This is a genomic window from Flavobacterium ardleyense (assembly GCF_033547075.1).
GTDB classification, from domain to species: Bacteria; Bacteroidota; Bacteroidia; order Flavobacteriales; family Flavobacteriaceae; genus Flavobacterium; species Flavobacterium ardleyense_A.
Map to the genome: position 1 here is coordinate 2,018,503 of NZ_CP137891.1, position 57,671 is coordinate 2,076,173.

The 57,671-nt window shown below is 34.2% G+C and carries 44 protein-coding genes and 2 tRNA genes (2 of these 46 only partly in view); 21 read left to right on the forward strand and 25 right to left on the reverse strand.

Features of this window, described 5'->3' with window-relative positions:
* The 4 genes from SBO79_RS08720 to SBO79_RS08735 all read left to right on the forward strand — a co-directional run.
* On the forward strand, positions 1-319 hold the 3' portion of the coding sequence (locus SBO79_RS08720; protein ID WP_318640033.1) for a DUF4920 domain-containing protein. Its footprint begins 311 nt before the window's first position; only the last 319 of its 630 coding nucleotides appear in the window; its start codon lies off the left edge, out of view; it ends in the stop codon at positions 317-319.
* The gene (locus SBO79_RS08725) at positions 320-778 is read left to right on the forward strand and encodes a hypothetical protein (protein WP_318640034.1); all 459 of its coding nucleotides are present in this window, start codon (positions 320-322) and stop codon (positions 776-778) included. It abuts the gene before it with no gap.
* A gap of 6 nt (positions 779-784) precedes the next feature.
* A complete protein-coding gene (gene mnmD, locus SBO79_RS08730; RefSeq protein ID WP_318640035.1) occupies positions 785-1,447 on the forward strand; it encodes a tRNA (5-methylaminomethyl-2-thiouridine)(34)-methyltransferase MnmC2 in 663 nt (220 codons plus the stop codon).
* Positions 1,448-1,560: 113 nt separating this feature from the next.
* A complete protein-coding gene (locus tag SBO79_RS08735) occupies positions 1,561-1,758 on the forward strand; it encodes a hypothetical protein (RefSeq protein WP_318640036.1) in 198 nt (65 codons plus the stop codon).
* Between the two features lie 56 nt (positions 1,759-1,814).
* Here the strand turns inward: SBO79_RS08735 and SBO79_RS08740 are convergent, their stop codons facing one another.
* Complete coding sequence (locus tag SBO79_RS08740; RefSeq protein ID WP_318640037.1) at positions 1,815-2,759, reverse strand: LysR family transcriptional regulator; 945 nt, start codon at positions 2,757-2,759, stop codon at positions 1,815-1,817.
* A 107-nt stretch (positions 2,760-2,866) separates the two neighbouring features.
* Here SBO79_RS08740 and SBO79_RS08745 point away from each other — a divergent pair, with 107 nt between their 5' ends.
* Complete coding sequence (locus SBO79_RS08745; protein ID WP_318640038.1) at positions 2,867-3,346, forward strand: Dps family protein; 480 nt, start codon at positions 2,867-2,869, stop codon at positions 3,344-3,346.
* 259 nt (positions 3,347-3,605) lie between these two features.
* Positions 3,606-4,241 carry a carbonate dehydratase gene (can, locus tag SBO79_RS08750; RefSeq protein WP_318640039.1) on the forward strand — a complete coding sequence of 212 codons (636 nt, stop codon included), beginning with the start codon at positions 3,606-3,608 and terminating at the stop codon, positions 4,239-4,241.
* On the opposite strand, the gene SBO79_RS08755 is transcribed toward can, so the two are convergent.
* Complete coding sequence (locus tag SBO79_RS08755; protein ID WP_318640040.1) at positions 4,238-5,443, reverse strand: LETM1-related biofilm-associated protein; 1,206 nt, start codon at positions 5,441-5,443, stop codon at positions 4,238-4,240. The two genes, can and SBO79_RS08755, sit on opposite strands and share 4 nt — an antisense overlap.
* A 59-nt stretch (positions 5,444-5,502) precedes the next feature.
* Positions 5,503-6,027 carry a superoxide dismutase family protein gene (locus SBO79_RS08760; RefSeq protein ID WP_318640041.1) on the reverse strand — a complete coding sequence of 175 codons (525 nt, stop codon included), beginning with the start codon at positions 6,025-6,027 and terminating at the stop codon, positions 5,503-5,505.
* Between the two features lie 413 nt (positions 6,028-6,440).
* Between SBO79_RS08760 and SBO79_RS08765 the strand changes: the two genes are divergently transcribed.
* A complete protein-coding gene (locus tag SBO79_RS08765) occupies positions 6,441-6,611 on the forward strand; it encodes a lmo0937 family membrane protein (protein WP_318640042.1) in 171 nt (56 codons plus the stop codon).
* An 88-nt stretch (positions 6,612-6,699) separates the two neighbouring features.
* Here SBO79_RS08765 and SBO79_RS08770 read toward each other — a convergent pair whose 3' ends face one another.
* From SBO79_RS08770 to SBO79_RS08795, 6 genes are all read right to left on the reverse strand, one after another.
* A complete protein-coding gene (locus tag SBO79_RS08770) occupies positions 6,700-8,502 on the reverse strand; it encodes an acyl-CoA dehydrogenase FadE (protein ID WP_318640043.1) in 1,803 nt (600 codons plus the stop codon).
* 52 nt (positions 8,503-8,554) lie between these two features.
* Positions 8,555-9,736: an acetyl-CoA C-acyltransferase gene (locus SBO79_RS08775; RefSeq protein WP_318640044.1), complete on the reverse strand. Its 1,182-nt coding sequence runs from the start codon at positions 9,734-9,736 to the stop codon at positions 8,555-8,557.
* 94 nt (positions 9,737-9,830) lie between these two features.
* Entirely contained in the window at positions 9,831-10,193 is a 363-nt protein-coding gene (locus tag SBO79_RS08780; RefSeq protein WP_318640045.1) for a four helix bundle protein, read from the reverse strand.
* A 61-nt stretch (positions 10,194-10,254) separates the two neighbouring features.
* The gene (locus SBO79_RS08785; RefSeq protein ID WP_318640046.1) at positions 10,255-12,645 is read right to left on the reverse strand and encodes a 3-hydroxyacyl-CoA dehydrogenase/enoyl-CoA hydratase family protein; all 2,391 of its coding nucleotides are present in this window, start codon (positions 12,643-12,645) and stop codon (positions 10,255-10,257) included.
* Positions 12,646-12,655: 10 nt separating this feature from the next.
* Entirely contained in the window at positions 12,656-13,105 is a 450-nt protein-coding gene (locus tag SBO79_RS08790; RefSeq protein ID WP_318640047.1) for a MarR family winged helix-turn-helix transcriptional regulator, read from the reverse strand.
* A gap of 127 nt (positions 13,106-13,232) precedes the next feature.
* Positions 13,233-15,011, reverse strand: coding sequence for an AMP-dependent synthetase/ligase (locus tag SBO79_RS08795; protein ID WP_318640048.1), 1,779 nt, complete (start codon positions 15,009-15,011; stop codon positions 13,233-13,235).
* A gap of 125 nt (positions 15,012-15,136) precedes the next feature.
* Here SBO79_RS08795 and SBO79_RS08800 point away from each other — a divergent pair, with 125 nt between their 5' ends.
* Positions 15,137-17,092 carry an LTA synthase family protein gene (locus SBO79_RS08800; protein ID WP_318640049.1) on the forward strand — a complete coding sequence of 652 codons (1,956 nt, stop codon included), beginning with the start codon at positions 15,137-15,139 and terminating at the stop codon, positions 17,090-17,092.
* Positions 17,085-17,666 carry a dual specificity protein phosphatase family protein gene (locus SBO79_RS08805; RefSeq protein WP_318640050.1) on the forward strand — a complete coding sequence of 194 codons (582 nt, stop codon included), beginning with the start codon at positions 17,085-17,087 and terminating at the stop codon, positions 17,664-17,666. Before SBO79_RS08800 ends, SBO79_RS08805 begins: the two co-directional genes overlap by 8 nt.
* 120 nt (positions 17,667-17,786) lie before the next feature.
* On the opposite strand, the gene SBO79_RS08810 is transcribed toward SBO79_RS08805, so the two are convergent.
* The 4 genes from SBO79_RS08810 to SBO79_RS08825 all read right to left on the reverse strand — a co-directional run bounded on the left by SBO79_RS08810 (position 17,787) and on the right by SBO79_RS08825 (position 25,077).
* On the reverse strand, positions 17,787-18,923 hold the full coding sequence (locus tag SBO79_RS08810) for an aspartyl protease family protein (protein WP_318640051.1): 1,137 nt from the start codon (positions 18,921-18,923) through the stop codon (positions 17,787-17,789).
* A gap of 58 nt (positions 18,924-18,981) precedes the next feature.
* The gene (locus SBO79_RS08815) at positions 18,982-19,749 is read right to left on the reverse strand and encodes a DUF3667 domain-containing protein (protein ID WP_318640052.1); all 768 of its coding nucleotides are present in this window, start codon (positions 19,747-19,749) and stop codon (positions 18,982-18,984) included.
* 78 nt (positions 19,750-19,827) lie between these two features.
* On the reverse strand, positions 19,828-23,490 hold the full coding sequence (purL, locus tag SBO79_RS08820; RefSeq protein ID WP_318640053.1) for a phosphoribosylformylglycinamidine synthase: 3,663 nt from the start codon (positions 23,488-23,490) through the stop codon (positions 19,828-19,830).
* Positions 23,491-23,574: 84 nt separating this feature from the next.
* Positions 23,575-25,077 carry a hypothetical protein gene (locus SBO79_RS08825; protein WP_318640054.1) on the reverse strand — a complete coding sequence of 501 codons (1,503 nt, stop codon included), beginning with the start codon at positions 25,075-25,077 and terminating at the stop codon, positions 23,575-23,577.
* Between the two features lie 156 nt (positions 25,078-25,233).
* Between SBO79_RS08825 and SBO79_RS08830 the strand changes: the two genes are divergently transcribed.
* From SBO79_RS08830 to SBO79_RS08845, 4 genes are all read left to right on the forward strand, one after another.
* Positions 25,234-25,662, forward strand: a complete 429-nt coding sequence (locus SBO79_RS08830) for a PaaI family thioesterase (RefSeq protein ID WP_318640055.1) — start codon at positions 25,234-25,236, stop codon at positions 25,660-25,662.
* Between the two features lie 14 nt (positions 25,663-25,676).
* Positions 25,677-26,753 (forward strand): chorismate-binding protein, encoded by a 1,077-nt coding sequence (locus SBO79_RS08835; RefSeq protein ID WP_318640056.1) that lies wholly within the window; start codon positions 25,677-25,679, stop codon positions 26,751-26,753.
* Positions 26,750-27,466, forward strand: a complete 717-nt coding sequence (gene bshB1 / locus SBO79_RS08840) for a bacillithiol biosynthesis deacetylase BshB1 (RefSeq protein WP_318640057.1) — start codon at positions 26,750-26,752, stop codon at positions 27,464-27,466. Before SBO79_RS08835 ends, bshB1 begins: the two co-directional genes overlap by 4 nt.
* 65 nt (positions 27,467-27,531) lie before the next feature.
* A tRNA-His gene (locus SBO79_RS08845) sits at positions 27,532-27,605 on the forward strand.
* Positions 27,606-28,500: 895 nt separating this feature from the next.
* Here SBO79_RS08845 and SBO79_RS08850 read toward each other — a convergent pair.
* From SBO79_RS08850 to SBO79_RS08870, 5 genes are all read right to left on the reverse strand, one after another.
* Entirely contained in the window at positions 28,501-29,520 is a 1,020-nt protein-coding gene (locus SBO79_RS08850; RefSeq protein WP_318640058.1) for a M28 family metallopeptidase, read from the reverse strand.
* A 63-nt stretch (positions 29,521-29,583) separates the two neighbouring features.
* Entirely contained in the window at positions 29,584-30,357 is a 774-nt protein-coding gene (locus tag SBO79_RS08855; RefSeq protein ID WP_318640059.1) for a dienelactone hydrolase family protein, read from the reverse strand.
* A gap of 65 nt (positions 30,358-30,422) precedes the next feature.
* A complete protein-coding gene (locus tag SBO79_RS08860; protein WP_318640060.1) occupies positions 30,423-31,346 on the reverse strand; it encodes an NAD(P)/FAD-dependent oxidoreductase in 924 nt (307 codons plus the stop codon).
* A gap of 26 nt (positions 31,347-31,372) precedes the next feature.
* Positions 31,373-31,822 (reverse strand): response regulator, encoded by a 450-nt coding sequence (locus SBO79_RS08865; protein ID WP_318640061.1) that lies wholly within the window; start codon positions 31,820-31,822, stop codon positions 31,373-31,375.
* 104 nt (positions 31,823-31,926) lie between these two features.
* A complete protein-coding gene (locus tag SBO79_RS08870; RefSeq protein ID WP_318640062.1) occupies positions 31,927-34,575 on the reverse strand; it encodes a PAS domain-containing sensor histidine kinase in 2,649 nt (882 codons plus the stop codon).
* A gap of 461 nt (positions 34,576-35,036) precedes the next feature.
* Here SBO79_RS08870 and SBO79_RS08875 point away from each other — a divergent pair.
* The 7 genes from SBO79_RS08875 (at position 35,037) to SBO79_RS08905 (ending at position 47,674) form a co-directional block, all read left to right on the forward strand.
* Positions 35,037-35,121, forward strand: a tRNA-Ser gene (locus SBO79_RS08875).
* Positions 35,122-35,546: 425 nt separating this feature from the next.
* A complete protein-coding gene (locus tag SBO79_RS08880) occupies positions 35,547-37,136 on the forward strand; it encodes a type I restriction-modification system subunit M (protein ID WP_318640063.1) in 1,590 nt (529 codons plus the stop codon).
* Between the two features lie 2 nt (positions 37,137-37,138).
* A complete protein-coding gene (locus SBO79_RS08885; RefSeq protein WP_318640064.1) occupies positions 37,139-38,392 on the forward strand; it encodes a restriction endonuclease subunit S in 1,254 nt (417 codons plus the stop codon).
* Positions 38,389-41,391 (forward strand): type I restriction endonuclease subunit R, encoded by a 3,003-nt coding sequence (locus SBO79_RS08890; protein WP_318640065.1) that lies wholly within the window; start codon positions 38,389-38,391, stop codon positions 41,389-41,391. Before SBO79_RS08885 ends, SBO79_RS08890 begins: the two co-directional genes overlap by 4 nt.
* Positions 41,392-41,472: 81 nt before the next feature.
* Entirely contained in the window at positions 41,473-46,758 is a 5,286-nt protein-coding gene (locus tag SBO79_RS08895; protein WP_318640066.1) for a P-loop domain-containing protein, read from the forward strand.
* Positions 46,759-47,012: 254 nt separating this feature from the next.
* Entirely contained in the window at positions 47,013-47,282 is a 270-nt protein-coding gene (locus tag SBO79_RS08900; RefSeq protein WP_318640067.1) for a hypothetical protein, read from the forward strand.
* Positions 47,283-47,305: 23 nt separating this feature from the next.
* Positions 47,306-47,674: a hypothetical protein gene (locus tag SBO79_RS08905; protein WP_318640068.1), complete on the forward strand. Its 369-nt coding sequence runs from the start codon at positions 47,306-47,308 to the stop codon at positions 47,672-47,674.
* A 311-nt stretch (positions 47,675-47,985) separates the two neighbouring features.
* Here the strand turns inward: SBO79_RS08905 and SBO79_RS08910 are convergent, their stop codons facing one another.
* From SBO79_RS08910 to SBO79_RS08940, 7 genes are all read right to left on the reverse strand, one after another.
* On the reverse strand, positions 47,986-49,482 hold the full coding sequence (locus SBO79_RS08910) for a relaxase/mobilization nuclease domain-containing protein (RefSeq protein WP_318640069.1): 1,497 nt from the start codon (positions 49,480-49,482) through the stop codon (positions 47,986-47,988).
* Positions 49,460-49,759 (reverse strand): plasmid mobilization protein, encoded by a 300-nt coding sequence (locus SBO79_RS08915; RefSeq protein WP_318640070.1) that lies wholly within the window; start codon positions 49,757-49,759, stop codon positions 49,460-49,462. Before SBO79_RS08915 ends, SBO79_RS08910 begins: the two co-directional genes overlap by 23 nt.
* Positions 49,760-49,959: 200 nt before the next feature.
* The gene (locus SBO79_RS08920; RefSeq protein ID WP_318640071.1) at positions 49,960-51,009 is read right to left on the reverse strand and encodes a DUF6371 domain-containing protein; all 1,050 of its coding nucleotides are present in this window, start codon (positions 51,007-51,009) and stop codon (positions 49,960-49,962) included.
* A 219-nt stretch (positions 51,010-51,228) separates the two neighbouring features.
* Positions 51,229-52,656: a DUF3987 domain-containing protein gene (locus SBO79_RS08925; protein ID WP_318640072.1), complete on the reverse strand. Its 1,428-nt coding sequence runs from the start codon at positions 52,654-52,656 to the stop codon at positions 51,229-51,231.
* Positions 52,656-52,928 (reverse strand): helix-turn-helix domain-containing protein, encoded by a 273-nt coding sequence (locus SBO79_RS08930; protein WP_318640073.1) that lies wholly within the window; start codon positions 52,926-52,928, stop codon positions 52,656-52,658. Before SBO79_RS08930 ends, SBO79_RS08925 begins: the two co-directional genes overlap by 1 nt.
* An 82-nt stretch (positions 52,929-53,010) precedes the next feature.
* Positions 53,011-53,826 carry a hypothetical protein gene (locus SBO79_RS08935; protein WP_318640074.1) on the reverse strand — a complete coding sequence of 272 codons (816 nt, stop codon included), beginning with the start codon at positions 53,824-53,826 and terminating at the stop codon, positions 53,011-53,013.
* Positions 53,817-55,061, reverse strand: a complete 1,245-nt coding sequence (locus tag SBO79_RS08940) for a tyrosine-type recombinase/integrase (RefSeq protein WP_318640075.1) — start codon at positions 55,059-55,061, stop codon at positions 53,817-53,819. The genes SBO79_RS08935 and SBO79_RS08940 overlap by 10 nt, the downstream gene beginning before the upstream one ends.
* A gap of 1,058 nt (positions 55,062-56,119) precedes the next feature.
* Here SBO79_RS08940 and SBO79_RS08945 point away from each other — a divergent pair.
* On the forward strand, positions 56,120-57,671 hold the 5' portion of the coding sequence (locus SBO79_RS08945; protein ID WP_318640076.1) for a DUF6603 domain-containing protein. 3,800 nt of this gene lie beyond the right edge of the window; the window shows 1,552 of its 5,352 coding nt (coding positions 1-1,552); it begins with the start codon at positions 56,120-56,122; its stop codon lies off the right edge, out of view.

Consider the following 57,671-nt stretch of genomic DNA (forward strand, 5'->3'; position numbering starts at 1 on the left):
AGTTGGAGATACTATATCTGTCGCTTTTCAATCTACTATTAACGAAGTATGTAAAAAGAAGGGTTGTTGGATGGATGTTTCTTTGGGTAAAGATAAAAAGTCATTTGTAAAATTTAAAGACTATGGTTTCTTCGTTCCGCTTAATGCTGATAAGTCTGACGCCATAATTAGAGGTAAAGCCTTTATTGATGAAGTATCTGTTGCCGATTTAAAGCATTATGCAAAAGACGGCGGAAAGTCACAAGAAGAAATTGATAAAATTATAAAGTCTAAAGTTACTTACGCGTTTCAGGCTGATGGCGTTTTGATTAAAAAATAGATGACAAAGATTTTTGCACTTAGTATAGTAGCTGCTGTAATTTTTAGCTGCAACGGAAAAATTGAGAGTACAGATAAAGTTTCTGAGTTGCCTGTAATTTCTGATTCGGCAAAGGTTAAAAACTTTGAAATGTATGAGTTTTCAGAAATGGCATCGTTGATGGAAAATATGTATGCCAAAAACAAAAAACTCAAAGAAAATATAATTCAAGGGAAAGACTTGGGAGATTTTCAAGATACTTTTCTTAAAATTCATTCGGCAGCAATGACTGACGAATCTGACAATGACGCATTTTTTCAAGAACAAGCTAAAATTTTTATTGCTGCCCAGCAAATGATTTTTTTAGATAAAGAAAATGCCAAAGAACACTATAATTCGAGCATATCGGCTTGCATTAGTTGTCATCAAGAAAAATGCGGTGGGCCAATCCCCAGAATTAAAACTCTATTTATAAAATAAATTATTTTGAGACGAGAGATTATTACTACATCTGATGGTTCAAAAACAATCCACTTGCCCGATTGGGATGAATCGTATCATTCAAAACATGGTGCTGTTCAGGAAGCGTATCATGTGTTTATTAAAAATGGATTACGACTTTTCGATAATAGATCAATAAATATTTTGGAAATAGGATTTGGAACCGGCTTAAACGCCATAATTACATTAATTGAAGCCGAAAAGCAAAATCTTAAAGTTAATTATACGGGAATTGAAGCCTATCCTGTTTCTGTTGAAGAAGCGCTAGAAATGAATTATTTACAATCTTTAGACGCGATAGAGAAATTGCCGTTGTTTGAAAAAATGCATCAATTTCCATTTGCAGAGCAGTTCAAACTTTCAGATAATTTTAACTTTGAGAAGCGTAATATATTTTTTAATGAAATAGACGACATCAATTCTTTCGACCTAATTTATTTTGACGCCTTTGGTTTTCGAGTTCAGCCTGAACTATGGAGCACAGAAATTTTTGAAAAAATGTTCCATGCCCTTAAAGACAAAGGGGTCTTAGTAACATATGCTGCTAGAGGAGTAGTCAAAAGAAGTATGCAGGAAGTTGGGTTCTCGGTAGAAAAACTTGCTGGACCGCCAGGTAAGCGAGAGATGATGCGTGCTTTTAAAATGTAAAATTTTCACAATCTTATTAACAGCATTTTAGTATTTCATGTTGGTATATTAAGTATATTTGGATAACAAGTTTTAACTTAGAATATATTATCCGATTAACCACATAAACTACTATGAAAAGAACAATGTTTGATTACACAAAAACGATCCTTGAACGAGTTAGTTTTGATCCAGCACTATTCTGTAAAGAACTCGATAAAGCTTTGCAGATGCTATTGCCTTATGAAATTGAAAAATTGGGAGAATGGCTCTCAAATTTTATTACTGAGAATCCTGAACTCCGACCTTCATTACTATTAATTAGAGATTAACAAATTTTAGTAAAGACAAAAAGCCCCGAATAGCAAATGGTATTCGGGGCTTTTTTTTAGATGCGTTTTTTTTGCTTAGGGCCGATAATCTGTACATCGTGAAAAGTAATGGCGCCTTTTACAACCGATAAAATTACTTGATAAAGGGCATCAATAATGTGCATTTTCAAATGCTTCTGATGATAAATTAAACTAATTTCTCTTGCGGGTTTTGGTTCTTCAAATTGTCGTAATTTATCTTTTTCGGACGGTTGCAAATCTAATGTGTGTAGATAGGGAAGTAAGGTCATACCAAATCCTTCATTACATAATTTTATAAGAGTTTCAAAGCTACCACTTTTTATTTCGAATTTATCCCGTCGAACAGAACTAAAATTACAAAGATTCAAGACGCTTTCGCGAAAGCAATGGCCATCTTGGAGTAATAGTAAATTGTCTAAATCTAGATCTTTCACAGCCAATATTTCTTTGGTAAATAATTTATTATTCTCTGGTACGTATCCCACAAATGGTTCATAGTATAAGGGCAATTCTTTAATTTTCATTTCTTTAAGTGGAGTAGCAGCAATCGCAGCATCTAAATGGCCGTTTTTAAGATTTTCAATCAATTCTTCTGTGGTCAGTTCTTCAATAACTAGGTTAACTTTAGGATGTTTTGAGCTAAAAGTTTTGAGAAACATAGGAAGTAGAGTGGGCATTACAGTTGGAATAATTCCCAGTCGGAATTCACCACCAATAAAACCTTTAAATTGATCGACTATATCAGACATTCTATTTGATTCGTAGATGATACTTTTAGACTGCGCTATAATCTTTTCACCAACTTCTGTGAGTTGTAGAGGTTTCTTGGTTCGATCAAAAATTAAAATGCCCAATTCTTCTTCAAGTTTTTGAATTTGCATACTAAGAGTTGGCTGCGTTACAAAACAGTGTTCTGCCGCGATAGTAAAGTTGCGATGTTCGGCAATGGCAAGTACATATTGAAGTTGGGTGATTGTCATTATAAAATATTTAGTATAAAAATACCAAAACTATAAGTTTTATTTATAGAAAAATGAGAGAATTTTCATTAAATTTATAATTCTATTAATTCAAACCAATAAACAATATGAAAACTAATATTTTAGGATTAAGAGCAGAAGATTCTACGGTGATTATTGCAGATTTAAATAAATTATTATCCAATTATCAAGTGTATTATCAGAATTTACGTGGAATTCATTGGAATATCCGCGGAAAGCGCTTTTTTGAATTGCATGTTAAATTTGAAGAACTTTATAACGATTCTCAATTAAAGGTTGATGCAATTGCCGAAAGAATTTTAACTATTGGAGGAAAACCTTTGCATACTCTTGAAGATTATATTGAAAATAATACGCTTAGAGTGGGTAAAAATATTTCTCAAGACGAGAAGGCAGTTCAACTTATAGTAGATTCGCTTTCTGACTTATTGAAAATTGAGAGAGAGATCCTTAATAAAACCGATGACCTCGGTGACGAAGGAACCAATTCTATGATGAGTGACTTCATTACCGAACAAGAAAAAACAATTTGGATGATGAATGCATGGTTAGAAGAAAGTCTATAGCACATTACCGTTATCATATAAAGCCGAAAAGTAAATTTTCGGCTTTTTTTTTGCTTTATTTTCCCTTTCTAAATCAAGATTCTAACCGTTCATAAAGGTTGGTTGACAATGTATTTAAGAAATTCAGCACCTGCTATTCAGTTAATTTCTAATAAAAATTTATGCATAGCTAAAATTCCTTGCAATCAAATAGCAAATGTACTATTGTTATGGCTTATTTTTGCAAACATATTTTTCAAAACAAATCAATACATTTCTTATGGCAGATTATTATAAACAAATTCTAGAAAACAATATCCAATGGGTAAAAGAGTCACTAGATAAAGATCCTCACTATTTTCGAGCCCTAGCAACAAAGCAAACTCCGCCGCTTTTATGGATAGGTTGTTCGGATAGTCGCGTGCCTGCAAACGAAATTATAGGAGCTAGCAACGGGGAAGTATTTGTACACAGAAACATTGCCAATATGGTAATTCATACTGATATGAATATGTTGAGTGTATTAGATTATGCTGTTAATGTTTTAAAAGTAAAACATATTATTGTAGTAGGTCATTATGGTTGCGGTGGTATTAAGGCTGCAATGAATAATGATTCTATCGGAATTATTGACAATTGGATTAGACACATCAAGAATGTTTATAGATTGCACAAAGATTTATTGGACGCTATTCCCAATGAAACTGCGCGTTTTAATGCATTTGTAGAAGTTAACGTGAAGGAGCAAGTTTTTGATCTAGCGAGAACATCTATCGTTCAATCTGCTTGGAAGAGTGGGCAAGACGTAACATTGCATGGTTGGGCATATGGATTAAACTCTGGTATTGTAACAGATTTAGACGTAAACCTTACAAGTGAGAAAAACCTTGATGAGGTTTATCAATTAAAATTTTAGCTATTATTCTCAGAATTTTCATTAAATGTGGCAGGAAGTAGTTGCGGAATAAATTTGATAAGAATTGGAAGCAACAAACTTCCTCCAGGCAACAAGAAGATTGCTAGGGAAGGGATAGTTTTACAGATTTCCAAAAGCTGCTTCCGTACCTTTTTCTTCTCTTTTGTGCTTAAATCTTTGTAAACGGATTTTGTTAATAGCGCCGCCAATTCGCCACTATTCGAAATTTCTTTTGCTAGTCGACTTTTATTACGCCGAATCAATGTAATTACATTTAACGACATCTGATCGTAAAAATGTCGAACGGGATTTGAATAATTAAAGTACGGTATAGACTTCTTATTGAGTAGTATAAAACTAGAGGTTTCAGAAAGGCTATAGGAAACAAATTCATCCTCAACTTTTAGAATTTTTGCTATAGCGTACAAGAAATATTCTTCTTGACTTTCAACTATACCATCATTCCACAGTGCCATTCCGGCGAGATCGATAAAATAGTAATGCTCTAGGTCATTGGTAAAGTAATCCAACTCCATCGCATCGAGGTCACTGATTTTTGAAATATCAGAAAATTTATTGTATCGAACTGAAGCTTCAAATAGTTTGACCAACAAATCATCGTAAGGAGTTTTTTGTGGTTTTACTTTTAGCGCAAGCGTCACAATACTTACTACAACTTCCTCTGTTTTTTTAATATACTTTTGTGGTAAATTTCCTTTCTTTAAAAATTTTAGGAATGCGAGTACATCAATAAATAGGAGTGCATTTGTGATAATATGCGAAAAATTTCTACTTACAATATCTTCATTAGTCTGAACCCTTTTGTCAATAGTAGCTTCAAGGCTTGCAGTTAGCTTGGCCGAAGGCAGCATTTTTTTGAAAAAATTCTGATTCTGAGGATGCATCTCGTTGTAAAATTGAGTTACATCGGAAAGAAATAAATCTTTCGAACTTTCAATTTTAATCATTCGATGTAATTCAAACAAAACGTCTAGCAAAGCAACTTTCGAAATCTCGTCTTTAAGCCACCTATCGGTATTAATTGGTATTCCCGAAACAAACGAAATAATATGGCCATAAATAAAGCCCGTTCTCCTTGTAAGGTTATAAAAAACCTCCGAAGAAACGGGCTGTACTATATTATACTGTTGTCGAATTGAAAAATATTTTTCGACCCAACCTGTACTAGATGGATTAATCATTTACTGTTGTATGAGGCAAATTTATACGAAATTTCGAAAAATAATCCACTTTGAGAATGCTATTTTATAATTGCTGCACAGGCTGCTCTACCGCCTGCATCACCGGTTGGTTGCGTAATGAAATCATCTGCTCCTTCATGAACAATTATGGACTTACCAACGATGTTTTTATTGTCATCATCACAACCTATACACCATTCGTCAGTACTCATAGTAATACTTCCGTTTCCGGAAGCGTCAACCGTAAAATTACCTATATCACCTTTATGATATTCTGAAGCTCCCCATTTTCCATGTTTTTCGAATGTTGGATTCCAATGTCCTCCAGCAGATGTTGCATCAGCAGCTGAGCAATCTCCTTTTTCATGAATATGTATCGCATGCACTCCAGGTTTCAATCCTTTAATTTTTGCTGTAAAGGTTACTTCGCCATTGCTTTCCACAAAAGTCGCAGTACCACTGGCATTACTTCCGCTTTTAGCTTCAAGCTGCATTGTAATTTTCTGATCTGTAGAATCTGTTTTCGTTTTACATGAAGTCATTATCAACGCAACTGTAAAGCAACTTAATAGTATCTTTTTCATAGTGTTTTTATTCAAAGATAGAAAAAACAAGTGTTCACAAAAAATTCTTTGAAGTATATTTAAAATTATTCATGATTAAGTTCTAATAAGAGAATTAAACGAAGATATTTCGCTTACGCGGAAAGAATAATGTCCATATCAACACTACTGTAAAATACAGATTTACTATTTTATGTAGCTACTGATGTTTTTAAATTGTTTCTTCGTTTGAAATGTAATTAAATTTCAGTTAATTTAGAACGTTAAACTGTATATTAGAAGAGTGTCTTATTTGCTGAAAATGAACGTTTTATGAAATTTTTTAGTTAATTTTGTAAAACTAAAAGATAATTCTGTAAGAATTTACTAGGAGCATTATAATAAATTTGACCTATAACCAATTATAAACTATTAATTACTAAAAACAATTTATTATGGGAAATTTACTTTACACAATCGCCGTTATTCTGATTATTATCTGGGCATTAGGATTTTTTGGAATTCTAGGAGCTGGAATTGCAGGTAGTAGCTTAATTCACATTTTGTTAGTTATCGCAATCGTGGTAATATTACTAAGAGTTATATCAGGAAGAAAGCCTCTATAATCATGTAATTTTTAATTACGATTTAGAAAATAATAAAAAACCCGCTAATTTAGCGGGTTTTTTGCGTTTTTGATGAAGTAGCTTATTATTAAAAGCAATACTTATTTTCTTTTATAACCTGAGCAGCAATTGTTTCTCTAAGCTCTGCAACATTTGGAAGATTTTGATACTTCGTATATCTTCTCAATCCCATTAGCATCATCCTTTGCATATCTCCCTCGGCAATAGACGCTATACTTTCCTTGGTCTTAGAGGTAATAATATCAACAGCATTGTATAAATAGAGCTGGGCCATTGCAATCTGTTCTTTTATTTCATCTTTGGAACGTGATTTTGATAATTTCTCAGTTCGTAATACAACAGATTCTGCCATATAGATTTCGATCAGAATATCTGATACTGCCATTAATGTTTGTTGATGTGCTTCCAAGTCAGTTCCGTACTTCTGAACTGCACTCCCAGCCACCATCAAGAATACTTTTTTCAAATTCTCAACAATAGCTTTTTCCTCTGACATTACATCAGAATAATCTGGAGTATCGAAATCCGGAATTCCCATCAGGTCTTCTTGTACCTGCGAAGCTGGTCCTAAAAGATCTACCTGACCTTTCATAGCTTTTTTTACAAGCATTCCCACCGCAAGCATTCTATTTATCTCATTGGTACCTTCGTAAATTCTCGCAATTCTTGCATCTCTCCAAGCACTTTCCATTGGCGTGTCTTCTGAGAATCCCATTCCACCCAGAATCTGAATTCCTTCATCAGCACAATGCTGAATATCTTCTGAAACGGCAACTTTAAGTATAGAACATTCGATAGCAAATTCTTCTACACCCTTTAGCTCTGCTTCTTGGTGGGTATTTCCTTCGGCAACTCTGGCTTGTATGCGATCTTCGATAGATTTTGCCGCTCTGTAGGAAGCACTTTCACCAGCGTAACAATTAGTCGCCATCTCTGCAATTTTAGCTCTAATTGCGCCAAAGCTCGAAATTGGAACATCAAATTGGATTCTTTCGTTTGCGTACTGAACGCCATTTGAAATTACCCGTCTCTGTGCGTCCAGACAAGCGGCAGCAAGCTTAATGCGACCAACATTTAGAGCGTTCATTGCTATTTTAAAACCATTTCCTCGTTCAGAAAGCATATTTTCGACAGGAACTTTTGTTTCATTAAAAAATACTTGACGAGTAGAAGAAGCTCTAATTCCTAATTTATGTTCTTCCGGATTCATCGAAATTCCATTAGACTCATCATTTTCTACGATAAAACCCGTAATGTTTTTATCGTCGCCTATCCTGGCAAAAACAATAAATACGCTGCAAAATCCTGCATTAGAAATCCACATTTTCTGGCCTGTAATGCTGTAATATTTGCCGTCTTCAGAAAGTACCGCTTTAGTTTTCCCTGAATTAGCATCAGAGCCAGCTCCAGGTTCAGTCAAGCAATATGCGCCAAACCATTCGCCACTAGCAAGCTTAGGAACATATTTTTGTTTTTGTTCCTCTGTCCCATAAAGTGTAATTGGCATAGTACCAATACCAGTATGTGCTCCAAAAGCGGTAGAAAAAGAACCAGTAGCTCCAGAAATATAGTCGCATACAAGCATTGTAGAAACAAAGCTCATTCCTAATCCACCATATTCTGTTGGAACTGCTACTCCTAATAATCCCAAATCACCTGCTTTACGCATGCATTCTTCTGTAAGTGCATAGTCTTTGTTTTCGAATCTGTTTTTGTTTGGCCAAATTTCTTTGTCCACAAATTCTTTAACCATATCTCGCATCATTAATTGCTCTTCAGAGAAATCTTCTGGAGTAAAGACATCTGCACTATCTGTTTGTTTGACAATAAATTGTCCTCCTCTGGTAATATTATTTACTGCTTCTGCCATTTTTCTATTTTTTTTCTATTATTGATATATAGTTTGAAACTAGTTTTAAAAATTAAAACACTTCATAAATACCTGCAGCTCCCTGTCCAGTACCTACGCACATTGTAACCATTCCGTATTTATTTCCACGATGCTTCATTTCATCAAATAATTGTACTGAAAGTTTCGCTCCAGTACATCCTAATGGATGACCAAGTGCAATTGCACCACCATTAACGTTAACTATCTCTTGATTTATATCCAACTCACGCATTACCGCTAATGATTGAGAGGCAAAAGCTTCGTTAAGTTCTATTAGTTCGATGTCCTTTAATGCCATGCCTGTTTGTTTTAATACTTTAGGAATAGCCGCAACAGGACCCATTCCCATAATTCGAGGCTCGACACCTGCAGCAGAATATCCAACAAGTCTTGCAATTGGTTCAAGATTTATCTCTTTCATCATTTCTTCGGACATTACCATCACAAAAGCAGCACCATCACTCATCTGAGAGGATGTTCCTGCTGTAACCGATCCGTTTGCCGCAAATACCGGACGCAATTTTGCCAAAGCTGCCAGTGACGTATCAGCACGTGGGCCTTCGTCCTTATTTATTACGTACGATCGTGTGGCTTTCTTACCTTTTTCGTCAACATAAGTTTCATTTATGGTTATCGGAACAATCTGCTTGTCAAATTTTCCTTCAGCCTGCGCTTTCAAAGCTTTTTGGTGAGAGTGAAATGCAAATGCATCTTGATCTTCACGAGATACATTAAATTGATTGGCAACTGCTTCTGCGGTAAGACCCATTCCCCAGTAATAATCTTCGTTTCCTTCTTTTGCAACCGCATAATCAGGAGTTGCGCGGTAACCACCCATTGGAATAAAGCTCATACTTTCTGCTCCTCCAGCAATGATACAATCTGCCATTCCTGACTGAATTTTGGCTGTTGCCATTGCGATGGTTTCTAGTCCCGACGCACAATATCTATTTACTGTAACTCCAGGGACGTCTTCTATTTTTAATCCCATTAGCGAAATTAATCGCGCCATATTTAGACCTTGTTCCGCCTCAGGCATCGCATTCCCGACCATAACATCGTCAATGCGCTTTTTGTCGAAATCAGGCAGTTCATTCATTATATACTCAATGGTTTCTGCCGCCAATTCATCAGGTCTTTTAAATCTAAAAACTCCCTTTGGCGCTTTTCCTACTGCGGTTCTGTATGCTTTAACTATATAGGCTGTTTTCATTTTTTTAAAGTATTAAGATGGAAGTATTAAGTATTAAGGCTTAAAATAATATTAAACTAAAGTATTACGACAAGTATAATAAGAAAGACTTCAATTAATTTGTATTTGTTTTTAAAGTTTTTTGCAAAGAGAAGTTCATATTTGACACTTCAACTAGTTGAGTAATTATTGAATGTACTGCATTTTCGCTTATGAGTTTTAATCTTTTTGCCAATAGTAACTGAGTTATTAATTCGAAAGTCGAGCCGTTAGCGATTCCTAAAAATTGCACAAATTCTTTATTGTGATTTCGACCGGCTCCTTCTGCTATATTGGAAGGTATCGAAACTGCACATTTCTTAATTTGATGAATCAAATTGAATTTTTCGTCGTTTGGTAACAATGTTGAAATCTCATAAACGCTAGCTGCAATGTCCATTGATTTTTGCCAAATTTTTAATTTTTCAAAACTGTGCATAATTTTAATTTAAACTATTATTTACCCCAACATCTTAATTCTTAATACTCAAATCTTAATATTAGTTTCTCAACGGCTTCCCTGTTTTCAACATGTGCTGTATACGCTCCAGTGTTTTCTTTTCTGTAGTCAAAGAAAGAAACGCTTCGCGCTCCAGATCCAGTAGATACTGCTCTGTTACCAGAGTTGGCTCAGACAAATCTCCACCAGCCATCACGTAGGCAAGTTTGTTTGCGATTTTCTTATCATGCTCAGAAATGTAATTTCCAACCTGCATACTATCCGTACCTACTAAGAACATTCCCAAAGCTTGTTTACCTAAAACTCTAACATCCTTACGGCGAATTGGTTGTGTGTAACCAGCTTCTGCCATAATGAGGGCGTGCTTTTTAGCTTCAGCAATTTGTCTGTCCTTATTAACAACTACGATATCTTTTCCGTGTTGCAAAATTCCTGTATCAAAAGCTTCGTAAGCAGAAGTAGATACTTTTGCCATGGCTACTGTTAAGAAATACTCTTGTAAAATATTTAATTCGACATCATTTTTCTTTATCATATCCGAAGCTCTTAAAGCCATTTCTTTTGATCCTCCACCGCCTGGAATCACTCCAACTCCAAATTCGACAAGACCAATATAGGTTTCGGCAGCAGCTACAACTTTATCGGCATGCATACTCATTTCACAACCACCCCCAAGAGTCATTCCGTGAGGAGCTACCACGACTGGAATTCCAGAATATCGAACCCTCATCATTGTATCTTGAAACATTTTGATTGCCATATTTAGCTCGTCATAATCTTGCTCTACAGCCATCATAAAGATCATTCCAATATTGGCTCCTACAGAAAAATTAGCTGCTTGATTTCCAATCACTAGTCCGCTGTATTCTTTTTCGGCAAGATCAATCGCTTTATTTATTGCTTGCAAAACGTCGCCGCCAATTGTATTCATCTTCGACTGAAATTCTAAATTCAGAATTCCATCGCCAAGGTCTTCAATGATGGCACCGCTATTACTCCAAACTTTTTTGCTTTCGCGAATATTATTTAAAATAATAAATGAATCTTGCCCAGGCACTTTCTTCTGAGTTTTTGATTCAATATCATAATAGTAGGTTGCACCTTCTTTTACAGTATAGAAAGTTTTATTACCACTTTCTAACATATCCAAAACCCATTGAGCGGGCTTCTGATTAGTATCTTTCATCAACTCAATTCCTTTCTCAACACCTACCGCATCCCAAATTTCAAACGGACCATTTTCCCAGCCAAAACCGGCCTTCATAGCATCGTCAATTTTGTATAATTCGTCGGTGATTTCTGGAACTCTATTCGAAACATACGCGAAAAGACCTGAAAAGCTTTTTCTATAAAATTCTCCAGCCTTATCGGTCCCTTTTATCAAGACTTTAAAGCGATCAATCGGTTTATCAATCGTTTTAGTCAGTTCAAGAGTGGCAAAATTTGCTTTCTTTGCGTCTCTATATTCTAAAGTATTAAGATCTAAAGTGCGAATCTCTTTTCCTTCTTTTTTATAAAATCCTTGCCCTGATTTGCTTCCAAGCCATTTGTTTTCTAACATCGAATTTACAAAGGGAGGGAGTAGAAATAAATCATGCGCTTCATCCTCGTTTGCATTTTCGTATATTCCGTTTGCTACGTGGGCCAAAGTATCAAGACCTACTACATCTACAGTTCTAAAAGTGGCAGATTTAGGTCGACCAATCACTGGACCGGTTAATTTATCAACTTCTTCAACTGTTAGATCCATTTCTTTCACCAGATGGAATAAACTCTGAATACCGTAGATTCCAATTCTATTTCCGATAAATGCTGGAGTGTCTTTGGCTACGACCGAAGTTTTTCCTAAAAACTGTTCTCCATAATTACTTAAGAAATCCACCACTTCTGGCAGCGTTTCTGGTCCTGGAATAATTTCGAAAAGTTTCAAGTAACGTGCAGGATTAAAGAAGTGGGTTCCACAGAAGTGCTTTTGGAAGTCTTCACTTCTTCCTTCACTCATAAAATGAATCGGAATTCCTGATGTATTTGAAGTAATTAAGGTACCTGGTTTTCTAAACTTTTCAATTTCCGTAAAAACTTGTTGTTTAATGTCGAGTCGCTCCACAACGACTTCAATAATCCAATCAACATCTGAGATTTTTTTTAAATCATCCGTTGTATTTCCGGTAGTAATTCTTTGCGCAAATTTTTGATGATATATAGGAGATGGATTTGATTTTAAGGCTGTTGCCAAATGTTCATTTACAACTCGATTGCGAACTGCTTTTGATTCCATCGTTAGCCCTTTCTTTTGTTCAGCTTCTGTAAGTTCTCTAGGGAGAATATCAAGCAGAAGTACATCAAGTCCAATATTTGCAAAGTGACATGCAATACCAGATCCCATAATTCCTGATCCAATAACTGCAACTTTTTTTATAATTCGTTTCATTCTTTTACTGTTAATTATTATCAGAGTTAAAAAATATATTTTTTCCTGCAATCATTTCATTTATAGTTTCAGCAACTTCAACGAAGTGATCTAGTTTTTCCTTTTCTATATGCCGTTTTACCGTCTCATTAAACTTGAGAACGGTGTTTTTTGATAATTCCCGTTTCTCTTTTCCAAATTCAGTAAGGTAAATCAATACTCCACGGCCGTCATGCGGATTTTTTTTTCGTATTATTAAACCTTTTTCTTCAAGAGATTTTAAAGTTCGAGTTAAACTAGTGGCTTCCATTCCCATTTTTGGACCTAGAGTAGTGGAGGGCGTACCTCCTTCCTTATCGATACTTAAAAGTGCAAAACCAATTGCCATACTAGCACCGTATTTTGCAGCTTCTTCATTGTACATCCTTGCCACCGATTGCCATGTAGCACGAAGTATATAATCTAATGTTTTATCTTTCATATTAAATTGTTGCAATCCAAATATACAAAAAATAATACTATGCATGCATAATAATATATTTTTAATTGGCATTTAAATCAAAAAAAACTCTTCGGATTAGTGAAGAGTTTAGATTTTGTATGAATTTTTAGTAAGGTGGATAGATTTTATTATAAAGTGTCTGGTAATGCTCCTGTACAAACTTTCGTTTCAATTTCATGGTAGGAGTTAAATGTCCAAGGTCTACTGACCAGATTTCGGGGGTCAGCTCAAAACGTTTTATTTGTTCCCAATGACCAAATTTCTTATTAAGGTCATCGATTTCTTCTTGAATCCTTGCAATCACGTCTGGATTTTCGCAAATCTCTTTCATAGAATCGCCGATATTAATTTCTTTAATTTTTGCCCAATCTTTTACAAAAGTGAAATTTGGCTGAATTAGAGCTGCAGGCATTTTTTCACCATCTCCAATGACCATGATTTGTTCTATAAAACGAGATTGTTTCAATTTGTTTTCGAGAATTTGGGGCGCTATATATTTACCTCCAGACGTCTTAAACATCTCCTTTTTTCTATCGGTAATTTTTAAGAAACCGTCAGAATCTAGTGTGCCAATATCTCCAGTATGGAAGAATCCGTCGATAACTGCCTCTTTAGTTTTTTCTTCATCCTTATAATAGCCCATCATTACATTAGGACCTTTGCAAAGAATTTCACCATCTTCGGCAATACGCACAGTAACATTATCGATAATTTTCCCGACAGTTCCAATCCGAAAACCGCCCTCTCTCATATCATTCACTGCTATTACGGGCGAAGTCTCAGTAAGTCCATAGCCTTCCATAACGGGAATTTCGGCTGCGGCAAATAATTTGATTAGTCGTGGTTGCATTGCAGCACTACCAGAAACCATAATATCTAAATTACCACCCAGACCTTCTTTCCATTTACTAAAAATTAATTTGCGAGCAATCGATAATTTTGCGTCATACCACCACCCATTTGCACCATAGGGTTCAAATTGTGATCCTACCTTTATAGCCCAGAAAAAAAGAGCCTTTTTAATTCCAGTAAGATCAGCACCCTTTGCATGAATTTTTTCGTACACCTTTTCTAGTAATCTTGGCACAACCGTCATTACGTTGGGTTTTACCTCTTTAATATTATCGCCAATCTTTTCTATTGATTCTGCGAAGTGTATAGAAACTCCGTAAAATTGATAAATATAGACGACCATTCTTTCAAAAATGTGACAGATAGGTAAGAAGCTTAGGGCTACGGTTTTTCCGGCGTTAAACGGAATTCTTTTTTCGCAATCAAGTACATTCGAAACAATATTCTGATGAGAAAGCATGACACCTTTTGGCCGGCCAGTAGTACCAGATGTATATATGATCGTCGCCAGATGCTCTGTGCGGACATTATTTTTGCGCTCCTCAACCTCAGGCTGATTGCTTTTGTCCGCACCTAAGTCTAAAACCTTGTTCCAATTCTCGCATCCCTTCACATCTTCAAAAGAATAGATTGCTTTTATCTTGGGCAAGTTTTGAAGTACTGTCGACAATTTATCAAATATTTCTTGATCAGAAACAAAAATCATACTTGCATCTGAATGTCCTAATATATACTCATAATCTGTTTCTGATATAGTAGGATAGACAGGTACATTTTGTGCTCCAAGCTGTAGAATTCCAATATCTAGAATATGCCACTCAGTTCTATTATTCGAAGAAATTACAGCAATCTTTTCGTTAACTCCAATTCCCAATCTGAGAAGCCCGCGTGAAACAGCATTTGCTTGGTCCACATATTCTTGAGTAGAGGTACTGATCCAACTTCCATTTTTCTTAGTAACCAATGAATTTGGAATACTATAGTTTTGCAATTGATGATAAGGTAAATCAAATAATCTTGTAATTCCGTTCATTAGTAAAATGTAATTAGATTAGTATTCATCTGCAAATTAATTAATATATAATTCTCTTACAATAATTAACAGCCATAGTTTGGTTTAAAAATGTAATTTTGCCAAAAAAAATAATTTTGTTGCGAATGCAAACTGGACTCAAATCAAATCTTTTAATACGACTAGGTGAATATAAAGCACTTTTTTTTAGAATTGGACTTGCTTATGTTTTCTACTTTATTGCTAGAGTATTATTTTATTTATACAATAGAGGTTTAATTCCTGTTACTTCGACTTCCGAATTTTTGAAACTGGCTTACTACGGAGTTGCGTTTGACACAACCGCAATCCTATATGTGAATATGATCTTCATTTTATTGTCCATTCTCCCGCTCACAATAAATAGTCGCAAAAGCTATCAAAAGTTTCTATTCTACCTATATTTTGCGACAAATTTATTTGCCTACTTCACCAATTTTGGAGATTTCATATATTATCGATATAGTTTTGCTCGCACTACCTTGGCGGTTTTAGATTCCTTAAAAAATGAATCGAATATTAAGGCACTCTTGGCCAATTTCCTCATTAATTATTGGCACGTTTTTCTACTTTTCATACTTCTATCTATTGCGTGGGTTTATTTATACAAAAAAGTAAAAGTTCAGCCAGTAAAAATACCTTCAAAAATAATTTATTTTAGTAGTTCGGTTGTTGTTTTTCTAATATTAGCAACAGCTATAATTGGAGGAATTAGAGGTGATTTTGCCAAAAGCACCCGCCCGATAAATTTACTTGATGCCAATAGACATGTGGTAAATAATGCTCAGGGTGACATTGTATTGAACACACCATTTGCTATAATTAGAACTTGGAATACCAACAGTTTTAAGAAAGTAAATTTAGTTTCAGAAGAGGTTATTCAGGAAGTAATTGAGCCTATTAAGTTTTACAAAAATAATACTCCTACTAAACCAAATATTGTAATAATTATTCTTGAAAGCTATGGTCGAGAATATATTGAAAGCTTTAATAAAGATAGAAATATTCCTAACTATAAGGGTTATTCACCATTTATCGATTCGCTTGCTACTCATAGTTTGATCTTCACGGAAGGCTACGCAAATGGATATAAATCTATTCACGGAACGTCATCGGTTTTGGCGGGAATACCATCTTTTAAGGATGCATTTACCTCTTCGCCATATCCAAAGCAGAAAATAGAATCTCTAGTTTCTACTCTAAAAGGAGAGGGGTACGACACATCATTTTTTCACGGCGCACCAAATGGCTCGATGGGATTCCTAGGTTTCGGAAATATTCTAGGTTTTGATCATTATTATGGAAAGACTGAATTTAATGATGATTCTGAGTTTGATGGAGTTTGGGGAATTTGGGATGAACCATTTTTTCAATACTTCAATAGAACTTTGACTGAAAAAAAGCAACCATTCATGGCGACACTTTTCTCTGTTTCTTCGCACGAACCTTATATGGTTCCTGAAAAGTATAAGGGCAAATTCCCCAAAGGTGATGTCAATATTCACAAGACTATTGGTTATACTGATTATGCTCTGAAAAAGTTTTTCGCTTCCGCTAAAAAAGAGGCGTGGTACAACAACACTATTTTTGTACTCGTGGCAGATCATGGCAACACGATCTTTTATGATGAATACAAGAAAGAACTCAACCGAAATACCGTCCCAATATTATTTTTCACACCATCAGAAAAATTCAAAGGTGTCAATAGTGATTATGCGCAGCAGATCGATATATATCCTACACTTCTCGATATGATAGGATACGACAAGCCCTTTAGAAGCTGGGGTAGAAGCTTGATTGCAAAAGAAGGTCCTTCGCCATTTGTGATGAACTATAGTAGTAATCACTATCAATTAATGAGTGGGAATTATATTTGTATATTTGACGGCGAGAAAGCAGTAGGTTTTTATGCAAAAGATGATAAGGCCATGAATAATAATTTGATAGGAAATCGAAATGCTGAAATGGATGCACTCGAAATCAGAGCAAAAGCATTTATTCAATTATATATGAATAACATAATCGACAAAAAATTAACTACAGAAAAAAGCACAAATGAGTAATTGGAAAAAAGTAGCCTTAGCGGTTTTTGTAATAGCATTAATAATTGCGGCAAGAGAAATTTATGTTGTAAATATCAATCATAATTTTGAAACAATTACCGAAGGTAAAGTTTACAAAAGTGGCGTAATTCCGCCAGATGAATTGGAAGAATATATCAAGAAAAATAATATTAAATCGGTAGTTGATTTACGTTTTCCAGGAACGGGAGATGATGTCAACAACCCTGAAGTACCTGAAGAATTAGTAGCAGAACGTGAAGCGATTGCAAAATTGCAAGGCGTTAATTACTTCAATAATGGTTCAGATCAAGTACCAAGTCAGGAACGTGTAGATAGTTTTTTGAAAATAATGGATAATCCAGACAACTATCCAGTATTGATCCATTGCTACCACGGAATTGGTCGTGCCGAATTATACTCAGCTCTCTACCGAATTGAATATGAGGGAATGGATCCTGACAAAGCTCGTAGAAGCACAAGAATGCTTACAAAATGGAGCTCGTTTGATGACGGAAGTCCAAAAGGTGAATATTTAAAAGCGTATCAGCCTAGAGCAAAAGGTTCAAAAGAGTAATATTCTGAAAAGAAATCATTAAAGAATAAGCAAAAGCCGTCAGTTTAAAGTTGACGGCTTTTTTTGTACTTTTTATTCTTTTAGCGAATAAACTATAGCTAACAATATGCACCCCAGATTTTATTTTACCTGCACCTTAATTATTTTGACTCCTAATTCACTCCAATCTTGAGTTTTATTAAGTAGTTCTTGCATTTCGCAGATATTGTCTGATGATATTTTTGTGTTTGCAACTTCAATAATTTGGTCTCCAATATTATACTGCTCTAGATGCTTTTGCTTTGTAGATATAAACAGATTCTCATCTTTTTCTGCCACCAAATATTTAAATGCTTTACTATTAAACTTTGAATCTATTATGTTATTATTTCTTTTTAAATACACTTCAGAATTCGCATAATCAATAATCCAATCAAATCCTCGTAGAAGCGTGATTCCAATATTTTGGGATTTTATAGTTTTTGAGACATGGATTTTTAATGGTAATGTAATATCATTAAGTATTAGTGGTACATCTTCATAAAAAACTTCTTCCCCAAAAGTAGTAGAAGTAGCTGTTCTATACATACCACCAATAATACTCATAGAATTATAAATCGGAAAATCATCATGTTCATTATATGGAATAACTACTGATCCGGCGAAACCGGTATCCATTTTAAACTTTCGTTCTTTTCCGTCGATGTTTAAATAAATAAATATTTGTCGAGATTTTACTTCAGATTTTATTTTTGAATAGCCTGAATTAAGAAGTTCTTGTTTAGTAGTATTTGTGATGTTGCATATTTTATTGTTAGTAAAGTTTAACTGTAAAACATTCTCATCTCTAAGCAGTAAATCTAATCCTAAAATACCCGCAAAAGGTTGGCTTTTCTGACATTTTGTTAATGGTCGAGGTATATAGGCGAAAACTTTATTTGTGCTCGCAAAAAGCTCAGAGTCAATCTCTGCGGTAAATGTACGTAAATCCGTTTCCTTACCGTCAGCACCAGTAACTGTTCCCAAGGCTCCAAACTTCTTACTATGATAATCTACAATTGCGACAGAATCTGTTATAACTGTCATTCCGGCCCCCGTATCAAATAGAAATTTTTGATTTTGACCATCAAATAGCACATCAAAATATATCATTGAAGAATTCATTTCTATATTTTTACAATCAACTTTCGTTACAATTCTTTCTTTCGAAAATTGCTTTATTGATGTGCACGAAAACGAAAATCCACATATAATAATTAAAACAAATAATTTTTTCATAAGTAATATAAAAATTGTAAAAAGGTATTACAAGTATGATTTTTATTAGTAATTAAAGCTATAGATCTACATAGTAACTAAGTAATCTTAGAAAAACCACAAATTCTGCTGCTAAAAATAAAGTAAAAAAGGTAATTCTTATAATCATCTGCAAGTGGCTATATTCTGGAGAAAAAACTTTGTAATAATTATAAATCAAAAATAGAAGTAGGGAGAGAGGCGTTGCAACATTAAAAAAGTCTGAAATATTATCGGTCAAGTCAGTCCTAATAAATTGTAGAAAAGATAATGCTGAGAAAATTAGATTGATAACTAAAATTCCTAAAAAGATCATTCCTGCAATTATAAAATGTTCACTCAAATTTAATTTCTTTCTCCGAAAGATTATAAAGCTATTACAAGCTAGCAGAGGTAAGAATGCAAATATTATTTGCTTGGAATAACTCTCTAGAAAAGCAACTAATTTGTCTTTAGAAACACCATCTTTTTCAATAATTCCCGGTTCAAAAATATGATTTGATACTACATCGAAATAGTAGTTTAAAAGTAACATTAAGCCTATCAGAAGTAGACCTAAATAAAAGACATTATAATATTTTATTCGTTTCCCAGAAATATATTCTAGAGCTGCTTTTCCTGGGCGAAGGGCAGCTTCCTTTATTGTAAATAATAAACCTCTTTCAAAATGCCATACGCCGTGTAAAATATCGTGTAAAACAAAATGTTTAAAATTAATTCTGTGAGTATTGGTATTCTGTCCACAATTTGGACAGAATTTTTCACTTACCAAATTTTCACAGTTTAAACAATTATTAGTTTGAGTCATGTTGCTTTCTATATGACACAATTATACAAAAAAAGCACCTTAGTTAAAGGTGCTTTTTAAAATTTATATCAGAATCGATTATTTCTTTTCAATCCATTTTCTAGCATTCACAAATGCTTCGATCCAAGGGCTTACTTCATCCCTGCGACCATCTTTATAATATGGCCAGTTCCATTGGAAAGCAGAGCGCTCAATGTGCGGCATTGTTACTAAATGTCTTCCAGTTTCATCTGCCATCATCGCAACATCAAAGTGCGAACCGTTTGGATTTGCAGGATATCCTTGATAAGAATACTTACCTACAATATCGTAGCGATCTTCGCTGTAAGGCAGTTCAAAACGACCTTCACCGTGAGAAATCCAAACTCCCAATTTTGAACCTGCAAGTGAACTCATCATCACTGAATTATTTGGCTGAATCGTAACGTTCACAAAACTACTTTCGTGTTTCGCAGACTGATTATGCATCATTTTAGGTTTTTCAGGATGGTTTGGAGTAATTAATCCAAGCTCAACAAATAATTGACATCCGTTGCAAATACCTACTGATAATGTATCTTCTCTCTTAAAGAAATTGGTAATTGAATTACGTGCTTTTTCATTGTATAAAAATGCTCCAGCCCAACCTTTTGCTGAACCTAAAACGTCAGAGTTAGAGAACCCTCCAACTGAACCGATAAACTGAATATCCTCCAGATTTTCACGTCCCGAAATAAGATCAGTCATGTGAATATCCTTTACATCAAACCCTGCTAGGTACATAGCATTTGCCATTTCTCTTTCGGAATTACTTCCTTTTTCACGTAAAATAGCCGCTTTTGGACGATTGTTAGCATCGAAAACTGGTTTCTTACCATCAAAATGAGATGGGAAAATATATTCTAATGGTTGATTTTTATAATTTGTAAAACGCTCTAATGCTTTTACATTTCCAGATTGTTTCTTGTCTAATAGAAAAGAAGTCTTGTACCAAGTATCACGAGTTTCAGCAACATTTAATGAAACTGAGAATTCGCCATTTTTGATGGTAACCGAATCATTAGATGTAACTTTTCCGATTTTGAAGAATTCAACATTCTGCTCAATAAAATAATTTTCTACCGAAGCATCAGCTTGGAAAACAATTCCGATATTTTCTGAGAATAATAGTTTTACCGAATCGCTTTCGCCAATAGCAGAAAGATCGTAATCTGCAGCAAGACCATTGTCTGCAAAACACATTTCTAATAAAGTTGTAATCAATCCACCGCTTCCGATATCGTGACCAGCAATGATTTTATCAGCATTTATCATTTCCTGAATTGCATTAAATGCTTTTTTGAAGGAAGCTGCATCTTTAATTCCAGGAGTGTTTTTTCCAATTTTATTTAGAATCTGAGCGAAAGAACTTCCGCCTAATTCGTGTGCATCTTGAGAAAGGTTTATGTAATAAATTGCATCGTCAGTATGTTTTAAAACTGGTTCAACTACTTTAGTAATATCGATACAATTTGCCGCGGCCGAAATAATTACCGTTCCTGGAGCAATTACATCTCCATCAGGATATTTCTGTTTCATCGAAAGTGAATCTTTTCCGGTTGGAATATTGATTCCTAATTCGATTGCAAATTTTGAACAGCTTTCCACTGCTTCGTAAAGACGTGCATCTTCACCTTCATTTTTACAAGCCCACATCCAGTTTGCCGAAAGTGAAACTCCTCCAAGACCATCTTTTAATGGAGCCCAGATAATATTAGAAAGTGATTCGGCAATTGCATTTCTACTTCCTTTTGCAGCATCAATAAGTGCTGATAGGGGAGCGTGACCAATGGCAGTTGCAATTCCTTCTTTTCCGGCAAAGTCCATTGCCATAACCCCAACGTTGTTTAGAGGCAAGTGCAAAGAACCAACATTTTGTTGTTTGGCAACTTTTCCACCTACACATCTATCAACTTTATTGGTAAGCCAGTCTTTACAAGCTACCGCTTCAAGTTGTAAAACCTGATCCAGATACTTCGTAAAGTCCTCAACTTTATATTCTAATTCAGAATAATTGCTTTTGATAGTTTTGTCTGTCATCACCACTTTTGGCGAGCTTCCAAACATATCTTCAAGTGCAAGATCCATTGGCTTATCGCCATTTTTCTTAGATTCAAAAGTAAATCTTTGATTATTTACAATTTCACCAACTTCATAGATAGGAGCTCTTTCTCTTTCTGCAATTCTTTGCAAAGTATCAAAACCTTCTTGACCAATCACTAGACCAATACGTTCTTGAGATTCGTTTCCGATAATTTCTTTTGCCGAAAGTGTTGGATCTCCAACCGGTAAACTGTCCAGATTAATCAATCCTCCTGTTTCTTCTACAAGTTCAGAAAGACAATTTAAGTGTCCACCTGCACCGTGATCGTGAATAGACACAATAGGGTTGTGGTCGCTTTCTACAAATCCGCGGATTGCATTGGCAACTCTTTTCTGCATTTCAGGATTTGATCTCTGAATGGCATTTAATTCAATTCCTGAATCAAAAGCTCCGGTATCTGCAGACGAAACTGCAGCACCACCCATTCCGATTCTATAATTATCTCCACCAAGGATTACAACTTTGTCGCCTTCTTGTGGTTTCAATTTTATTGCTTGATCAAGTTTTCCGTAACCAACACCACCAGCTTGCATAATTACTTTGTCGTAACCTAGTTTGCGGCCGTCTTCTTCGTGTTCGAAAGTTAAAACTGAACCAGTAATTAACGGTTGTCCAAATTTATTTCCGAAATCTGTTGCACCATTACTAGCTTTAATCAAGATATCCATTGGAGTTTGATAAAGCCATTTACGCTCGTCCATTCCAGCTTCCCACTCACGAGTTTCTGAATCTTTCAATCGAGAGTAGGCGGTCATATATACTGCAGTACCCGCAAGTGGAAGTGAACCTTGACCACCTGCAAGACGGTCGCGAATTTCTCCACCTGATCCCGTGGCTGCACCATTAAAAGGTTCAACCGTTGTAGGGAAGTTGTGCGTTTCTGCTTTTATCGAAATAACCGAATCAAATTCTTTTACTTCGTAGAAATCTGCTTTATCTGCAGTTTTTGGAGCAAATTGCTCAACACGTGGCCCTTTTACAAAAGCAACATTGTCTTTGTAAGCAGAAACAATATCATTCGGAAATTCTGCCGAAGTTTTCTTGATTAATTTGAATAATGACGATGGTTTTTCTTCTCCGTCAATTACAAAAGTTCCGTTGAAAATCTTATGACGACAGTGCTCTGAATTTACTTGCGAAAATCCAAATACTTCTGAATCGGTCAATTCTCTACCAATTTTTGAAGCCACATCCTTTAAATAAGCAACTTCTTCATCGCTTAGAGAAAGTCCTTCTTGCTTATTATATGCAGCAATATCATCTACAAATAAAATTTCTTCCGGAACAACCGATACGGTAAACATATCTTGAGTAAGCTCCGTATATTTCTGAGAAATCATCGGGTCAAAATCAGAATAGCTTTCAGTAGAATGTTGAAATTCTTCGATTCTAACAATTCCTTTGATACCCATATTTTGAGTAATCTCCACAGCATTTGTACTCCAAGGAGTAATCATTGCTGCTCTAGGTCCAATAAAAAAATCCGCAACTACGGATTTGTTTATTAAAGTCACTCCACCAAAAAGCCAGTTGAGTTTTTCTATATTTTCGTGCGAAAGTTCTTGCTTAGTTTGTACTCCAAAGACTTTCGTTTGCTCATTTCCGAAGAAGTAGATCATTTTTTTAGGTATTGTAGTTGTGAAGTGCAAATTTAATCCAAATTACTGCAAAGCACAATAGTTATTATGAAAGTTTAATAAAAATTACTCAGGTATTGCCGCATTTTGATAGGCGCCTAAATCTGGGGGAATTGTTCGATTAACTCCCAGAATATCAAGTGGTACTAAGAAATTTGTGCTCCCCAATCCAATTGCTGAAGAAGTCTCCTTAATATTAAGTTTGTTCTTAGCAACATTATAAAACTGCGGATTCTGATTTAAAGTAATATTATTATAATGAATTCCGTCGTTAAACTGATAATCAGGATTTGTGGCAAATTGATTTCCAACATTATTAAATTTCAATAAACAGTTGTTTAATTGGTAGTTAAAAATATTTCCTGCCGAAGCTCTGTTTGCTAAAAATTGAACTTGATTTGATCCATAAATAATACAATTATCAAATTTGGCCTCCACCAAATCATAGGCGATTTCTTGATTATCGCTAATATAATAGTTGTCAATTAGTAAGGAAACCTGCTTACTACTTGGCCAGTTATTATTGAAGGTACTGTGTTTAAAAGAATAACTTCCACCAAGAGTACAAGCAACTGTAACTTGTCCAGCCGAATTTACAACTACATTTTCTCCAGTAATTGTAGCGGTCTGACCGTAAATCCCAAAATTGGAACTGTTGTAAATTTGAGTGTTATTGACAACAGCATCAGAATTTTGAATCCATAATCCGATGATGCTATTTTTTACGGTTACATAATTAAATTCATTTCCTGTACTTCCCGGCGTCATCCAAATGGCACCCCATTGTCCTGGAGTTTCGGCAAAACCTGGCTCAAGTCGGTCTCCTTCAAAAATGATTTGATTGTTAAGAGTTCCATTTGCTTTTATCGATCCGCCATTTGCCACTAGAATTCCAGAAGATTCGTGAAAATGAACTCTAGCGCCTGGATCTATGGTTAATGTTTTTCCAGAATCAACTCCAGCGTATCCGTAGACCACATATGGTTTCGTGTTGGTCCAATTATATTCGTTCCCATTTACGGCGTCGTTTTCGTCAAGGAAAAACCCATAAATTTCATCCTCTCCAAAAGGAATACTTTCAGTAACAGACCCATTTTTATGTGGATAAAGAAATACAGCATCCTGTATTAGAGTTACAAGCTCAACGGTTTGAAGGTTCGATCCTGCACCAAACTGAATTTGGTCTGTATAAAGAAAATCGGTTGGGTTTGCATCGGCGATATCGGCAGTTGTTTCGATAAAGATATACATACTGTCTTTGGCAAGCAGTTCGACATTATTAAAGATTTTACCTTCATTTCCTTGCATTCCATCAACGGTCATTCGGTATTTTGAATTTAAACCTTTAGCTAAAGCTAAATTTGGAATACTTACATTATTACTGCTGTTATTAAAGACTTTAAGAGTGTAAGTACTTGATCCGATATTTGTAAAAACCGTGTCTAAATAAATTGTATCTCTAGAAAATTCGAGACCGCCGGTGCTTGGCTGAAAGTCGAAATCATTTCTACAGGAAGAAAGCGAAATTATTATTGCGACAAAAACTAAGTAAGCGAGGTTCCGAATCATAGATTTTAAATTTTGGTAGTAAAAGTAATTATAAATTTCAAAATCCGCCAATTTCGAAATGCTATAATCAGAAACGTTTTTTTTAAGACTTTCTTGTGTTTGACGATAATTGGCAAGCCGTCAAATTTTTCTATTTTTACATAAAAATACTACTAAATGAAATACGATAGAGATACCATTCTTGCCAGATGCAATGGTTATATAAAGAATACCTTGATGGAAACCCTGGAAATTGAATATATCGATGCGGGCGAGGGATATCTAAAAGCTAAAATGCCCGTAAATTCAAGAGTTCATCAGCCGATGGGAATTTTGCACGGAGGTGCAACTGCAGCTTTGGCCGAAAGTGTGGGAAGCGCAGCAAGCTTGATGTTTGTTGATGCAACCGAATTTGAAGCCCGTGGAATCGAAATTTCTGCGAATCACCTAAAAAGTAAGAGAGCGGGAACTGTTTACGGAACAGCGAGAATTATTCACAAAGGAAGAAGTATTCACCTTTGGGAAATAAAAGTTACCGATGAAAATGACGAATTGATTTCGCTTTGCAAATTGACCAATATTATTTTGCCAAAGAAAAGAGTTTAAGTAATTGAAAAGATATGATTGATCTTATCGAATTAGAATCAAAGTTAAAACATCAGATAAAAGACGAAAAACCTTTTGTGCTCTATTCTTTGCAAGGATCGAGTGAAGTAAAAATGCTTTTGCAAAAAGATTCCAAACAAGATGAAATTCGGGATTTTTCTGAAAGCGGATTTGCTTTTGTCTCTTTTGATAGAAAAAAACAACTTCTAATTTCACGTTCAAATTCAGAAGAGGCAAGTTTCGAAATTGATGCTGATTCTGTTTCTAATAATACAAGTTACCGGAAAGATGACGCTCAGACTTCGGCGAAAGCCAATTTCGAAAAAATCGTAGCAAAAGCAATTGCCGAAATTGAAAACGGGGAATTTGGAAAAGTGGTATTATCGCGAAAAGAAACTCAAAATATCGATGGATCAAAGTTCTTTGAAATATATCTCCGAGTTTTAAAAACCTACCCAAATGGGTATTGTTACTGCTTTTATCATCCAGAATCTGGAATTTGGATAGGAGCAACACCGGAGAAATTGTTGAAAGTAAGCGGAAATTCCTTCACCACAATGGCGCTTGCGGGAACTCAGAAAATCGAAAATTCTGCCGCCGAATTAACTTGGGAAACCAAAGAGCAGGAGGAGCAGGCATTTGTAACCGATTTTATCTTGAGAGGAATAGAAAATGCGGTTGATGATTTGAAAATTTCAAGACCATATACAGCGCAAGCAGGAACAATTGCACATATAAAAACGGATATTTCGGGAGTTTTAAAAGAAGTTGGAGACGTTGAATATTTGGTAAAAGTGCTGCATCCAACGCCCGCAGTTTGCGGAATGCCGAAAGATAAAGCGACCCATTTTATAAGTAATAATGAAGGATATTCACGAGAATTTTACAGCGGATTTCTGGGAGAATTAAATATGCCGAACAAAAAAGGCGAACTTCAAACCGATTTTTATGTCAATTTAAGATGTATGCAAGTCGAGCAGGAGCAAGCACAAATTTTTGTTGGTTGCGGAATTACGAAAGATTCCAATCCCGAAAAGGAGTATTATGAAACGGTGAATAAATCACAAACAATGAAAAAAATATTGATATGAAATTAGATATACTTGCCTTTGGCGCACATCCAGACGATGTAGAATTAGGTTGTGGCGGCACGATTGCCAAAGAAGTTTCGCTTGGAAAAAAAGTCGGAATTGTAGATTTGACCCGTGGTGAATTGGGTTCGAGAGGATCGGCAGAAATTCGCGATCAAGAATCTGCGGCGGCGGCAAAAATTTTGAAAGTTGCAGTAAGAGAAAATTTGCGAATGAGAGATGGATTTTTTGTCAATGACGAAGCGCATCAGATGCAAATCATCCAAATGATCCGAAAATATCAACCCGAAATTGTGTTGTGCAACGCGGTTGATGACCGACATATTGATCACGGAAAAGGTAGCAAATTAGTTTCGGATGCTTGTTTTCTTTCGGGATTGGTGCGCATAGAAACGGAGCTTGATGGAGAAGCGCAGAAAGTGTGGCGCCCAAAATTGGTTTACCATTATATTCAGTGGAAGCAATGCGAACCAGATTTTGTGGTAGATATTACAGGTTTCGAAAAAATCAAAGCTGAGGCAATTATGGCTTACAGTTCTCAATTTTACCAAGAAGGATCTGACGAACCGATCACTCCAATTGCCACAAAAAACTTTAAAGACAGCCTTCATTATCGTGCTCAAGACCTGGGAAGACTGATAGGAACGGATTTTGGTGAAGGTTTTACGGTCGAAAGGTATTTGGCAGTCAATAGCTTAGGAGATTTGATATAAATTTCTTCAAAATTGTTTTGAGGCAATGAAGATTTGTTCTATATTTGCACCCAGAAATACACACGGTGGTTGTAGCTCAGCTGGTTAGAGCATCGGTTTGTGGTACCGAGGGTCGCCGGTTCGAACCCGGTCATCCACCCTGATTAAAAGCCTTAAGGAAACTTAAGGCTTTTTCGTATTTATAGGTTTTCGGGATTTTTATTGATGCTGATTTTTTGGCAGCTAATCCCGCTATTCTTTACAATCCGCCTCGGGCATTTGCCGTAGCAGTGGCAGGATCCCGATTGCTATCGGGACCTTCGGTCGCTCTTTCCTGCCGCTGCTACCAAAAGGCAAATCCCCAAGCCTGGATTTGCGTTTCTATCAGGGCTGAAATGAGCGTGATGAAACATTACTTCGTTTTGTATTGGTGTTTTTTCCATCTAAGGTAATTTTGTTGGAAGGGTTTAATCTCAGTTGAATTAATGAGGAATCAGTTATTATCGAAGACATTATCCGAAAAGTCCACCCCGTCCTTCGGACACCCCTCCGGAAGGAGGGGAATGGAATACGAGTAACATTACTTGATTTTTTTTGATTTATGTTGCCATTTCTAGACGGTAGTGTAGCTCCGCTAGTGCGAGTGTCTCGCTCGTACAGATAATGTGCTTAAAGCGTAAAGCAAGTATTACATTTTTAAAAGACTTTTGTTGTGCTTTATTTATATGACGGGCACGAGCGGGACGCTCGCGCCAGCAACCCTCAATTGCTTACCTATAAATCTTTTTTCAAATTTAAAGTTGACATTGTTTATCAAGAGAATTTGCGAGAGGGATAGTAGTGGAAATCCTTTGTTGTAGCGTTGCGGAGCAAAAGCTACAACAAAGATTGGGAACGGATAGCCCGACCTGAGCCACATAACTGTTTCTATTTTGCACAGTCGTTCTGGCGAAGGTCTCGCCCAAAAAAATACTATAGCTGTAATTTTGCAAAGAAATATTTTATTGAAATTAGTACAAAAAAAAAGCGCACTTTCGTACGCTTGTAATCTTAATTTATTGACCGTCTCGATCGACCTTAATTCGGTCTTTTCTATTTGCCAATTCCCAAGCAATTGCAAAAGCCAGTTGAGTACGCTTTTCTAAGGCGTCATACTCGATTTTATCTGGAGTATCGGTTGCTTTGTGATAATCGTCGTGAACGCCATTGAACAAAAATACTGATGGAATGCCGTTTTTAGCAAAATTATAATGGTCTGAGCGGAAATAATAGCGATTGGGTTCGTCACGGGCATTGAATCGGAAATCCAAATCCATCTTGATATACTTGTCATTAACCTCATTCGTGATGGTATGCAACTCTGATGAAAGTCTATCTGAACCAATCACGTAAACGTAATTATTGGTTTTTGGATGCAAATCATCGCGACGACCGATCATATCAATATTGATATCGGCAACCGTATTTGCCAGTGGATATAAGGGATTCTCACTATAATATCGCGAACCGTGTAGTCCATGCTCCTCACCTGTAACGTGAAGAAACAGTATAGAACGCTTAGGGCCATTTCCATCTTTTTTTGCCTTAGCGAAAGCTTCGGCCATTTCGAGAAGTGCAACAGTTCCAGAGCCATCGTCATCGGCACCATTAAAAACTTCGCCGTTTTCGGTACCGATATGATCGTAGTGAGCAGAGATTACAATGATTTCTTCGGGGTGTTCTGAACCTTCGATAAATGCCCAAATGTTCTCAGAATCTTTAAGTTTTCCTCTCCTACTATTCATGAAGGACGCGGGAACTGACTGATAAAAACTGCTGGCTGCCGGCGGATAGGACACGCCCATCGCTTTGTATTGATCAATCAAATATTGACCCGCTCGCTTTTGACCAGGCTCGCCGGTTTGTCGACCTTCCATGGTATCATCAGCGACAATATATAAATGTGTTTTAAGATCGGTAGCAGTAATTGTTTTTAGGTACTTTTCAGGGCTGCTTTTAAGCCCTTTTTCAGCTTGTTGCGCTCCCGAGCAGGAAAATATCATAAGTGCGGATAGCAGTAAAATCGATTTCTTCATAGAAAAATAGTAAAATATTTCAGGTTTAAATTTCAAATATAAGTTTAAAAGTGTTGGGAATACTTATTTTAATATTTCGCTAAGGAAAAGTTTTGCATGATTCCAAGATCTATCGGCGGCGACCTTATTATAAGCAGCACCCGAAGCTTTATTGTTTCCGGCCTCTGGCTCTGTAAAGGCGTGCACCGCATCAGAATATGAGATCATCTGCCAGTCGGCTTTGCGAGTGTTTAGCGAATTTATACATCCTTTGATATCTGCTTCTGCGACATAAGGATCATCGGCTCCATGGAGAATTAGAACTTTTGGCGAAATAAGACCTGACTGTTCAATCTTGTCGGCCATTAATCCACCGTGAAAAGACACTACTCCCTTTAAATTCAGATTTGCGTAAGCAGCTTCGATAGCCCCTGTACCACCAAAACAATAGCCGAAAATTGCAATATTATCAGGGTTAGCGCCACTTTTGATAAGTTCGTTGAGAGCCAAAACGATTCGGTTTTGGTATTCTAAGGGATTTGATTTATAATATCCAGAAATTTTTCCAGCTTCGTCGGTGTTTTTCGGATAATTTCCTTTTCCATAAATATCGGCAACAAAAGCGATGTATCCTAACTTTGATAATTCAGTTGCAACATTTTTTGAGTGATTATCTATTCCTTTCCAAGCCGGCAGGATTAAGACAGCGGGATTGTTGGTAGTTTTTTTGGCTGGTTTAATCGCCAATCCTTTAAGTTCTTGATTGCCATCTTTGTATGCTACCTCTTTAAGTTGGGCATTGCTTTGTACACTCATAAGTACTACAAATGTAAGCGGGAGTAATTTTTTTAATATCATAACATCAGGTTTTAAATATTGACAGTATGAATTTAAACAAAAAAAAGGAAGTTGGTAATAAGAGTTTAGATTTTTACAAATTCATTATGTAATTCGTCTACAAAATCTTGATTAATTGTAAATCCAGCAGTTGTTCCAGAAGCTGATGCCACAGAAAGTGCGCGGTGTTGTGCTGTGCAATCGCCTGCCGCATAAATATTTTGATGAGATGTTCTAAAGGTAGGGTCAACTTGAATATGTCCTGAGTCTGTGAATTTTAATCCTAACTGCTCAGCAATATCTGATTTTTGCTCGAAAGGAACAGATGCGTACATATAGGGAACATCTAAAGAACTTCCGTCACTGAAATTTATTTGAGAAAGATCACCATTCTTGTGGGTCAATGACGTAACCTTAGTTTCGATAAGTTGTATTTTTCTAAGTTTTAACGCAGCCATTTGCTCATCGTTTAACTCAGATTTCCCATCGGTTACTATTATTAAATCCTTGGTCCAATTGGTAAGTAAGATACTTAAATCGTGAGCTGCATCGCCATTGGCGTAAATAGCAGTTTTTTGATCTCTGGCTTCATAACCGTGGCAGTAAGGACAACTTAAGATAGTTTTTCCCCAGCATTCTTCCATGCCAGAAATCTCGGGCAGCACATCTTTTAGCCCTGTTGCAATTAAAATTGATTTGGCCGTAAATTTCCCCAATGACTTTGTTAGAACTTCAAATTTGTGTTCGATTACCTTTACTTCGAGAACTTCGTCCAAGAAAAAATCAACTAAATTATATTTCGCAATATCATTTTTGGTATTCTTAATTATAGTTGCTGGATTTTGCCCGTCGTTGGTTGAGAGGTTATACGATTTTAAAACATTGCGATTGCAAGGATTTTCAGTGTCGAAAACCGCAACCGTTCTTAGAGATCTAGCTAATGTTAGAGCAGCAGATAAACCCGCAATACTTCCTCCAATGATTATAGTGTCGAAAATTTTGCGGGTCATAGTAGTTGAATTGATATGAGTTTTACTTATATATTAAGTAAAAAGGTTTCTTTATTAAGTCCTGAACTGTGAAATTGGAAATTAGTATTTACAACGTCATTCAAAACCTTCTTTAGATTAGCAAAATTGTTTGGCTTGCGAATATATATATTGGCGCCATTTACAAAAGTATCCTCAATATCTCTATCTGTTGAAGATGTAGAATATATTGCAATACTTAAATTATTATATTTTGGATCTTTGCGAATATCCATTAAACATTCGACACCTGATTTATAGGGCATATTTAAATCTAAAAAGAGTATATCTGGTGTTTTGTTATCAGTACTGTTAAGGTAATCAATAAGACCTCTACCATCTTCAAGGCAGGTTAGCCTTGTTCCTATTTTTAGCTCACTTATAGCATCAGTAAACGTGCTGCGATCATCAGCATCATCATCAACGAGCAATATTTCAATTATTGGTTTAGTATTCATTTAGTTGTAACTAATTATCTGTTATAAAAATAATTTTAGATCAATATTGTATGCTCAAGAGCACGCTATAAAGGTTATTTATTTCATAGAAGCTGTCCTCCACTTTATGTATTAGTAGGAACAAATATACAAAAGTTTGAACCTTTTCCTACTTGCGACTTTACTTTGATGTATCCTTTATGATTTTGGGCAATTTTTTTACAGATAGCCAGTCCGATTCCTGTTCCTTCATATTCATTTTTACCGTGAAGACGCTGGAATAGTTCAAAAATTTTACTTTCATATTGTTGGTCAAAGCCGATTCCGTTGTCGCCGACACATATTTTCCACATTTTGCGCTTCGTATCTTGCTCATCAACAATCTTCTCGGCTTTAATAGTTATAATTGGATCTAAATCAGCTTTTTGGTATTTAATTCCATTCGCAATTAAATTTTGCAACAGTTGATGAAATTGCAGTGGAATGACGTTTAATGTTGGCAAACTATCGGAAATAATGGTTGTATTTGTGCTATAAATTTTTTCTTCCAAGTCAATTTTTATATCATCAATAATTGAGTTAAGGTTGGTGCGTTTAAAGTCCATACCATTCTCATCAGAGGTGGAATAGGTTAGGAGAGCTTGAATAAGATTCTGCATCCGTCCTGCAGCATTGCGCACTGTATTGAAATATTTGACTGAAACAGCAGACAAGTTTTTTTCGTCTTCTTCCAAAATTCTGCCTGTAAACAACTGAATTTTGCGCAAAGGTTCTTGTAGGTCATGAGATGCGATATAATTAAAAGACTGCAGCTCTCGATTATTATATTTAAGTTCCCGATTTTTTTCTTCCAAAATACTTTCGTTAATCTGTCGCTGTAATTCAAGTTCTATACGCTTAGAAGCAATATGAACGAAGGAGTTTACAAAACTGAGATTTTCAATTTTTGTTCCATGCACCACTGATATCAATCCGATGCATTTTTTGTTTTGGTTGAATAGAGGATAACCCAAATAACCTTCGGCATTTAATTCAACTAAAATATCACTATTTGGAAAAAGGTCGCGAATAGCATGCGTCTGCATATAAGGAACACCTTTCAGGATTTTCTGGCACGGTCCATTGTCAACTTTATATTTTAGATTTTTGATCAACTCCCCTTTGGAAGCAACCGAAAAACATTTGATAGATTTGCCATCATCATCGTGAACTACTTCGCCAAGCAAAATATAATCCATTCCTGTACGCTGTGAAAGCTCCATTACTAGCGAATCGAAAAATTCCTGTCCTGTTTTATAGGAAGAGAAGCTATCTGAAAATTCCTGAAGTATTCGCTCCTCAAATGCTAGGTTTTTTGCGGTCAATAATTCGTTAGAATGTTTTAATTGTTGCTCTGCTATCTTTTCGTCAGTTACTATTTTTACAATTACAGTAACAGAATTGTCAACTTTAGACATTACACTATTTATCCACATTGACTTTCCGTCAAGAGTATATTCTAAATCGTAATGTAGTGGCTCGGCAGTTGTCATGCATTTTAGAAACAGCTCAAAAACTCCATCTTCAAACATCTCAGGATATACCTCTTTGCAAGTTTTGCCTACAACATTTTGATGTTTAATATTAAACATTTTAGGAATCTCATCATTTGAATAAGTAATTAGAAAGTCTACTATCTTTCCTCCTTCAAAAATAGCTTCGTAGCGGGCAATTCCGTAACGTGTAGAATTTAATATAGAATTTAGTAGTGCTTGCGATTGTTGGAGTTCATATGTCTTTTCGGCAACCTGTATTTCTAATGCTTTAGAAAAGTCTCGTTCTGATTTTAATAATTTTGTCTTTGTAATATCCTCAATTGCAACTAGAATTAGCATGTCTTTTTTATCCTCACTAAGTATTTGTCGAGCATTGAGCATTAAAGTTCGCTTCTTATTGCCTCGCAGCGCAAGAGTTATTTTGTAAGACTCAATTATATGATGTTTGGGTAATATTTTTTCGAAGAGTGACCTTAATTCCGTGAAATCCCACTGATTATCATTTATTTCGAAAAAGGATTTTGAAATAATCTCATCATGCAAGGTATCAAAACATCGATGAAACGCGTCATTAGCAGTTATAATTCTAAAATCCTTATTCAAAACAAGCAGGCCTTCCCGCACTGTCTGCATTATCGATTCACTGTAGGTGCGAGCGGCAACTAATTGATCACTCTGTTCTACAATAAACTCGTCTTTTAATTGATTATCATCCAAAATTTCCGCAACAATGTGGGTTGTATCGGTACCTTGATGTGATGGCAAGCTAGCTGGAGATTCTTTCGCGATTTGCAGTGTAACGAGGTAATTTTTTTTAGCATTTACAAAGTATGGAATTACATTTAGAAATGCATTTTTCTGGCTTTCGCCAAAATTAATTTTGATATCTGCCAAAGGCTTCAACGAATTAGCACAAATTGTTAGGCAGTCCACTATTTGAACTATTAAATCATTTGAATAGTTTAATGAAATTATAAGATTATTCTCAAAAACACTTCCTTCGCAGAATAGTGAAACATTACCTTGAATCAGAAATGCTTCAAATTTTTGGTTGAAAGCAAATGCGATCGAATCGCCGGCGAGTTGAGATTTCTCACTTACTCCTACCAGATTATCGAAATTGCTTTCTTCTAAACCCTTGCTACCAAAGGCATGTTTCAACATTTCTTCAAATACTTTTATCTCGGAAGCACTACTTGTGATGTCGGTGCAATATATTTCTTTTAGATCTTTGAGCATTTTGTGAAAACGATTTTTTATTTTTTGTAAAGTCGATTGAACCAAATATACAATTTAGTTGAGACTAAGATTAGGTTGATGTAGTTAGATTTTATCTTCTTAAGCGTTACCATCAAATGAAAGTCACGAATTTTCTAAGTATTAAAATCTTTATCTGGTAGTTTAGGATATTTGATAATTATAATTTCTGCAAAATCACGTGTGTAAATTATCGAGATATTCTAAAAATAGATCTAAATTTACGAAATTTCAAGTTAGTTGAGATTTATGATTTCGTGAAGATAGCACTGTTGAGGTATTAATTACTTGATGCTAAGAAATTTAAGTAGTGGTACTGACAGCGGGCCAAAGAGTAAAAAAATAATTATTAAAAATAGTTGATTTTTTTTGCTCAAAAAGTTTTTAGAAGTCAAAAAAGGTTCTATATTTGCACTCGCAATCAGCAATGATAGCAACAGACTGGAGAAATGGCAGAGCGGTCGAATGCGGCAGTCTTGAAAACTGTTGACTGTAACAGGTCCGGGGGTTCGAATCCCTCTTTCTCCGCACAAAAGCCCCGAAACACTAGTGTTTACGGGGCTTTTCATTTATGGGTGTCGAATTAGGTGTTGTATTGCACCTTTTTAATTTTTACGCATCAGACAAAATTCTCCAAGTAATCTGAGTTTACAATTAAAGATTTTATTTTGTCAAGTTATTTTCTCTCGCATTTTACTGATATTCCTCCATTACTATTATCGCCTATTTAATTTAGGAGACTATAATTACCAAAATTCAATTCGAGATTTTATCGAAAATGCTGTTTTCTTTATGATTGTTAGGCATTCAAAAGCGAAGGATAGGTAAGTTTCTTGCTTTAATTTCTTTTGTTACCATCTACTAAAATTTGGACGATTATTTATATAAAAGATTGTGTTAAAAATCCTATTTTTACTGATTACCTAATCTTACAAAAATTACCCAACTATACAATGTCAAAAAATAACGCCAAAGCAGATATCGATTTTGAAAAAGAACTCTGGGATGCTGCCAATGAGTTAAGAGGAGCAGTATCTGAGAATAATTATAAGAATTATATTTTACCGCTTGTCTTTCTAAAACATCTTAGTGAACGCTACGAAATGGTTCACGGTGAAATTGCTGAAGCATTGCAAGATCCAAAATCGGAATATTACACTACAGATAAGGATGAAGTAAAATATGTACTCGAAGATGCGGACGAATACCGTTCTCGTAATACGTTTGTAGTTCCTAAAAAAGCGTCATGGCAATACTTGAAAGACAATGCTGAACAGGATGATATTAAAGTTATCATTGATGATGCCTTTGACGTCATTCAAGACTTACTTACCGAATATAATCCGCAGTTGAATAATTTACTTCCACGATTATTTGTGCGTTCTGAGTTATCAGCAAAACAAACTAGTGGCATTATCAATTTACTATCGCATCCTAAGTTCTCTGAAAAAGAAAATCCTGAAAGTGATATTCTAGGTCGTATTTACGAATTCTATATTGGACGTTTTGCAATGGCAGAAGGTTCTGGTGCGGGGCAGTTCTTTACACCAGGAAGTATCGTTCGTTTATTGGTTGAAATTCTAGAACCGTACAAAGGACGAATCTTTGATCCTGCTTGTGGAAGTGGTGGAATGTTTGTGCAAAGTTTAAAATTCATTAAAGAACACGGTGGAAACAAAAACGATATTTCCATTTACGGACAAGAAATGACCGCACAAACCTTGCGTCTGTGTTTGATGAATCTTCTACTAAGAGATTTATCTTTTGATATCAAACTTGGAAATTCTTTGCTAGACGATAAATTTCCAAAATTAAAAGCCGACTTTATTATTGCCAATCCTCCATTTAATGTGAGCAATTGGCATCCCGAAGATTTACCTGATGGTGATCCAAGATTATTTGGACCTAAAGAAGAATTTACTACCGATGGTTCTGCCAATTATATGTGGATGCAAACTTTTTGGCATCACTTGAGCGATACAGGAACCGCTGGGATAGTTATGGCAAATGGCGCAATGACTTCTAATACAAAAGGAGAAAAAAACGTGCGACAATATATGGTAGACAACAGTATGATTGATTGTATTGTTCGAATGCCAGACAAGTTATTTTTAACCACTGGAATTCCCGCTTGTTTATTTATTTTGAGCAAAAACCGTAATGGTAAAGATGGCGTACATCGCGAACGTAATAATGAGATTTTGTTTTTGGATGCTTCCAAATTAGGAACAATGGCAAGCCGAAAACTTCGTGTTTTTAGTGACGAAGATGTTAGTAAAATAGCAAATACCTACCACAATTGGAGAACAGTTGACAAAAGTTATGAAGATGTTGATGGTTTTAGCAAAGCTGCCACAATTGCCGATGTTCAAAAACAAGACTACAAACTAACTCCTGGAATCTATGTGGGTACCGAAGCTGAGGAAGATGATGGAATTTTATTTGAAGATAAAATGGATAGTTTGAAGGCCACTCTTTTAGAGCAATTTGAAAAAAGTGACCTATTGAAAAAACAGATTTTGGCTAATTTTGAAAAACTTTAAGGATGGAAGATTGGAAAACATATAAACTCTCTGATTTTATAGCTATTAACCCAGTAGTAAAATTGAAAGTTAATGAGAAATATTCGTTCATCGAAATGAAAGATTTAGATGCAAATTTAAAAACAGTAAAGCCTTCTGATTTTAAAACTTTAAAAGGTGGTGCTAAATTTCAGAATGGCGACACTTTATTTGCTCGCATAACTCCTTGCTTACAAAATGGAAAAATTTGTCAAGCAAAAGATTTACAAAATAACGTAGGTTTTGGTTCAACTGAATTCTTAATATTTAGGGGTATTAAAGAGGTTTCAGATTCAAATTTTATTTATTATCTATCAAGGGAACCTTTCGTCAGACAATTTGCAGAAGCTAATATGATTGGAACTTCTGGAAGGCAAAGAGTTGCTAAGGATGCTTTTAAAAACTTAGTATTAGAACTTCCCCCCTTAAAAGAACAAATAGCAATCGCCTCAATCCTTTCCGCTTTAGACGATAAAATCGAGCTCAATCTTCAAATGAACAAAACCTTAGAAGAAATGGCGATGGCTTTGTACAAACATTGGTTTGTAGAATTTGGCCCTTTTCAAAACGGAAAATTTGTAGATTCAGACTTGGGAATGATTCCTGAAGGTTGGGAAGTGAAGAGTATCGGAGAAGTTGTAAAAATTATAGGAGGATATGCTTTTAAAAGTAAAGATTTTTCAGAAGTAGGTGAAAAAGTAATTAAGATTAAAAACATATCAAACAATGTTGTTTCTATTATTGGTTCTGATTGCGTTCCTCAAGTAGTTGCGGAAAAAACGAACAGTAAATTCTCAATAAAGGCTGGAGCATATCTAGTTGCAATGACTGGTGCGGAAGTCGGTAAAGTTGGAATTGTTCCCGATTATCACCAGAGAATTTGGCTCAATCAACGTGTAGGAATGATTGCCGAACCAAAATTTAAATTTGCTGATAATTTAATTGGCAATTATTTGCAAAGTCAAGAATGCTATGAAATCATTCAAAATCTTGCATACGGAAGTGCTCAACCTAATATTAGTTCTTCTGGATTAGAAGGAATCTTGATATGCTTACCAGTTGATATTAGTATAATTACAGCATTTTTAGAAAATTTAAAAAGCTGGGATGATATGAAAGTTGATAATTACTCAGAAAATCAAACTCTCACAACCCTCCGCGAAACATTACTTCCCAAATTAATTAGCGGTGAAGTTCGTGTAAAAGATATTGATCAATTAGTAGAAGTAAGCCTATGAAAACTATGATTGAAAGTGCGGTACAAAAAGCTGCTATTGAGTGGTTACAGGATTTAGGTTTTACTTATAAAGAAGGAAATTCCTTAACTCGTGATTTAAAAAAGGTAGTACTTGAAGATGATTTGCGAAAATTTTTGCAAAACACCTATCAAGATGTTCCGGCAACGGCAATCAATGAAGCTTTGGCATTATTTACCCATCATTCGGGAATGGATACAGATCATCGTAACCGTGACTTTCATCGTAAAATGACCCAAGGTATTTCCATCACTTGGAAAGATAAAAATGATAAAGAATTTGCCAAACATATTTATCCTATCAATTATGCAGAACCAGAAAAAAATAGTTTCGTTTGTGCAGATGAAGTAACCATCATTGGTAAAAATACCCGTCGTACAGATTTAATAATTTTCATAAATGGTTTACCAATCATTGTTTTCGAATTTAAAAATATGTTCGCTCAAGAAGTCGGCGTCGATAACGCACACGGACAAATAGGACATTATTTATTAGACATTCCACAGCTTTGGGATTACAATGCACTAACAATTATTTCGGATGGTCGCGAAGCCTTGCACGGAATGTACAATTCGTCTCTCAAATGGTTTGCACCATGGAAAAGTTTGGATGGCGATAGTATCGAACGCAATATAGATCTGCAACTTGAGACTTTAATCAAAGGTTTATTTCCAAAAGATATTTTACTCAATTACTTAAAAAACTTTATTTTCCACGAAGACCACAACGGAAAAATCATCAAAAAAGGTGCAAAATACCATCAGTTTTGGGGAATTAATAAAGCAGTAGAATCTGCCATTACAAACATAAGGCCTAATGGAGATGGTCGTTTAGGAGTGATTTGGCACACACAAGGTTCAGGCAAAAGTATTTCGATGGCAATCCTAACGGGTATTTTACGTCAGTTGCCCGAAATGAAAAATCCAACCATTGTTATTCAGGTTGACCGTTCCGATTTAGATCTTCAGCTTTATGAGAGTTTTGTACTCTGCAAAGATTTAGTTGGCGATGTGCAACACGCTGATACTACAGATGAATTACGTCAATTATTGAGTACAGATGGCGGTGGAGTAATTTTCACCACCATCGAAAAATTCCGTTTAAAAGAATTGGAAAACGGAAAAGAAACAGAACATCCTGTGCTTTCAGAACGCTATAATTTAATAATTATGGCTGACGAAGCACATAGAACGCAATATGGTTTTAACGATGGTGGTTTTGCACAAAATATTCGTAGAGCATTACCAAATGCTTCATTTATAGGCTTTACAGGAACTCCCGTTGATGGCAAAGATGCCGATACGCAACAAGTTTTTGGAAAAACAATTCACACCTACGATATCAAACAAGCGGTAGAAGATGGAGCAACAGTTCCTATCTATTATGAACCCAAAATGGTTCCGCTAAATATAAATGCAGTTTACGCAGAAGAACTTGATCAAGTTGATGAAGAGGAAGAAGAAACAACGCACACCGTTTGGGCGGCGATTGAAGATGCGGCAGGTTCAGAAGAACGAGTGAAAACTGTAGCTGCTGATATTCTGCAACATTTTAATGCTCGAATCGAAACACTCGATGGAAAAGCAATGATTGTTTGTATGAGCCGAAGAAACTGCGTGAAAATGTACGATGCGATTACAGCTTTGAAGGGTTGTCCTGAAATTGCGGTAATTATGACTAGTAATATTGGAAAAGATCCCGTGTCTTGGAATGAGCACGTAAGAACCAAAGATAATATGGAAGCCATCAAAAAGCGTTTCCGAACTCCTGATGATCCATTAAAAATGGTAATTGTTCGTGATATGTGGCTGACTGGTTTTGACGCTCCGTGTGCGCATACAATGTATGTAGACAAGATTATGAAGGGTCACAACTTAATGCAAGCCATAGCGCGAGTAAACCGTGTCTTTGAAGACAAACCAAATGGTTTAGTAGTTGACTTTATTGGAATCTCGGGCTTTCTTGCCGAAGCTACAAAAAAGTATACTGGAAGCGGTGGTGAAGGAAAACCAACTATCGATATGGACGTGGCGGTGGAAATGTGCTTGCAACAGTTTGCTACGGTAAAAGCATTAATGGGTGATTTTGATGTGGAAGTTTTTAAGGATATGAAAGAATCTGAAAAGCTGAAATGGTCGAATGAACTTGTAAATAATTTACTTCAATCTGACCCAATAACAGATGCGTTTTTACTAGAAGAACGAAAGCTTACCGAATTAGTTGCAATGACTAATTCTGACAAACGTATTTGGGAAATTCAGGAAGAAGTGGGAATCATTCAGAAAATACGCGATGTAATTCGCAAAATCAAAATGCCCCCTGGACCACAACGCCAAAAAAATGACCGCATCAAAGATTTAATCAGCAAGTCAATTCAGTCTCAAAAGATTGTAGATTTAGCTGAAATGTATGATTTAGATAAAATAGATATTTCGATAATTGACGACCGCTTTCAAGCTATGGTCAAAGAAAAAGGTGGTGAAAACATAAAAGTCGAATTATTAAGACGAATTATCAATGACGAATTGAAAGTTCGAATGGTGAAGAACATTCGAAAAATGACCACTCTCAAAGAAGAGCTAGAAAAGGTCTTGAGCAGATATCACAAAAATAGTCTCGATTCGATTGCTGCAATAAAACATTTACTCGATATCGCCACAGAATTCCAAAACGACGACATCCGAACTAAAGAGTTAGGCTTAACCGAAGACGAACTAGCTTTTTACGACTTACTATCCGCAAACGAAAAGATTCTAAATCAAACAGGGCCAGTTCAGGATTTAGTGCATAGAGTCGTGGCTTTGGTAAAGAAAAATTTACAGCTCGATTGGACTAAAAAAGAAGATGCCAGATCAGCAATTAGATTAGCAGTTAAGAAGGAATTGAAGGGAAAAGTTCCGTTTTCTGAGTTGGATAATTTATTGAAAGAGGTGTTGGAACAAGCGGAGGGTCAGTATAAGGATTGGCCGATGATGGGGTAGGGATTAATGTAAGGTGGTGGTAAAATAAAATACGAATTTACATAATTGCAGAAAATTAATTTAAAATAACATTATTAGAAAATGAAACAAATCAACTGGTTGCAAATAAAGGAATCTTTGAAAGAAAATTTTATTGAACAAGATTTTACACCATACATAACATTTTCACATATTGATATAGACAGTGCGCTTGAAGTTTTCAAATATATATTAGATAAGAAAACTTCAAATCATAACGAGACAAAAGCTGTACTGGAAGCATTGCAGGCATATGCAGATGGTGAGCAGAATAAAGATGTTTTAGACAAACTGGTAATTAACTATGAACAATTTGCAAAAAAAATTCTACACCTTGTAGGAGAGCAATATACGCCGCCCGCTAGAAATAATCCAAGCGCGCCTGCTCTTGGATGGTGCTATAAAAAATTATTTGAAAAATTAGATATTCCTATAGCTAGAAGTGAAATTACGGAGTTTTATGCTAAAACACTAGATGGCAAAACTGAAACTCCTAATTTTGACTCATCTCATTTTTTAAATTTTTTAACAGATCTTAGCCCTCATGGCAAATCTCTGCATAGCATTTACCATCTGAGAAATTCACAAATTCATAATGGGCCTGCTATACTTACTAGACTTATTCCTAATCTAATTTTAGAGTGTATAAATTCTTACTTATATTTTAATTTTAAATTTTATGATGAATTATCAAATTCAATTCCAGCATCTGAGATGTTATCTCCACTTTCTGTAGAAATTAAGAATCTTGCATCATTAAGTGGTGGTGTTTACCAAATTAATATTGAAAATGAGGTGTTACGAGAAGGTATTATACAAACAATTGAAAATAAACTTAAAAAAGTAAATGTTTTATATCTTGAAGGTAGTGAAGGAATAGGAAAAACGATAGTGCTACATCAATTTATAGCAAAACATCCTAATTCGTGTTTTTCTCATTTTATCGATGGTAGAGACAAATCGACTTATACAACTCTATCTATTCTTCAAACTTTTTGCAATCAAATATATTTTTTTAATAAAAATACTGAACTTTCAGAGAACACAGGACTTGATAATATGTTGGACGAAGCATATTTGAAAAAATATTTTAATTCAGTTAATTTAAAATCTAGCAATAATAAATTTTTATATTTTATTTTGGATGGCTTCGACGAAATTAATGAAGAAAGTCAAATGGAAATAAAGGAACAAATCTTAGATTTTATTCCTTACAATCGGGAAAATATAAAACTTATTTTGACTGGCGTTGGTTCAAATAATATAATCCCTGATAGAATTAATTCAGATAATTGGGAAATATCAAGTCTTTCAAGTGAAGAATCAAAAACTATTTTTGGCAAAAATATTAAAGAAAGCGACTTTAGAAAAATAAATGAAATATGTAAAAATAATGCTGGAAAAATCGTTTTTATTAGAGAGTTAATTAAAACTGGAGACATTACAATTGAAAATATTACTCAAAATATCACAAATGATATTAATCAATTATTCACTTATTTATGGAATAAATATTATGATAAAAATATTGATTACCAAGGATTAATTTTAGCGATAGTAGCTTTTGAAGGAGAAAAGTATTCCGTAGATAAAATCTCAAAAATAATTATTGATCCGAAAAATGTATTAACAGAAGATCGAATCAAAGAAATTCTAAATAATATTCCGTTTGTAAGACGTAATCTAAGAGGCACATACGAATTTTTGTTTGAGGAGTTGACAATTTTTGCTAGAAAGAAATTAATCAATTATAAAAAAGTTATTGATGGAGTAATCATCGATTATCTAATTAGTAATTCAACTTCAAAAGAAGCGCTTGTAAATCTGCCTGAAATCTATAAAGAATCAGGGAAGATTGACGATCTAATAAAACTATTAGCAGAAGAAAGATGGAAACAACTTTTAGGACAGAGTGAAAGTATTAGCGATGTAATACGAGTTTCTACAACTGCTTTACAGGCCATAAATGAACATCATGAAAATAAATATATTCCGACAATTCTAAAATATGCAATTCTAAAATCTTCATTAAAAGAACTAAATCAAACTTCAATTTGGCAAAACGAAATAGCAGCTAACTTGAGTTTGGGTGATGAAATAAGCGCCATAAATTTAGCTAATATAGCTTTTCTTAAAGAGGATCGTTTGAAGCTATTTGCTTCAATTGCAAAAACATACACGCAGAAAGGCAAGGAAGTTCCAGCTAGCATTGACAAAAAAATAGTAGAGCTTTACACAGATATCGATTTTAGAAGAATAGGAATAGAATCTGTAGAAATAGCATCGTTACTAATGTATTCTAATTCAAAACTAGCTTTTCAGTTAATAGAAGATATGTCTGGAAATATGACAGATAATGATAATGCTTTTGACTGGGCGTTAGCACAAATATCTTTATCGGCATATAAAGATTTAAAAGAGAGTGAAGACGTCTCAAAAGAAGACTTAAATGCAAAAATTTATTCAAAGATTAGAAATCCGAAAATTAAAGAATTATCAAATGCTATTTTGTATCTGTCCGAAAATCAATCTTTAGAAGAAATTACTGTAAAAATCAAGGAATTAGAAAGTACTAGCCAAAAGTTATTCCTGATTAGAAATTGGATTTTGAACAATCGAGACAATGAAAATATTAGCAACATTATCGAGCTAGGAATTGAGTTAGTAGTCAACAAGAGTGATATGTATGTGCCGAAAGCAAATGATTTTAAAATCTTCTCAATTCCATTACCATATATAAAAGATAGAGAGAAAACCTTTGAATTAATAAAAAAGATCGAACAATATTTAGTTTCGATAGAGTTTTCATCAAGCACAAATGATATTCTAAATATTCAATTATTAATCGCCCAATCACTCTGTAATTTTGACTTTGAAGAGGGAGAAAAAAAGCTATCATCGATTTATGAAGAGATTTGTCAAATCACAGATTTGGCATTAAAAGCTAGTTGCTTAGCGATTTATGCTTCTGCTGCCACAAAAATAAAATTAAAATTTCCAGAAAAGGAAATTCATATTTATGCGGATTCTGCATTGGATGATATTATTAATTGTATAGACAATATTTTAAATCAAACAGCTGAACATTTTGAGATCGTTCAAGGAATAGTCACTAATTTGGTTACAACCTATCCGAACGCAGTTTTAGATATATGTCTTAAACTTAATAAATCGATTGATAGAGATAATGCATTGCTAGAAGCATCCACCCGCTATCTCAAACAAGATTTTGCTCAAATCAACATTGTAATACTTGACGATCTACTATCAAACATCTTTGATTTAGATATTAGGAAAATTGCAATTCATGAAATTATAACTAGAATAAATTCAGCTGATACAGAAAATATTTTACCAGTTCAATTTCACAAATATTTTAAGAAAGTCGACGAAATAATTGATAATGAGTCAAAATGTTCTCTCTACATTACTTTAATTTCTATCTTAGAGAAAGAAAAAGGGGATTCTACTAGTATTGCCGCTAAATTAAAACTCACTTGGAGTGAATTGGAAACAGCCGCGAGTAAAATTGAACTTGGTTTCGAAATAGCGTACAAAGCATCATTTTTAGAAAACAAATCACTGGCTAAAGAGTTTTTAGAATTAGCTAGGCAAGAAAAAGAAAGACCAGAACTCTTACTAGATTCGCCTAATACAGCTCAAGTATTTCAATTATGTATAGAATTAGCATTAAAACTATTTTCAGGTTTAATTGCTAAAAATAATTACAATGACACAGACATATCAAATCTTGAATCGTTGATAAGTTCACTACCATCTGAATCCCAGCAACTGCAAATGTGGACATTACTAATACTCAAAATTGCTCCAAAATCTGACGAAGTACTTCCAAAAAAATTGATTAATTTATATGTAATTCCAAAATTATCTAAGATTAAAAATAAAGGTGAACGTATTTCTATTATACTTGAAATCATTCCAGTTTTATACTTTATAGACGGTGATTTGTCAATTTTAGAAGAACTTCCAAGCGCAAAATTAAAAGATATAGCATTGTCGAATGTATGCAAATTTCTTTTGACAAAATGTATTCCAAATGAACTGTGTGATGATAATGATTTGGGATTTCCTCTAACATTTGAGACACTTAAGAAAATTTTAGCTCTGATTTCAAAGATGTCTAACGATTATTTTATCTCCTATCAAATTGATGAACTTAGAAAGTCAATTACTTCTAGTAAATCTAAAATAAGTTCTCAACAGATTATCGAGGTGAAAAAAATTATAGAGAAAATAGCTGACGAGAAATTACCTGATTCGAATAATATAAAACACAACGGATACAAAATACTTGTTAAAGCTTACGCAGTTGGTATTCAAAAGCAACCAAAAAAAGAAGAATGGGATACGATATTAAGTGAAATCGATGACGTACCTAACTTATCTGACAAGATTTTTTTATGGATTTCTATTTCATCAATAATTCCAAGTAGAATAGAATACGGAACTCTAAAACAAAACTTAATAAAGGATGCACATACGGCAGCATATACCTTGCCTTCATTTTTGGATACTGTTGGAAGAGTCTCGATGATTTTTAACAGTTTAAATTCAAAAAACGTAGAAGGGATCAATTTAAAAACATTGTTAGTTGAGTTTCTAGATGAACAAAAACTGAGAAATATAAATCCAAATTTGCGAAGTAAGTATCTTAATATACTAGACGTTGCCTACTCAGCAGACCCGACAATAGCAAAAGTTTTTATCAATATGTTCGACACTGATCCGGCGAGAAAAAACACAGGTACTTACTTAAATAACCATCTAAATTTTTTAGAATTTCAGTCAAAAATGAATCAAAAATTTACAGATTCACTAACGGAAAGGAGTATAATAGAGCAAAAACCAAATTATTTTGAAAGAATTATGGATAAAAAACTTGCTCGTCTAAATGCTACCAGTAAACCTGATGACGAACTTACTCCGAAAGATTTATTATATCAATTAAATCTTGCGTCTAACAGCTCGATTTATGTAAGTCACAATGCATTTTCATATTTTATAGAAAGACTAATAATCAAGTATGAAAATACTGATGAATCCGAGAAATTAATAAAAAAATCATTTTTTGACTTAATTGAAATTTGTAAAATTATAAAACTTTTATCAATTCGTAATGCAGATAAAATTAAGAGTTTGTTAGATGTTATGTCCGATGATTTTGTAAAGGATGAGATTGAAGATTTAGAAATTGTAAAATCTAAAATCGGAGAAAAGATTTATAACAATATAGTAATCCTATTTAGTAAAGATTTATCTAGTGACGAGATTTCTGAAATGCTTGATGTCGATTTGAAAGCTGTTGAAACTATTAAGCTATATATTTAATTTTTTTTCTATTTTAGCACTTTAAGTAATTAATTGGCGCGTAAGCTATCGTTACGGTTTTATCAGAAATTGCGACCTTCGGATAATACAACCATCTAACGATAGACCTTACGCCCGTGCCTTATATATAATTTGGCGCGGGCTATTGGTCTGTCTGGTTGTATAGGTTGTCGCAAACCTCTGATGAAGGATAAGATTTTGTAGTCCCGTGCCTCTTTCTACTATAAAATAAGGTTTAATCTAATTACTATTCTATGAAAAATTTATTCATTGTTGCTCTATTGAGCATCACTTCTTACGGTTTTTCGCAAACCAAATCAGATACTATAGCCAAATCCGCAAAGCTGGAAAATACTGCAGCTGTCGTCGAGACAAAAGAGCAGAAAAGAGATCGAATTCTAAAAGCAATGAGAGCTCGAAGTGAAAGAGCTCGAAGAATGATGAACAATTCTGCTGCATTCGATTCGGTCACTCCTAAAAAAAGTGATAAAGACACTTTTACTAAAGTCTTTCAAACTCAATAAAAATCAACTATAAATATCTTGCTATGGAAACAGACGATGACACACTTTTTAAAATAAGCCTTGCCTTTATCTCTGAAAATTTAGACACTTATTCAGACGAAATCCCCGATTATCTTATAGACTATTGGATGCTAAAAGATTTCGATATGAACAACATTGAAGGAGTTCCTCAATTTACGATTTTCACCTACGCGTTAATTGAGCACAACTCTAAAAAAGGCAACGAAGAATTTGAAATGCAGATTGAAGATTTTTTTGGATTATTTGAACAGTGGCAAACTTTATTAGTCGCTGTAAATTTAGAATTCCAAACTAATGCTGTTTTTAAACCATTCAAGTTATTTGATTTTTCTGATTATGATAATCCAGATCTTGAACTACTAGAAATTTAATACAATAAAGATAGAATTATAGTCTTATGTAAATATTAGCTGTGGCAATTTCGGAAATAACTTTTGGGTCCTCAAAAAGCCAAAAAAGTTATTCTGAAATTCGCTTGAGTTATTTCTTTTATGGATTTAGCTAATCCGAGAAATAAAGAAGGCAATCAAGCGACCTGGATTTATACAATTATATAAATCATCGTTATATAATTATATAAAAACTTATTATATAATTATATAAAAAACTGTTATACAATTATATAATAAAAATAGCTGTAATAATCTGTAGGTCAATTAGTTGTTGTTTAATTTAAAAAAAATTAGCGTTTAAATCTTCGTTTTCTTTTCGGTTCTTCGTCCTCTTCTGCTGAACCACCACTTTGCTGCAAAATTGAGTTTGAATAAGAGTATTCATTCTGTGTTTGAGCTTTAAAAATATTGCTGTCTTTTTCATCTTCATGAATGTTATAATCGGGAATATAAGCGCCAGAGTTTTCTATAGGCATCTTGGCAATTTCATTAAAAATGGCTGTAAATTGGTTGCCTAGTGGGTTGTAGATTTCGTTTGCGTCAATTTCTACAATCAATTCAGGCTTGATCAGACTATCTTTCTGCAGGCTCAGTATTTCATTAAATCTCTTTTGTTCTGGCGTCAAAAGTCCGAAGACTCCATTTTTATATTTTTGTTTTGAAATCATTTTAAACCGAGCCGTATCCTGGGCGAATTTATTTTTTGCTGATTCCAATTTTTCCCTGCAGTGCTTTTCAAAAGTTATTATAGCTTTTACATCTAACTGATTACCCTCGTATGTAAACTTCGATTTCTCATCGAATACAATATCATTCTTGGCAAAGATTTTCTTCATATCTGGACTAATTCCCGTCTTATAAGTGTCTATAATTTCTTTTAGACTAGAATCAAGTCTCGATGCCATTTTACCTGCAAACTGATTCACATTATTCTTTTCATTAAATTGATTTAAAGTCGCTAGGTTAGCTTCGAGTTGTTTCTTTATAAGTGCGCCTTTAAGTTGAATTTGAGTTCCTTTAACCGCAAGTCCTTCATATCTAAAAGATACTGCTATCTGCTGCTTTACATTTTCAGTGTGCCTAAGCTCGATGTTCAAATGTGATAATTGAATCTTTAGATCTTTAATAGTAGTGGTTCTTGGATTGTTTAAAATTTTCAAGACGTTTTTTTGAACAAAGTTTTTCTTGTCTTGAATGCCCACTTTTCTGTCTTTGATCATTTGAATTCTTGGTAGTCCTTTCTTTATCTCTCGATTCTCATTTATTTTGTAACCTTTTACTGGATCATAAATAAATGCTCTGGTTTTTTCTAAATAATTATCTAAGCCCATCTCCTTTTCTATTTTATCGACTGCGGTTCCTATTCTTAACTTGGAATTGCTATCAGATAATGTGATACCATCTAAACCAACACGATTTATAATAATATGATAGTGAGGATGCTTATCATTATGTTGTACAACAACATATTGATGATTGTCATTTTTCACTCCCATTTCATTCATTACCTTTTGAACAAATAATTTCTGGCTTTTCGATGAGATTTCATCAGCAGTTTTAAAGTTTACGGTAAGATGCATTACTGGCTTCTTGACGCGCTGATTTTCTTTGGCTTGCTCTCTAAATTCTTTTCCTAATGACAGGTAATCTGAAGCATAGACGTGATTTCTAAAAATTACTTCAGGTTTTTTTGAAACAGAATCCGGTGCGTAAATTCCTTGAGCTAAAATATATTCGGCTAATCCACTAAACGATTCTCCTGATTTATGAGCTTCTCCTATAGGCATTTTTAAGATGTATTAAAGTTGTTGTAAGTTCTTCCAGCAATCCTTTTGGTTGATACTGTTTCTGATGAAATAATTTTACTAGTTGATTAACATTGTTCGCGAGACCCGCTAATATTTTTCGCTCCTCCTTGGTGATATTTATTACCTCTCCATTGGTAAGCATAAATCTTGCAAATTCACTTAAAGTCCCTTTGCTTTCTAGTGCTCTAGCACTGATTATTTTTTTTTCATTTTCGGTAATTCGAAATTTTATAAATGTGTCTTTTTTTGGTTCCATAGGAAAATTTTAGTTTTTATGAAGTGTCATTTTTAAGAATTTTTAGCGAAGCGTATAAAAAATCTATCCCCGAAGGGCAAGTTTGTCTATTGTGTAAACATGTAACGAAGTGAAGTGTACCCACAATAGACACCGCTTGCTAAATGAAGCTTAATATCAATAGTTTTAGTGCTTCCACTTTATCACTGGATTGTTGTGATTTAATCTTTACAATCGATTTCTTCTCCATTGCTAAATGTCAAATCAAAAAATTCCACCAGAGTTTTTAAATTATTGTTTTTCTGATATAAATTAAGAAATGATTTTTGCTGTTTCGATAGAATCCTCTCAGGTGCACGTTGTAAGCTTTGCAAAAAATAATCAGCAATATCTAATCCTTCAGCTCTTTGAAAATTTGTAGAATTTTGTTCTAGCAGATTTGAGATTTTAATATCAAAGCCCATTTTCTGATATACTTCACATTTAGCTTTCCATTGTTCGAAAGGGGAGGAGCTTTTAAGATTTAATCCTAAATCTGGATAAAGGATGATTTTTCTATCTTTTAATACTTTCAATTTTTTGATATTTAACCCACCTAAACTTCCCGTTGCCATCCACAAATATTTATCAAAAAGTAAACTCATAATACAAGCAGTTTTCTCAGATTCTACGATTGCAATGGTATTATCATATTTGCCAATTAGATGTAGACCAAACAGGCACTGATCTAAATTAAAATTCTCTATATCTCCACTCTTTCGCTGGATTGAATGAATCCAATTGATATACTTTGTTCGTTTGCCATTTTCATTATAACCTATGATTTTACCACCTCGGACTTTTTGATCCTGATCTACCTGCCAAAAAATAGTAGAATTGAACCAGTTGTTCACTGTACCAATTCGATAATCAATTAAAAGATTTTCAACGCTCATTTTTCCAAAATGACTTTGTAGAAATAAAATGAAATTATTCTTGTCATAATCCTTTAATGTGTTTTCAACATCTTTCAAATTATGAAATGAAGTTTTTTGATGAACTAAAGATTTACGTTCTATGTTTTTTGTAAGAGCTTCGTAGTTGCTTCCAGTATCTTTAAAGAATTGCTTTGGAGGATAATGATATGCACAATTTATTTCACGATCACATCTGCCAACATTGTCTGCCAGCAACTCTCCACTTGCTGAATCGACATATCGAACGAATCTTTTTTCACCACACGAAGGGCACTTAATTTTCTGTGATTTTTTTTCTAAGGTATATTTAAACATAGTAGGTTGCATTTTATTCATTATGTTCACTATCGAGCTATAGCACGGTTTTTTACACATTTCGTTGTGCATTATCTCTGCATTATAGACTGCACTTTCAATTCTATCAGTAAATTTCAATGATGCACTTTGTGCATTTTGATTGCACAAATACTTCGTAGTAAAATACAGAAAATCAGTAATTTAATGGTCAAAGTGCAGAAAGTGCAGAAAATGCAGTTATTGTATCTTTTGATAAAAACCGTGAGAAACTTTTTTGAACAATTTTCTATCTTTTAAATAAGTTTTGACTTGACGTTCGCTTATCCTGGGTTTACCATTAACTATGATGCAAGCAATCTTTATAGCATCCGCCGTAGAAAAGCTACTATTGCTAGGTAAATCATCGAGAATGGTTCTTTGAAGTTCTGATAAAGACTCATTGTAGTTTTTCTTAATCGTTTCGTCTCTAACCTTTATAGCATTAAAGTAAAAATATTCGAACAATTTGATGCCACCTTTTACTGCGAAGAGTTGAATTTCTTTATCTGTTTTATCCTCGCAAATATTAAACACTAGTTGCAGAATTAAAGCAAAGCGTATAACATACTGTTGCAATTTCACTTCAATACTTCTTTCGTATTCAAATAAATAATTTTCTGGACGAGCGTTTTGCCAGTCGAATAGGAATTTTTTTGCTTCGGCCTCAAAACAAATTATATTAGATTCGTTATTTGGATTTAACTTGAGGTCAATAAGGTCGGTGATAATTGCAAAATAATTTTGCATGATTATTTCATCTTGTTTGTTATCGCTCCACTTAATGTTTTTTTGGACTTCAGGAAAAACAAAAAGCATTCTGTCTAAAAAACCATTAGCGCTTCTTCCACCTTTTGCAAATTCTTTGAGAACAGAAATCTGTGTGCCTCCGATTACTCCAATGAAAGGATCGTCTAGACGAATACTTTTGCTAGAAACTCTGTCAACAGTTATCACGCCACCACTCCATAAGGTCAGATAAGTCTGCTCTTCACCGGAACTGTTGTATCTATTAAAATTTTTAATCCATCCATGAAGTTCATCCATATAAATGCAAAGGGATCGTTTATTGTTTGAATGTGCTTGAATAAGAGCTTCTGGAGTTGAGTCATTTATTAATAAACGTTCCAAAAATGGTTTTTCTACTTTTTCTTGATCACCGCCTAAGCTTCTTTCATAATCTCTCATTTCTTGCTCATACTTTTGAAAGAGCGCCTTTTCTCTTTTTTGGATTGGTTTAAAACAAAAGTTTAAAGCGTGACTTTTCGCATCTCCTGTTCGACCAACGATCACCATAAATAAATTACATTTTTCTAGCCAACCTTGGAGAACTTCAACTTTATAGGAAATACCTATTGCCGCGGACATCGCCGAAAGACATCCAGCACCTAAATAGTCTATGGAAAATTGATAATTATTATGAGCGTGATAGATTATGGCTTGCAAATCTTTAGGGAAGACCTCGGTTGGAAAAGGATTCTCATTTTTTTCGGTTAAGACAGAAAAATCTTTTTCTAAATCTGACAGATCTATTTTACTATTATTTTCGGTATCTTTGTTTTTGAATGAAATATTTGAGCCTCTAATACTTCCTAAGGTATTGGGGGCTCCGTTGTTTGTAGTCGCCATTACCTTTTATATTTAATAGATTTTATTTGATTGAGTGCATCATAAAGCTCTGTGTGTCCGATAAGAATTCGTCTACCAATAAATGTAGCAGTAATTGTTCCTCGGTCGATATGGTTGCGCACAGTTTGCCTATCTACATTTAGTATTGCAGATGCTTCATTTAAAGTATAAAGCTTATTAGATAGGTCTTCTTCTGGTTTTTGAAGTAATTGAAGTACTAAACTTTTAAGTTCAATTAATTCGTTGTGTAATGGTTCAAAAGGATTGTTCATAATTGCAGTTTTATATATTGTTACTGCAAATGAATGATAATGAATGAGGTAGTATTAATTCGAATTAATACCTATTTATCAATTAAGTCGTATTAGTATCAAATTGAGATATAAAATGTAAACATTCCTCATTGTTGGTAAAGCAATTTAAGTTTTTAAGTGCTTCTACAACTTGCGGCTTCGATTTACAATATTTCACTAAATCTTTTTCTCTATTAATTTCTTTAAAAGTATTAGTAAATGAACCTGGGTTTATATTTTCCTTCAATGCTACGAACTGATAAAAATCTTGGAGTCGTGGAAATCTACTAGTATCTGAGTGTGGATCTTCCACCTTATTAAATTTGGCGATAATATGATATTTAAGCGCAATAACCGCAATTTCAGAATATGGTTTTCTTCCAGGCTTCTTGTTGTCCAATTTAACTGGAGGAACTAAATCATCTTTAATTTTTTGAGTTTTGGTGGGAATAATTGATTTTTCATATTTCTTCTTTAAAAAAGCAGAGTGAAGCAAAGAGTCTATATCTTTTCTGATTGATTTTATCTCAGCAGAATATTTCTTTTTTGAGATAGACTGATATTTACTTTTATCAATAGTAAATTGACAATTCTGACTTGTTGTTTCAAGATAGGAGATAATTTCTTCAACAATTTTTAACCTTAACAATTCTTGATTTGACTCAGAAGAAATCAGTTCAAGTATGAAATTATAAAAAGGATATTTTTTTTTAAACTTAGAAATGATATAGCAGGTTACTTCGAACTGATGCTCAGAAGCTATCTCATCCGTCGTTTCAATTCTATTAATAGAGTTATCATAAATCTCAGACCAATGATTTATTTCTCTCTGTTCTCTTGAGAGTTTAAGATTCTCTCTAAATTTATTTATTTCCATACGTTATTCATAAAATTGATTCGATGATCTTGATTCGGTCGGTAGTAGTTATTAAAAACTTCAATACTCTTATGGCCAGTGTAGCTCATTATTACTTTATCTGGAACCCCCTCGTTTTTCATAATCGTAATAAATGACCTTCTCGCTGTGTGTGAGCTAACTCTTTCAGATAAAGCAGATTCTGTTTCTATAATGTCATTACCGTAACGCATAGTTTTCTTTACAACATCGTTGTATTCCATTTTTTCGAAAAGCTCCTTGAGATAATCATTAAATTTCTGATTGGAAATCTTCGGTAATTTAAAATCATACCTTTCTAGAATACCTCTCGAAAATTTATTGAGTGGAATTGACAAAGATTTCGAGCGATCTTTTGCGTCAACAACATTAATAAAATCATCAACAACATCATTTTTCTTAATCGTGCTGTAATTGCTATAGCGCATTCCAGTGCTGCATCCGAAAATAAACAAATCGCGAACTCGTATAAGCTTATCGTTATCGCCTAGATCAAAGTTTGCAATTTCATCTACTTGCTCTTTAGTTAATGCAATTTCGTCGGTTTTAAATCGCTTAATATTTTTAAAGTTCTTGTAGTCGTCATTGTAAGTATATTTATGAAATAGCGCCCAATTCATAAAAGTCTTGAACAGACCTACATTTCTGCTAAGGGTATTGGCTGAATGATTTTTGGTTTGCACGCAATAACTAATGAATGAATTATAAAAATCTCTATTGATTGTATTAAATCTTAGATTGTAATTTTTGCTTACCTGAAAATCTTCCAATAATTTTCTGTTATACTCATATCGATTAATTGTTGTTTCAGTATTTGCCTGATCAGAATTGTCTTCTCTCTTAAATACCAAAAACAGGTCATAGACTTTAAAAAAGTCGCTTGTATTTTTGTTTACTTTTTTAAACTCAATATTGAACTCTTCTTTTGCTTTTTCGATTGTTAACACTTCGTCGATTGTCTTATACCGGCTTAATAATTCTATGTAAAAATTAGAGTATCTCGAAAGTTGGATATCTATCGCTCTTCTTAATTCAGCATCCTTTTTTCTTCCAGAAAGATTCGCAGGTCTTTTGTTGGCAAAATCCCAATCATTAGGATGAATATTTTCACCTGTAGAGTAAACAAAAGTTTTACCTTCATTCTTGAATGAAGCAGTAAAATAGATGAGGGATTCCTTATCTAAGTTTGGATATTTAAGTCTGAAAGAATAATTCATATAATATATTGGGTGTCGAATTAGGTGTTGTATATGGTATGTATTAACACATAAACAAAGATATAATAAAATATAACATTCTGCCAAAGTATTGAAAACATTGAGTTTTATATATAATTATCCAATTGAGATATAATAGGTTCAAAACCCTCTTTCTCCGCACAAAAGCCCCGAAACACTAGTGTTTACGGGGCTTTTCTTTTATACAAAGTTCTCAATTTTATCTATTGTAGAATGGGGATGTAGCTCTATAATATTCCTGCTTTTTGAAGTCACACAGATCATAATAAATAGGATTGGTTTTTCGTCAGTCGTCGGGGGTGATTAATCTTCTTAAGCACAAATCATATCGCAAAATTTCTATCATGATCCTATTGTCACAATGTGTATCATTGTTGCATCATTGCTATTGCCATTTATAGAATCTTGATCACAGCCTCAACAAAGTCTTTAGGTTACTATTTATCGATTTACTTTAAATAATCATAATTGTCTTTCTTTCAGTTTTACTATGATTTTTACCTAAGGCTGTTAGTAAACCTTTACACTTAAAAAGGATAGACACTGTTGAACCACAAATGGGAAATTTATATCGAATTTGAAAATGTAATACCTTCAGTTAAAATTTACAGTTTAGTAAAAAGACAGAAATTTTAATAAATATTCTTTCAGGAAATGCATTCTCTGCGACCTAAAGCTGATAGAAAATTTGGTACATAAATATTCTATCTAAAAGTTACTCCCAAATTTTAATTCCAATAGTTGCACAATTCTTAATATTAGATCAGCGATATAAATATTTTTTACATCTTACTCGGATAATATTCTCTGAAAGTATTAAAATTGACTAATGAAATTTACCTTAACATTTTGCTCAGCGATAATCGAGATTAAATAAATTCACATAATATAATGTTAAGAATAAATCTTAAACTTCTAGTTTTAAGTTGTTTACTTATAAAAATTTCTTATCTTGCTGTAAGAATTACATGAAACTCCCCCCAAAATTTATGGAATTCTAAGGCGTAATTTACTTAACGTTTATAATACCATATATTATGGGAGAAGTAGCGACAACCCAAGCCACATTTGATTCAAAATCAATTACACTCGACATCCTTGCAAAATTTGCTCTTGCACTTGGTAAGACAAAGGATGCTCTGATTTTAGATCTCAAGAAGAAACTCCCTACTGAAGATACTAATGATGAGGGAATTCCATTTATTATAGAGTACTTAGATAGTCTGATTAAATTTTTAGGATTTGATGTAGGTGGTACTATTCCTGAGGAAGTTAAAGATGTAACTGCTGAAATTATATTCTTAACTGATAAATTGACCGCCCTGATAGATGCTATTGGTGGAAGTTTGGATATTTTTGAATTTATAGACGATCAGGTAGGTGATGGAGATGCTGATAATTTGGGCGGTAATGTTGGTGCTATTATTCAGAATACAGTTTCGTTAATCAAAGCTTTTAAGAAGTTAGGTAATATTCAATTAGAGAATCAATCGGCTCAGTGGAAAAAATTAGTTAAAGAAAGTAACCTCGAAAAACAACTTCCAAAAAGATTATTTGACCATATTATTTCAGTTTTTTTGCGAAATGCATTGGAAATATTTGCTGATGATATTCGAAAGTTAAAATCTGAAATTTCTACACTACTTACTAGTTCACATGATAAAATAGATCAAATAATAAGTCTATTAGCGGAAATAATTTTAGACAGTGAAAAAGATTTCGAAGAAAGCATCAAAACTGTTTCAAAAAAATTGAGAGCGGTATTGGAAATTTTGAAAGAAGTATTAAAAGATACTATTTCTCCAAAAGTAGAAGCAGTGAGAGATCAACTTGAAAATCTTGCCTCTGTTTTAAAAATTGAAGAATTCTTTAAGCGCGTCTATACCATTCTCGACTTTATGCAAGTGATAAGTAAGGAAAAGGTACAAATTTTCGCTGCAGTGCCGGCGGTCGCGGGTGTTACTCTCAGTACAGAAATTTACGTAATTCATTGGGATCGTTTTGAAGAGATGGCGAAGAATCCAATCAACTACTACAAAACCCGCTATCCTATAAAAAATCGTGAAGATGCAGAAAATTTACTGAAACGTATATTAATAGTAGCGCGAGCCTTTGGTTTAGACTTTATAGACTTCGAGTCAATCAAAGATTTCTTTATTGGGGTTTTGGAAAAAATGGAAAAGTGGATTTTAGAAAGTTTAGACAATACTTTAAAAGAGCAAGTCGAAAATATCATTCTCGTGATTAAGAGTTTTCTAATTATGCTTGAGCGTATTGCCATGGAAGCTTCTGCCATTCTGAAATTGGAATTATCTACACTATTGAGTGAAGTTAATAAAGAGATAGGTGACATTTACGATCTAATGTTAGATAGCAGTATTGCTGCAACTAAGTTAATAGATCGATTAGGAAGTGAATTCTCCGATAAAAAGAAAAAGTTTTTTAAAGATATTCAAACTGTAAAGATCTTAAACAAAGCCCAACTTAGTACGTCATTTGAAAAGATTTTGCTACCAGTTATTTTACAAAAAACGAAGGAATATAAAAACTTTGGTACTATTACTGAAGAAGAATGGAAGGAGTTACTTG

Bases quoted from the DNA above. Each gene is read 5' to 3' on its own strand.
- purL (WP_318640053.1), bottom strand. From the start codon at position 23,490: ATGATCTACTTCTTCGGAAATGAGCAAACGAAAGTCTTTGGAGTACAA.
- SBO79_RS08910 (WP_318640069.1), bottom strand. From the start codon at position 49,482: ATGCCTATAGGAGAAGCTCATAAATCAGGAGAATCGTTTAGTGGATTA.
- SBO79_RS08745 (WP_318640038.1), top strand. From the start codon at position 2,867: ATGAAAACTAATATTTTAGGATTAAGAGCAGAAGATTCTACGGTGATT.
- SBO79_RS08765 (WP_318640042.1), top strand. From the start codon at position 6,441: ATGGGAAATTTACTTTACACAATCGCCGTTATTCTGATTATTATCTGG.
- SBO79_RS08755 (WP_318640040.1), bottom strand. From the start codon at position 5,443: ATGATTAATCCATCTAGTACAGGTTGGGTCGAAAAATATTTTTCAATT.
- SBO79_RS08860 (WP_318640060.1), bottom strand. From the start codon at position 31,346: ATGACCCGCAAAATTTTCGACACTATAATCATTGGAGGAAGTATTGCG.
- SBO79_RS08900 (WP_318640067.1), top strand. From the start codon at position 47,013: ATGAAAAATTTATTCATTGTTGCTCTATTGAGCATCACTTCTTACGGT.
- SBO79_RS08870 (WP_318640062.1), bottom strand. From the start codon at position 34,575: ATGCTCAAAGATCTAAAAGAAATATATTGCACCGACATCACAAGTAGT.
- SBO79_RS08760 (WP_318640041.1), bottom strand. From the start codon at position 6,027: ATGAAAAAGATACTATTAAGTTGCTTTACAGTTGCGTTGATAATGACT.
- SBO79_RS08790 (WP_318640047.1), bottom strand. From the start codon at position 13,105: ATGAAAGATAAAACATTAGATTATATACTTCGTGCTACATGGCAATCG.
- SBO79_RS08785 (WP_318640046.1), bottom strand. From the start codon at position 12,645: ATGAAACGAATTATAAAAAAAGTTGCAGTTATTGGATCAGGAATTATG.
- bshB1 (WP_318640057.1), top strand. From the start codon at position 26,750: ATGAAATTAGATATACTTGCCTTTGGCGCACATCCAGACGATGTAGAA.
- can (WP_318640039.1), top strand. From the start codon at position 3,606: ATGGCAGATTATTATAAACAAATTCTAGAAAACAATATCCAATGGGTA.
- SBO79_RS08940 (WP_318640075.1), bottom strand. From the start codon at position 55,061: ATGAATTATTCTTTCAGACTTAAATATCCAAACTTAGATAAGGAATCC.
- SBO79_RS08880 (WP_318640063.1), top strand. From the start codon at position 35,547: ATGTCAAAAAATAACGCCAAAGCAGATATCGATTTTGAAAAAGAACTC.
- SBO79_RS08890 (WP_318640065.1), top strand. From the start codon at position 38,389: ATGAAAACTATGATTGAAAGTGCGGTACAAAAAGCTGCTATTGAGTGG.
- SBO79_RS08885 (WP_318640064.1), top strand. From the start codon at position 37,139: ATGGAAGATTGGAAAACATATAAACTCTCTGATTTTATAGCTATTAAC.
- SBO79_RS08925 (WP_318640072.1), bottom strand. From the start codon at position 52,656: ATGGCGACTACAAACAACGGAGCCCCCAATACCTTAGGAAGTATTAGA.
- SBO79_RS08725 (WP_318640034.1), top strand. From the start codon at position 320: ATGACAAAGATTTTTGCACTTAGTATAGTAGCTGCTGTAATTTTTAGC.
- SBO79_RS08815 (WP_318640052.1), bottom strand. From the start codon at position 19,749: ATGACTCAAACTAATAATTGTTTAAACTGTGAAAATTTGGTAAGTGAA.
- SBO79_RS08850 (WP_318640058.1), bottom strand. From the start codon at position 29,520: ATGAAGAAATCGATTTTACTGCTATCCGCACTTATGATATTTTCCTGC.
- SBO79_RS08835 (WP_318640056.1), top strand. From the start codon at position 25,677: ATGATTGATCTTATCGAATTAGAATCAAAGTTAAAACATCAGATAAAA.
- SBO79_RS08905 (WP_318640068.1), top strand. From the start codon at position 47,306: ATGGAAACAGACGATGACACACTTTTTAAAATAAGCCTTGCCTTTATC.
- SBO79_RS08915 (WP_318640070.1), bottom strand. From the start codon at position 49,759: ATGGAACCAAAAAAAGACACATTTATAAAATTTCGAATTACCGAAAAT.
- SBO79_RS08775 (WP_318640044.1), bottom strand. From the start codon at position 9,736: ATGAAAACAGCCTATATAGTTAAAGCATACAGAACCGCAGTAGGAAAA.
- SBO79_RS08810 (WP_318640051.1), bottom strand. From the start codon at position 18,923: ATGAAAAAATTATTTGTTTTAATTATTATATGTGGATTTTCGTTTTCG.
- SBO79_RS08920 (WP_318640071.1), bottom strand. From the start codon at position 51,009: ATGTTTAAATATACCTTAGAAAAAAAATCACAGAAAATTAAGTGCCCT.
- SBO79_RS08895 (WP_318640066.1), top strand. From the start codon at position 41,473: ATGAAACAAATCAACTGGTTGCAAATAAAGGAATCTTTGAAAGAAAAT.
- SBO79_RS08735 (WP_318640036.1), top strand. From the start codon at position 1,561: ATGAAAAGAACAATGTTTGATTACACAAAAACGATCCTTGAACGAGTT.
- SBO79_RS08770 (WP_318640043.1), bottom strand. From the start codon at position 8,502: ATGGCAGAAGCAGTAAATAATATTACCAGAGGAGGACAATTTATTGTC.
- SBO79_RS08825 (WP_318640054.1), bottom strand. From the start codon at position 25,077: ATGATTCGGAACCTCGCTTACTTAGTTTTTGTCGCAATAATAATTTCG.
- SBO79_RS08740 (WP_318640037.1), bottom strand. From the start codon at position 2,759: ATGACAATCACCCAACTTCAATATGTACTTGCCATTGCCGAACATCGC.
- SBO79_RS08930 (WP_318640073.1), bottom strand. From the start codon at position 52,928: ATGAACAATCCTTTTGAACCATTACACAACGAATTAATTGAACTTAAA.
- SBO79_RS08855 (WP_318640059.1), bottom strand. From the start codon at position 30,357: ATGATATTAAAAAAATTACTCCCGCTTACATTTGTAGTACTTATGAGT.
- SBO79_RS08780 (WP_318640045.1), bottom strand. From the start codon at position 10,193: ATGCACAGTTTTGAAAAATTAAAAATTTGGCAAAAATCAATGGACATT.
- SBO79_RS08830 (WP_318640055.1), top strand. From the start codon at position 25,234: ATGAAATACGATAGAGATACCATTCTTGCCAGATGCAATGGTTATATA.
- SBO79_RS08865 (WP_318640061.1), bottom strand. From the start codon at position 31,822: ATGAATACTAAACCAATAATTGAAATATTGCTCGTTGATGATGATGCT.
- SBO79_RS08800 (WP_318640049.1), top strand. From the start codon at position 15,137: ATGCAAACTGGACTCAAATCAAATCTTTTAATACGACTAGGTGAATAT.
- SBO79_RS08935 (WP_318640074.1), bottom strand. From the start codon at position 53,826: ATGGAAATAAATAAATTTAGAGAGAATCTTAAACTCTCAAGAGAACAG.
- SBO79_RS08795 (WP_318640048.1), bottom strand. From the start codon at position 15,011: ATGAACGGAATTACAAGATTATTTGATTTACCTTATCATCAATTGCAA.
- SBO79_RS08805 (WP_318640050.1), top strand. From the start codon at position 17,085: ATGAGTAATTGGAAAAAAGTAGCCTTAGCGGTTTTTGTAATAGCATTA.